The sequence below is a fragment of the Blastococcus sp. SYSU DS0973 genome (genome assembly GCF_054051055.1).
In genome coordinates, this window is record NZ_JBJHAN010000007.1 from 1 (window position 1) to 57,671 (window position 57,671).

The 57,671-nt window shown below is 73.9% G+C and carries 52 protein-coding genes; 42 read left to right on the top strand and 10 right to left on the bottom strand.

Annotation, left to right across the window (positions count from 1 at the left end):
* The first annotated feature begins 157 nt into the window (after positions 1–157).
* From ACI791_RS12705 to ACI791_RS12720, 4 genes are all read left to right on the top strand, one after another.
* Entirely contained in the window at positions 158–535 is a 378-nt protein-coding gene (locus tag ACI791_RS12705) for a cell division protein SepF (protein ID WP_456586364.1), read from the top strand.
* A gap of 49 nt (positions 536–584) precedes the next feature.
* Positions 585–872 carry a YggT family protein gene (locus ACI791_RS12710; protein WP_347060327.1) on the top strand — a complete coding sequence of 96 codons (288 nt, stop codon included), beginning with the start codon at positions 585–587 and terminating at the stop codon, positions 870–872.
* A 97-nt stretch (positions 873–969) separates the two neighbouring features.
* Positions 970–1,695 (top strand): DivIVA-like cell division protein Wag31, encoded by a 726-nt coding sequence (wag31, locus tag ACI791_RS12715; protein WP_456586365.1) that lies wholly within the window; start codon positions 970–972, stop codon positions 1,693–1,695.
* A gap of 163 nt (positions 1,696–1,858) precedes the next feature.
* Positions 1,859–2,494, top strand: a complete 636-nt coding sequence (locus ACI791_RS12720) for a hypothetical protein (protein WP_456586366.1) — start codon at positions 1,859–1,861, stop codon at positions 2,492–2,494.
* A 56-nt stretch (positions 2,495–2,550) separates the two neighbouring features.
* Here ACI791_RS12720 and ileS read toward each other — a convergent pair whose 3' ends face one another.
* The gene (gene ileS / locus ACI791_RS12725; protein WP_456586367.1) at positions 2,551–5,718 is read right to left on the bottom strand and encodes an isoleucine--tRNA ligase; all 3,168 of its coding nucleotides are present in this window, start codon (positions 5,716–5,718) and stop codon (positions 2,551–2,553) included.
* A 172-nt stretch (positions 5,719–5,890) separates the two neighbouring features.
* Here ileS and ACI791_RS12730 point away from each other — a divergent pair, with 172 nt between their 5' ends.
* The 16 genes from ACI791_RS12730 to ACI791_RS12805 all read left to right on the top strand — a co-directional run bounded on the left by ACI791_RS12730 (position 5,891) and on the right by ACI791_RS12805 (position 27,203).
* Positions 5,891–7,402, top strand: a complete 1,512-nt coding sequence (locus ACI791_RS12730; RefSeq protein WP_456586368.1) for a potassium/proton antiporter — start codon at positions 5,891–5,893, stop codon at positions 7,400–7,402.
* A gap of 75 nt (positions 7,403–7,477) precedes the next feature.
* Positions 7,478–8,806 carry a DUF4032 domain-containing protein gene (locus tag ACI791_RS12735; RefSeq protein WP_456586369.1) on the top strand — a complete coding sequence of 443 codons (1,329 nt, stop codon included), beginning with the start codon at positions 7,478–7,480 and terminating at the stop codon, positions 8,804–8,806.
* A 138-nt stretch (positions 8,807–8,944) separates the two neighbouring features.
* A complete protein-coding gene (locus ACI791_RS12740; RefSeq protein WP_456586370.1) occupies positions 8,945–10,246 on the top strand; it encodes an extracellular solute-binding protein in 1,302 nt (433 codons plus the stop codon).
* Positions 10,243–11,202 carry a carbohydrate ABC transporter permease gene (locus ACI791_RS12745; protein WP_456586371.1) on the top strand — a complete coding sequence of 320 codons (960 nt, stop codon included), beginning with the start codon at positions 10,243–10,245 and terminating at the stop codon, positions 11,200–11,202. Before ACI791_RS12740 ends, ACI791_RS12745 begins: the two co-directional genes overlap by 4 nt.
* A 3-nt stretch (positions 11,203–11,205) precedes the next feature.
* Positions 11,206–12,039 (top strand): carbohydrate ABC transporter permease, encoded by an 834-nt coding sequence (locus ACI791_RS12750; protein WP_456586372.1) that lies wholly within the window; start codon positions 11,206–11,208, stop codon positions 12,037–12,039.
* Positions 12,040–12,094: 55 nt separating this feature from the next.
* Positions 12,095–13,384, top strand: a complete 1,290-nt coding sequence (locus tag ACI791_RS12755; protein WP_456586373.1) for an ABC transporter ATP-binding protein — start codon at positions 12,095–12,097, stop codon at positions 13,382–13,384.
* Positions 13,385–13,560: 176 nt separating this feature from the next.
* Entirely contained in the window at positions 13,561–14,058 is a 498-nt protein-coding gene (lspA, locus tag ACI791_RS12760; RefSeq protein WP_456586556.1) for a signal peptidase II, read from the top strand.
* Between the two features lie 91 nt (positions 14,059–14,149).
* Positions 14,150–15,097, top strand: a complete 948-nt coding sequence (locus ACI791_RS12765) for an RluA family pseudouridine synthase (protein ID WP_456586374.1) — start codon at positions 14,150–14,152, stop codon at positions 15,095–15,097.
* 10 nt (positions 15,098–15,107) lie between these two features.
* Positions 15,108–15,926 carry a CPBP family intramembrane glutamic endopeptidase gene (locus tag ACI791_RS12770; RefSeq protein WP_456586375.1) on the top strand — a complete coding sequence of 273 codons (819 nt, stop codon included), beginning with the start codon at positions 15,108–15,110 and terminating at the stop codon, positions 15,924–15,926.
* A gap of 24 nt (positions 15,927–15,950) precedes the next feature.
* A complete protein-coding gene (locus tag ACI791_RS12775; protein WP_456586376.1) occupies positions 15,951–16,406 on the top strand; it encodes a GNAT family N-acetyltransferase in 456 nt (151 codons plus the stop codon).
* 199 nt (positions 16,407–16,605) lie between these two features.
* Complete coding sequence (gene dnaE, locus ACI791_RS12780) at positions 16,606–20,172, top strand: DNA polymerase III subunit alpha (protein WP_456586377.1); 3,567 nt, start codon at positions 16,606–16,608, stop codon at positions 20,170–20,172.
* 85 nt (positions 20,173–20,257) lie between these two features.
* Positions 20,258–20,938 (top strand): hypothetical protein, encoded by a 681-nt coding sequence (locus ACI791_RS12785; RefSeq protein WP_456586378.1) that lies wholly within the window; start codon positions 20,258–20,260, stop codon positions 20,936–20,938.
* A 168-nt stretch (positions 20,939–21,106) separates the two neighbouring features.
* Complete coding sequence (locus ACI791_RS12790) at positions 21,107–22,570, top strand: class I adenylate-forming enzyme family protein (RefSeq protein WP_456586379.1); 1,464 nt, start codon at positions 21,107–21,109, stop codon at positions 22,568–22,570.
* Positions 22,571–22,663: 93 nt separating this feature from the next.
* Positions 22,664–24,469 (top strand): DUF3556 domain-containing protein, encoded by a 1,806-nt coding sequence (locus ACI791_RS12795; RefSeq protein WP_347060342.1) that lies wholly within the window; start codon positions 22,664–22,666, stop codon positions 24,467–24,469.
* Positions 24,466–25,881: a phytoene desaturase family protein gene (locus ACI791_RS12800; protein WP_347060343.1), complete on the top strand. Its 1,416-nt coding sequence runs from the start codon at positions 24,466–24,468 to the stop codon at positions 25,879–25,881. The genes ACI791_RS12795 and ACI791_RS12800 overlap by 4 nt, the downstream gene beginning before the upstream one ends.
* Positions 25,878–27,203 carry a PucR family transcriptional regulator gene (locus tag ACI791_RS12805; RefSeq protein WP_456586380.1) on the top strand — a complete coding sequence of 442 codons (1,326 nt, stop codon included), beginning with the start codon at positions 25,878–25,880 and terminating at the stop codon, positions 27,201–27,203. The genes ACI791_RS12800 and ACI791_RS12805 overlap by 4 nt, the downstream gene beginning before the upstream one ends.
* A 13-nt stretch (positions 27,204–27,216) precedes the next feature.
* On the opposite strand, the gene ACI791_RS12810 is transcribed toward ACI791_RS12805, so the two are convergent.
* Positions 27,217–28,017, bottom strand: coding sequence for an LON peptidase substrate-binding domain-containing protein (locus ACI791_RS12810; RefSeq protein ID WP_347060345.1), 801 nt, complete (start codon positions 28,015–28,017; stop codon positions 27,217–27,219).
* A gap of 142 nt (positions 28,018–28,159) precedes the next feature.
* Here ACI791_RS12810 and hisD point away from each other — a divergent pair, with 142 nt between their 5' ends.
* The 5 genes from hisD to ACI791_RS12835 are packed head-to-tail and all read left to right on the top strand — an operon-like array spanning position 28,160 to position 31,579.
* The gene (hisD, locus tag ACI791_RS12815) at positions 28,160–29,476 is read left to right on the top strand and encodes a histidinol dehydrogenase (RefSeq protein ID WP_456586381.1); all 1,317 of its coding nucleotides are present in this window, start codon (positions 28,160–28,162) and stop codon (positions 29,474–29,476) included.
* Complete coding sequence (locus ACI791_RS12820; protein ID WP_456586382.1) at positions 29,476–30,588, top strand: histidinol-phosphate transaminase; 1,113 nt, start codon at positions 29,476–29,478, stop codon at positions 30,586–30,588. The genes hisD and ACI791_RS12820 overlap by 1 nt, the downstream gene beginning before the upstream one ends.
* A gap of 5 nt (positions 30,589–30,593) precedes the next feature.
* Positions 30,594–31,190: an imidazoleglycerol-phosphate dehydratase HisB gene (gene hisB / locus ACI791_RS12825; RefSeq protein ID WP_456586383.1), complete on the top strand. Its 597-nt coding sequence runs from the start codon at positions 30,594–30,596 to the stop codon at positions 31,188–31,190.
* A gap of 3 nt (positions 31,191–31,193) precedes the next feature.
* Positions 31,194–31,370 carry a hypothetical protein gene (locus ACI791_RS12830; protein WP_456586384.1) on the top strand — a complete coding sequence of 59 codons (177 nt, stop codon included), beginning with the start codon at positions 31,194–31,196 and terminating at the stop codon, positions 31,368–31,370.
* Complete coding sequence (locus ACI791_RS12835) at positions 31,367–31,579, top strand: hypothetical protein (protein WP_456586385.1); 213 nt, start codon at positions 31,367–31,369, stop codon at positions 31,577–31,579. Before ACI791_RS12830 ends, ACI791_RS12835 begins: the two co-directional genes overlap by 4 nt.
* Here ACI791_RS12835 and ACI791_RS12840 read toward each other — a convergent pair.
* Positions 31,565–32,794 (bottom strand): DUF222 domain-containing protein, encoded by a 1,230-nt coding sequence (locus tag ACI791_RS12840; protein WP_456586386.1) that lies wholly within the window; start codon positions 32,792–32,794, stop codon positions 31,565–31,567. The genes ACI791_RS12835 and ACI791_RS12840 overlap by 15 nt on opposite strands.
* A gap of 271 nt (positions 32,795–33,065) precedes the next feature.
* Here ACI791_RS12840 and hisH point away from each other — a divergent pair, with 271 nt between their 5' ends.
* Positions 33,066–33,704, top strand: coding sequence for an imidazole glycerol phosphate synthase subunit HisH (gene hisH, locus ACI791_RS12845; protein ID WP_456586387.1), 639 nt, complete (start codon positions 33,066–33,068; stop codon positions 33,702–33,704).
* A 9-nt stretch (positions 33,705–33,713) separates the two neighbouring features.
* On the opposite strand, the gene ACI791_RS12850 is transcribed toward hisH, so the two are convergent.
* Positions 33,714–34,478: an SDR family NAD(P)-dependent oxidoreductase gene (locus ACI791_RS12850; protein ID WP_456586388.1), complete on the bottom strand. Its 765-nt coding sequence runs from the start codon at positions 34,476–34,478 to the stop codon at positions 33,714–33,716.
* 123 nt (positions 34,479–34,601) lie between these two features.
* Between ACI791_RS12850 and ACI791_RS12855 the strand changes: the two genes are divergently transcribed.
* The 4 genes from ACI791_RS12855 (at position 34,602) to ACI791_RS12870 (ending at position 39,645) form a co-directional block, all read left to right on the top strand.
* A complete protein-coding gene (locus tag ACI791_RS12855) occupies positions 34,602–36,953 on the top strand; it encodes a M20/M25/M40 family metallo-hydrolase (protein WP_456586389.1) in 2,352 nt (783 codons plus the stop codon).
* 64 nt (positions 36,954–37,017) lie between these two features.
* Positions 37,018–37,353, top strand: a complete 336-nt coding sequence (locus ACI791_RS12860) for a hypothetical protein (RefSeq protein WP_456586390.1) — start codon at positions 37,018–37,020, stop codon at positions 37,351–37,353.
* Between the two features lie 31 nt (positions 37,354–37,384).
* Complete coding sequence (locus tag ACI791_RS12865) at positions 37,385–38,986, top strand: ATP-binding protein (RefSeq protein ID WP_456586391.1); 1,602 nt, start codon at positions 37,385–37,387, stop codon at positions 38,984–38,986.
* A complete protein-coding gene (locus tag ACI791_RS12870) occupies positions 38,983–39,645 on the top strand; it encodes a response regulator transcription factor (RefSeq protein WP_347060358.1) in 663 nt (220 codons plus the stop codon). Before ACI791_RS12865 ends, ACI791_RS12870 begins: the two co-directional genes overlap by 4 nt.
* A 109-nt stretch (positions 39,646–39,754) precedes the next feature.
* Here the strand turns inward: ACI791_RS12870 and ACI791_RS12875 are convergent, their stop codons facing one another.
* From ACI791_RS12875 to ACI791_RS12890, 4 genes are all read right to left on the bottom strand, one after another.
* Positions 39,755–40,102, bottom strand: coding sequence for a hypothetical protein (locus ACI791_RS12875; protein WP_456586392.1), 348 nt, complete (start codon positions 40,100–40,102; stop codon positions 39,755–39,757).
* A 111-nt stretch (positions 40,103–40,213) separates the two neighbouring features.
* Positions 40,214–41,437, bottom strand: coding sequence for a phosphotransferase (locus ACI791_RS12880; RefSeq protein WP_456586393.1), 1,224 nt, complete (start codon positions 41,435–41,437; stop codon positions 40,214–40,216).
* 73 nt (positions 41,438–41,510) lie between these two features.
* The gene (locus ACI791_RS12885) at positions 41,511–42,110 is read right to left on the bottom strand and encodes a nitroreductase family protein (RefSeq protein WP_456586394.1); all 600 of its coding nucleotides are present in this window, start codon (positions 42,108–42,110) and stop codon (positions 41,511–41,513) included.
* A gap of 33 nt (positions 42,111–42,143) precedes the next feature.
* Positions 42,144–42,692, bottom strand: coding sequence for a TIGR03086 family metal-binding protein (locus ACI791_RS12890; protein WP_456586395.1), 549 nt, complete (start codon positions 42,690–42,692; stop codon positions 42,144–42,146).
* Between the two features lie 38 nt (positions 42,693–42,730).
* Between ACI791_RS12890 and ACI791_RS12895 the strand changes: the two genes are divergently transcribed.
* Genes ACI791_RS12895 through hisF form a run of 4 tightly spaced genes read left to right on the top strand, consistent with a single transcriptional unit; the run spans position 42,731 to position 45,529 of the window.
* Positions 42,731–43,579: a helix-turn-helix domain-containing protein gene (locus ACI791_RS12895; RefSeq protein WP_456586396.1), complete on the top strand. Its 849-nt coding sequence runs from the start codon at positions 42,731–42,733 to the stop codon at positions 43,577–43,579.
* Positions 43,580–43,617: 38 nt separating this feature from the next.
* Positions 43,618–44,349 carry a bifunctional 1-(5-phosphoribosyl)-5-((5-phosphoribosylamino)methylideneamino)imidazole-4-carboxamide isomerase/phosphoribosylanthranilate isomerase PriA gene (priA, locus tag ACI791_RS12900; protein ID WP_456586397.1) on the top strand — a complete coding sequence of 244 codons (732 nt, stop codon included), beginning with the start codon at positions 43,618–43,620 and terminating at the stop codon, positions 44,347–44,349.
* Positions 44,346–44,738 (top strand): RidA family protein, encoded by a 393-nt coding sequence (locus ACI791_RS12905; protein WP_456586398.1) that lies wholly within the window; start codon positions 44,346–44,348, stop codon positions 44,736–44,738. Before priA ends, ACI791_RS12905 begins: the two co-directional genes overlap by 4 nt.
* Positions 44,735–45,529: an imidazole glycerol phosphate synthase subunit HisF gene (gene hisF, locus ACI791_RS12910; protein ID WP_456586399.1), complete on the top strand. Its 795-nt coding sequence runs from the start codon at positions 44,735–44,737 to the stop codon at positions 45,527–45,529. Before ACI791_RS12905 ends, hisF begins: the two co-directional genes overlap by 4 nt.
* On the opposite strand, the gene ACI791_RS12915 is transcribed toward hisF, so the two are convergent.
* A complete protein-coding gene (locus ACI791_RS12915; protein WP_456586400.1) occupies positions 45,526–46,356 on the bottom strand; it encodes a helix-turn-helix transcriptional regulator in 831 nt (276 codons plus the stop codon). The genes hisF and ACI791_RS12915 overlap by 4 nt on opposite strands.
* Before the next feature lie 77 nt (positions 46,357–46,433).
* Between ACI791_RS12915 and ilvD the strand changes: the two genes are divergently transcribed.
* Positions 46,434–48,293 (top strand): dihydroxy-acid dehydratase, encoded by a 1,860-nt coding sequence (gene ilvD / locus ACI791_RS12920; RefSeq protein ID WP_456586401.1) that lies wholly within the window; start codon positions 46,434–46,436, stop codon positions 48,291–48,293.
* On the opposite strand, the gene ACI791_RS12925 is transcribed toward ilvD, so the two are convergent.
* Entirely contained in the window at positions 48,290–48,901 is a 612-nt protein-coding gene (locus tag ACI791_RS12925) for a TIGR03085 family metal-binding protein (protein WP_456586402.1), read from the bottom strand. The two genes, ilvD and ACI791_RS12925, sit on opposite strands and share 4 nt — an antisense overlap.
* A gap of 120 nt (positions 48,902–49,021) precedes the next feature.
* Here ACI791_RS12925 and ACI791_RS12930 point away from each other — a divergent pair, with 120 nt between their 5' ends.
* From ACI791_RS12930 to ACI791_RS12960, 7 genes are all read left to right on the top strand, one after another.
* Complete coding sequence (locus ACI791_RS12930; protein ID WP_456586403.1) at positions 49,022–50,797, top strand: ABC transporter ATP-binding protein; 1,776 nt, start codon at positions 49,022–49,024, stop codon at positions 50,795–50,797.
* Positions 50,794–52,620 (top strand): ABC transporter ATP-binding protein, encoded by a 1,827-nt coding sequence (locus ACI791_RS12935; protein ID WP_456586404.1) that lies wholly within the window; start codon positions 50,794–50,796, stop codon positions 52,618–52,620. Before ACI791_RS12930 ends, ACI791_RS12935 begins: the two co-directional genes overlap by 4 nt.
* A 77-nt stretch (positions 52,621–52,697) precedes the next feature.
* Positions 52,698–54,368 (top strand): FAD-binding dehydrogenase, encoded by a 1,671-nt coding sequence (locus tag ACI791_RS12940; protein ID WP_456586405.1) that lies wholly within the window; start codon positions 52,698–52,700, stop codon positions 54,366–54,368.
* The gene (locus tag ACI791_RS12945) at positions 54,365–55,078 is read left to right on the top strand and encodes a hypothetical protein (protein ID WP_456586406.1); all 714 of its coding nucleotides are present in this window, start codon (positions 54,365–54,367) and stop codon (positions 55,076–55,078) included. The genes ACI791_RS12940 and ACI791_RS12945 overlap by 4 nt, the downstream gene beginning before the upstream one ends.
* Positions 55,079–55,103: 25 nt before the next feature.
* Positions 55,104–55,481 carry a phosphoribosyl-AMP cyclohydrolase gene (gene hisI, locus ACI791_RS12950; RefSeq protein WP_456586407.1) on the top strand — a complete coding sequence of 126 codons (378 nt, stop codon included), beginning with the start codon at positions 55,104–55,106 and terminating at the stop codon, positions 55,479–55,481.
* On the top strand, positions 55,478–57,013 hold the full coding sequence (locus ACI791_RS12955) for an anthranilate synthase component I (protein WP_456586408.1): 1,536 nt from the start codon (positions 55,478–55,480) through the stop codon (positions 57,011–57,013). The genes hisI and ACI791_RS12955 overlap by 4 nt, the downstream gene beginning before the upstream one ends.
* Positions 57,010–57,657 (top strand): Trp biosynthesis-associated membrane protein, encoded by a 648-nt coding sequence (locus ACI791_RS12960; protein ID WP_456586409.1) that lies wholly within the window; start codon positions 57,010–57,012, stop codon positions 57,655–57,657. Before ACI791_RS12955 ends, ACI791_RS12960 begins: the two co-directional genes overlap by 4 nt.
* The last annotated feature ends 14 nt before the right edge of the window (positions 57,658–57,671 follow it).

Below are 57,671 nucleotides of genomic sequence, written 5' to 3' on the forward strand. Positions count from 1 at the left end.
ACGCGCCCAGCGCCCGCCCGCGCGCCCCCCCCCGAGCGCCTGCGCCCGCCCCGCCCCCCCCGCCCCCCCCCCCCCCCCCCCCCCCCCCCCCCCCCCCCCCCCCCCCCCCCCCGCCGCCGGTTCCGGGCCCGGCCCGGTCGGTGCCCGGCTCGGCGGCATGAACAGCGGTCCCGTCGCCGCCGCGGGCCTCGCCGTCCGCGAGCCGGTGGTGGCCCCCGCTCCCGAGCCCGAGGCGGCACCTGCTCCCGTGTCCAAGACCTACCGGATCACCACGCTGCACCCGCGCACCTACAACGAGGCCCGCACCATCGGTGAGCGCTTCCGCGACGGCATGCCGGTCATCATGAACCTCACCGAGATGGACGACGCCGACGCGAAGCGACTCGTCGACTTCGCTGCGGGACTGAGCTTCGGGCTGCGCGGTAGTATCGAGCGCGTCACGGCGAAGGTGTTCCTGCTCAGCCCGCAGGACGTCGCCGTCACCCCTGAGGACAAGGCGAAGATCCGCGAGGGCGGGTTCTCCGACAAGTCCTGAGCGGCGAAGTGGAGTCGGCACCGGCGGGTGCCCTGAACGAGCGGGGCCCGTGTCTCTTATCTGGCAGATCCTCTCATCGGTGCTGCTCGTCTTCCTCGTCCTGCTCTTCGCGCGGTTCGTCGTCGACTGGGTGATGGTCCTGGCCCGCAGCTGGCGTCCCACCGGCCTGGTCGCGGCCGGCCTCGAGGTCGTCTACTCCACCACCGACCCGCCGCTGAAGGCGGTGCGCAAGGTCATCCCGCCCCTGAACCTGGGGTCGATCCGACTGGACCTCGGGTTTATGGTGCTGCTGATCGCCGTGGTGGTCCTCCGGAACGTCACGCTCGCACTCGCATGACCGCTGAATCCACCGGGATCGGAGCCGCGGGACGGCCGCGCTCCGGAGCCCGTCGCGCCACGCCCTGCTCCCGCCGTCCGACCTGAGGTGACCTGCGATGCCACTGACGCCTGCCGACGTGCACAACGTCGTCTTCAAGAAGCCGCCGATCGGCAAGCGGGGCTACGACGAGGACGAGGTCGACGCCTTCCTCGACGTCGTGGAGGCCGAGCTGGCCCGCTTGATCGAGGAGAACAACGAGCTGCGTTCCAGCGCGGGTCGCGCCGGTGCACGCGCCGAGGAGCGGCCCGAGCCGCCTGCGCCGGCCCCGGTCGCGGCGGCCCCGCCGCCGGTCCAGCAGCCCCGGGAGGACGACAGCGCGCGGGCCTCGCGGATGCTGGCCCTGGCCACCGAGACCGCTGACCGCTACGTCAACGAGGCCAAGACGCAGTCCGAGGAGATGCTCAGCGGCGCCAAGACCAACAGCGAGCGCATGATGAGCGAGGCGCGGGCCAAGAGCGAGCAGATGGTCACCGAGGCCAAGCACCGCGCGGACTCGATGATCGGCGACGCCCGCACCCGCGCCGAGACGTTGGAGCGGGACGCCCGCGCCAAGGCCGCCGCCCTCGACCAGGACGCCGAGCGGCGGCACGTCGAGGCCATGGGCAGCCTCGAGGAGAAGCGCAGCAGCCTGGAGCGCAAGATCGAGGAGCTGCGGACCTTCGAGCGCGAGTACCGTACCCGGCTGCGGTCCTACCTCGAGTCGCACCTGCGCGACCTGGACAGCCGCGGCTCGGCCGAGCCCGCGACAGCGGGCCGGCAGAACCAGCACGCCAGCGCCTGAGCGCTGTACCCCTCCCCGTGCCTGGGGGGAACGGCACGACGAGCAGGGCTCCCGGACTCCGGTCCGGGAGCCCTGCTGCTTTCTCCGGCTGCTCCCGGCCCTGAGCGAGGCCCGTGCCTGCCTGCGAGGTGTGGGTGGGGGAGGGTCCTTCTAGAGTCCAGGCGTGATCGTGACCGCCGGGCTGCTCGTGCTCCTGGGCTTCGGGCTCTTCGTGGGCGGGCTGCTGACCGGTGTCACCGCGCTGTACTGGAGTTGCGTGGCCGCCTGCGTCGTGGCTGCGGGGGTGCTGATCGCCGCCCGCCGGAAGATGGCGGCTCGATCGGCCTCCGCGACGACGCCCCCCGCGACCGCTCCGGCCGTCCCCCCGGCAGCGGCCGGGCCGGACCTGGCGACCGGCGCCACCGCCGCGCCGCCCACCGCCGAGCCCACCCCGGCGACTGTGCAGCAGACGTCTCCGGATACCGCGCCGGAGCCGGGAACCGCCCCCGTCGCCGGACCGGCTACCGGCGCGACCGCCGCCTCCGTGGCGGCCACGCAGGGCCCCGAGGCTCCGGTCGAGCTGCCCGATCCTCCCGTCGAGGAGGTCGAGGTGACCGACCTGCTGATCATCGTCGACCTCACCGACGAGGTGCTCGTCGTCGACGAGCACCCCCGGTACCACGTGCCCGGGTGCGTGCACCTCCAGGGGCACAGCCCCATCCCGCTGCCACTGGACGAGGCGCGCACCGACGGGTTCACCCCCTGCGGCGTGTGCCGGCCCGACCGGACCCTGGCGAAGCGGGCGCGCGCCCGCCGCTAGCAGGCTCGGTCCCGCTCCTCCCTTCCCGCCGGCGGCGAGCGGGAAGGGGGAGGTGCTCAGGCCTTGGCCACCCAGAACCGGGAGCCCTCGGGCCCCTCGACGCCCTCGCCCGAGCCCGCCGTGTCGGCGTGCACCGCGCTGGCCAGCACCTCGCCGGCCAGCTGCTCGGCGTGCTCGGTCAGGGCCTGCGCCATGGCGCCGTCGGCGGTCCACGACAGCTCGATCCGGTCGCTGACCTCCAGGCCGCTGGTCTTGCGCGCCTCCTGCACGAGCCGGACCACCTCGCGCACCAGGCCCGCGCGCTCCAGCTCGGGGGTGAGGGTGAGGTCCAGGGCCACGGTCAGGCCACCGGCGCTGGCCACGGTCCAGCCCTCGCGCGGGGTCTCGGTGACCACCAGGTCGCCGTCCTCGAGCGGCACGGGGGAGCCCTCGACGTCCACGCTCGCCGTGCCGGCACGGTAGGCCGCGACGAGAGCCGGCGCGTCGGCCGCGGCGACGGCCCTGGCCACCGCCTGCACCTGCTTGCCCAGGCGGCGGCCCACCGCGCGGAAGTCCACCTTCACGCTGACGTCGACCAGGTCGCCCCCCACGGCGGCCAGCTCCATGAGCTCGGCGACGTTGAGCTCGTCGGCGACCTCGGCGACCAGGTCGCGGGGCAGGGCCGACCAGCCGGGCGCGGCGACGACCGCGCGGGCCAGCGGCTGCCGGGTGCGCATCTTGGCCGAGGTCCGGGCCGAGCGGCCCAGCTCGACCAGGCGGCGCACCAGCGCCATCTGCTCGACCAGGGTGTCGTCGAGCGCGGTCTCGTCCACCGGGGGCCAGGAAGCGAGGTGCACGCTGTCCACCGGCGCCTGGCCCCCCGCCCCGGCCAGGCCCGGCACCACGGCGCGCGACCACACCTCGTCGGTCACGAAGGGCGTGAACGGCGCCATGAGCCGGGTCAGCCCGTCGAGGACCTCGTGCAAGGTGCCCAGCGCCGAGGGGTCGCCGTCCCAGAAGCGGCGCCGGGACCGGCGTACGTACCAGTTGGAGAGGTCGTCGACGAACTGGGCCAGGAGCCGGCCGGCGCCCTGGGTGTCGAAGTCCTCCAGCGCCGCGGTGACGTCGCGGGTCACGGCGGCGAGCTCGGCGAGCGCCCAGCGGTCCAGCAGCGGGCGCTCGGCGTGTGGGGGCGCCGGGCTCGCGACCGGGTCCCAGCCGTTGGTCTCGGCGTACAGGGTGAAGAAGCTGGCGGTGTTCCAGTAGGTGAGCAGCACCTTCCGGACGACCTCGGACAGCGTCTCGTGCCCGACCCGCCGGGCCGACCACGGCGAGCCCCCGGCGAGCATGAACCAGCGGACGGCGTCGGCGCCGTGCCGGTCCATGAGCGGGATGGGCTCCAGGATGTTGCCCAGGTGCTTGCTCATCTTCCGGCCGTCCTCGGCCAGGATGTGGCCCAGGCAGAGCACGTTCTCGTAGGAGCTCTTCTCGAACACCAGGGTGCCGACGGCCATCAGCGTGTAGAACCAGCCGCGGGTCTGGTCGATCGCCTCGCAGATGAACTGCGCCGGGTAGGCCGCCTGGAACTGCTCGGAGTTGCGGTGCGGCGCGCCCCACTGCGCGAACGGCATCGAGCCGGAGTCGTACCAGGCGTCGATGACCTGCCGGACGCGCCGGTAGGTGCCCTCCTCGCCGGGCAGCGTGAAGGTGACGTCGTCGATGAACGGCCGGTGCGGGTCCAGGTCGGAGAGGTCGCGGCCGGTCAGCTCCGACAGCTCGGCCAGCGAGCCGACGGCCACCATCCGGCTCGGATCGGCGTCGTTGCGCCAGATCGGCAGCGGCGTGCCCCAGTAGCGGTCGCGGGAGAGCGCCCAGTCGACGTTGTTGTTCAGCCAGTCGCCGTACCGGCCGGTCTTGATGCTCTCCGGGTACCAGTTGGTCTTCTCGTTCTCCGCGAGGAGCTGGTCCTTGATCTGGCTGGTGCGGATGTACCAGGACGGCTGCGCGTAGTACATCAGCGGCGTGTGGCAGCGCCAGCAGTGCGGATAGCTGTGCTCGTACCGGACCTCGCGGAACAGCACGCCGCGGTTCTCCAGGTCCTCGACCAGCTGGGGGTCGGCGGCCTTGAAGAAGTGCCCGCCCACCAGCGGGACCTCGGGCAGGAAGTGCCCGGTCGGGTCGATGGGGTTGACCACGGGCAGCCCGTAGCCGCGGCAGACCGCGAGGTCGTCGGCGCCGAAGGCGGGGGACTGGTGGACCAGGCCGGTCCCGTCGTCGGTGGTGACGTACTCGGCGAGGACGACGAAGTGGGCGTCCTCACCGGCCGGGAAGTCGACCAGGTCGAACGGCCGCCGGTAGTGGGTGCGCTCCCAGTCGCGGCCGGGAGCGCGGCCGAGCACCTCGGCGTCCTCCCCGAGGACGGCGGCCAGCAGCGGTTCCGCCACCACGACCGGGACGTCGTCGGACCCGGCCGCCCGGGCGACGACGTAGGGAACGTCGGGGTGCACGGCGACGGCGGTGTTGCTGGGCAGCGTCCACGGCGTCGTCGTCCAGACCAGCAGGTCGGCCTTGCCGGCCCACTCGCCGTCGGTGATCGGCAGCCGCACGTACACCGACGGGTCGGTGATCGTCTCGTACCCCTGGGCGACCTCGTGGTCGGACAGCCCGGTGCCGCAGCGCGGGCAGTAGGGCGCCACCCGGTGGTCCTCGACCAGCAGCCCCTTCTCGAAGACCTGCTTCAGCGACCACCAGACGCTCTCGATGTAGGCCGGGTCCATCGTCCAGTAGGCGGTGGACATGTCGACCCAGTAGCCCATCCGGTGGGTCAGCTCGGTGAACGCGTCGACGTGGCGCTCCACCGACGCCCGGCAGCGGGCGTTGAACTCGGCGATGCCGAACCGCTCGATGTCCGGCTTGCCGGCGAAGCCGAGCTCCTGCTCGACGGCGATCTCCACCGGCAGGCCGTGGCAGTCCCACCCGGCCCGGCGGGGCACGGAGAAGCCCTGCATCGTCTTGAACCGGGGGAAGACGTCCTTGAAGGCCCGCGCCTCGATGTGGTGGGTGCCCGGCCGGCCGTTGGCCGTGGGCGGGCCCTCGTAGAAGGTCCACTGCGGGCGGCCGGCCGACTCCTGCAGCGATCGGTCGAAGACCTTGTCGGACTCCCACCGGTCCAGGACCCGGTGCTCCAGGGCGGGCAGGTCGACCTGCGGGGGCAGCGCGGCGAAGGGGCCGTGGGGAGCACTCACGCAGCCATTCTCCCCGACCCGGCAAGCACACCTCCGGTGGGGAACCCGACGCCTCCGGCGGTGCACCGTCAACGGTTCGCCGTGCGTCCGGACGTGCGCGACCGGTCGGTCCCGGTCGGCCCGGCGGGCGGGCCGACCGCGTACGGGAGACTGGCGCCATGGCGGGCCCGCGGTGAACACGACGGTCACCGTGGCGCTCGCCGTCGGCGCCGCCGTCGTCCTCCTGGCGGCGGTCGCGCTCCGGCTGGCCGACCGGCTGGGCCTGCCCAGCCTGCTGCTCTACCTGGCGATCGGGGTGGTCCTCGGCGAGAGCGGGCTCGGCGTCGAGTTCGAGGACTACTCGCTCACCCAGACCCTCGGCGTGGCCGCCCTCCTGGTCATCCTGGCCGAGGGCGGCCTCACCACCCGCTGGGCCGACGTCCGGCGGGCGCTGGGGCCGGGCCTGACGCTGGCGACGGTCGGCGTGGTGGTGAGCATCGGGGTGACCGCCGCCGTCACCGTGGGGCTGCTGGGCTGGTCGTGGGAGTTCGCGCTGCTCCTGGCCGCCGTCATCAGCTCCACCGACGCCGCGGCCGTGTTCGCGACCCTCCGCCGGCTCCCGCTGCCGCGCCGGCTGGCCGCGTCGCTGGAGACCGAGAGCGGGCTGAACGACGCCCCGGTGATCCTGCTGGTGGTCGTGCTGTCCGACGTGCTCACCGACGGCGTGACCGGCCCCTGGTGGATCGTGCCGGTCGAGGTGGCCGCCCAGCTGGTCGGTGGCGCGGCGTTCGGCCTCGCTGTCGGGTTCGGCGGCGCGGAGCTGCTGCGCCGGGTGGCCCTCCCGCTGTCCGGCTTCTACCCGCTGGCCACCCTGGCGCTGTGCGTGCTCGCCTTCGCGGGCGCCTCGCTGGCGCACACCTCCGGCTTCGTCGCCGTCTACCTGAGCGGGCTGGTGCTGGGCAACGCCGCGCTGCCGCACCGGGCGGCGAGCATCGGCTTCGCCGAGGGGATGGCCTCGCTGGCGCAGATCGGGCTGTTCGTCATGCTCGGATTGCTGGTCTCGCCGTCCCGGCTGCCCGAGGCGCTCGGGCCGGCGCTGGTCGTCGGCGTCGTCCTGCTGCTGCTGGCCCGGCCGCTGTCGGTCGCGGCGAGCCTGGTCTGGTTCCGCTTCCCGCTGCGGCAGCAGGCCTTCATCTCCTGGGCTGGGCTCCGCGGCGCCGTGCCGATCGTCGTCGCCACCTTTCCGCTCACCGCGCAGGTCCCGAGCGCCACCCGGGTCTTCGACACGGTCTTCGTGCTGGTCGTCGTCTTCACCCTGCTGCAGGGCTGGTCCCTGCCCTGGGTGGCCCGGCGCCTGGGCATCGCCGGCCCGGTGGCACCCCGGGAGATCCAGGTGGAGGCCGCGCCGCTGGAGGAGCTGGACGCCGAGCTGATGCAGATGACCGTGCCCGAGGGGTCCCGGCTGCACGGCGTGTACCTGCCGGAGCTGCGGCTGCCCGAGGACGCCGCAGTCGTGCTCATCGTCCGCGCGGGCCGGGCGTTCGTGCCCGACGAGACGACGCGGCTGATGCGCGGGGACCAGGCCCTGCTGGTCTCGGCGCGCCGATCGCGGCCGGAGGCGGAGCGCCGGCTCCGGGCGGTCAGCCGCGCCGGCCGGCTGGCCTCCTGGCGGGGCGAGTCCGGCCGCCCCGACGAGACCGACTGACGGAGGGCGCCGCACCCCCGGTCATGGCATCGTGGGCGCCGGTGGCCGCCGTCGTCCACCGGTTCGGAGCGCCCCATGCGGTTCCTCTTCCGGCCACCCGCCGCCGAGGCGACGGGGCTGCTCAGCCTGCCCTGGGACCAGCCGCTCGAGCAGTGGGACGACGAGCTGCTCCTGGACGTGGCCCAGCGCGGCATCTCCCGGCACGTCGTCCGGTTCGTCGCCGCCGGCGGCCAGGTCTTCGCCCTCAAGGAGATCTCCGAGCGGCTGGCCCGGCACGAGTACGCGCTGCTGGCCCAGTTCGAGGCTGAGGGGCTCCCGGCGGTCTCGGTGCTCGGCATCTGCGTGGACCGCCCGCACGACCAGCAGGCCATCCTGGTCACCCGCTACCTCGAGTACTCCATGTCCTACCGCTGGCTGTTCTCCCGGCCCCAGGGTGGACACTCGGCCGACCAACTGCTCGACACGATGGTGGTGCTGCTGGTCCGGCTGCACCTCGCCGGCGTGTTCTGGGGCGACTGCTCGCTGTCCAACACGCTCTTCCGGCTCGATGCCGGGACCTTCTCGGCCTACCTGGTCGACGCCGAGACCGTCGACCGGCACGAGCGGCTCTCCCCGGGGCAGCGCGCGTACGACGTCGACCTCGCCCGCGAGCGGGTGGGCGCCGAGCTGCTGGACCTCCGCTTCGGCGGACTCCTCCCCGAGGGCATCGACCCGATCGAGGTGGCCGAGGGGCTGCCCCGGCGCTACGAGACGCTGTGGGAGGAGGTCACCCGGGAGGAGGTCTTCCGCACCGACGAGCAGCGCTACCGGGTGGCCGAGCGGCTCCGGCGGCTCAACGACCTGGGCTTCGACGTCGGCGAGGTCGAGCTGGTGACCACCGAGGAGGGCACCCGGCTGCGCGTGGAGACCCGCGTGGCCGAGCCCGGGCACAACCGGCGTGAGCTCTTCCGGCTGACCGGCCTCGAGGTGCAGGAGCGCCAGGCGCAGCGCCTGCTCAACGACGTGCGCGCGTTCCGCGCCTACCTGGAGCAGAAGTCGGGGCAGCCGGTCTCCGAGACGATCGCCGGGCACCGCTGGCTGGCCGAGGTGTACCAGCCCGTCGTCGACGCGATCCCGCGCCACCTCGCCGGCCGGCTGGCGCCGGCGGAGGTGTTCCACGAGGTGCTCGAGCACCGGTGGTTCCTGTCCGAGCGCGCCGGTCGCGACGTCGGGACGACCGAGGCGGCGCGGTCCTACCTCGAGACCGTGCTACCGCAGACGCCGCCCGAGGTGACCACTCCGTCGGTGATCGCCGGGCAGCGGCCCGACGTCCGGGCCGGCATCCGTCCCGGCAAGGCGCCGGCCCCGGACCCGGGAGCGTCTCGGTCCGGGCGCGATCAAGGGTCCGACGTCGGTTCGAATTGACACCTTTGGTGACCTGCACCACGCTCCGAAGATCACGGTGACCCACCGTCGCCGTCGCGCCAACGGAGGCGATGCACAGTGCCCTACGCGGCTGCCGAGACCAGGCCCCAGAGGCGGGCGACCACGAACGGACCGGCCGTGCGGAGGGGGCCCGGTAGATCCGCGGCCGCGGCCGCGGCCCTGCTGGTCAGCGCCGGCACGCTGGCGGCGTGCGGGGGCGGGGGAGGGAGCGCCTCGACCCTCACCTGGTACATCAACCCCGACGCCGGAGGGCAGGCCGAGATCGCCGCCCGGTGCACGGAGGAGGCCGGCGGCCGGTACACGATCGAGACGGCCCTGCTGCCCCGCGACGCGGCGTCCCAGCGCGAACAGCTCATCCGGCGCCTGGCGGCCAACGACGACTCGATCGACCTGATGAGCCTGGACCCGCCGTTCATCCCGGAGTTCGCGCAGGCGGGCTTCCTGGCCCCGGTCCCCGACGACGTCGCCGAGCGGGTGACCGAGGACGTCGTCGAGAGCGCCGTCGAGGGCTCCACCTGGAACGGCGAGCTGGTCGCGGTGCCGTTCTGGGCGAACACCCAGGTGCTCTGGTACCGGAAGTCGGTGGCCGAGGCGGCCGGGCTGGACATGTCCCAGCCGGTGACCTGGGAGGAGATCGTCCAGGCAGCCGAGGAGACCGGCACGCTCGTCGGAGCCCAGGGCGCTCGCGCCGAGTCGCTCACCGTCTGGTTCAACGCCCTCATCGAGAGCGCCGGCGGATCGATCATCACCGAGGCCTCGCCCGAGGACCCCGCGCAGATCGAGCTCGGGCTCACCTCCGAGGCGGGTCGGCAGGCCGCCGAGGTGATGAAGATGGTGGCCGAGTCCGAGGCGGCGGGGCCGGCGTTCTCCACCTCGAACGAGGACTCCTCGGCCACCGGCCTGGAGAGCGAGAACGGCGGGTTCAACGTGAACTACCCGTTCGTCTACCCCCGCGCGCTGGGGGCGGTCGAGGCCGGGACCATGGACGCCTCCGTGCCGGAGGACTACGCCGCGGCGATCTACCCCCGGGTGAACCCGGACGACCCGGCCGCGCCGCCCTACGGCGGCATCAATCTCGGGGTCGGGGCCTTCAGCGAGAGCCCCGAGCTGGCCTACGAGGCCGCCGAGTGCATCGTCTCGGACGAGAACCAGGCGTACTACTTCGTGACCAACGGCAACCCGGCGTCGGCCACCTCGGTGTACGACGACCCGGAGGTGCTCGAGGCGTTCCCGATGGCACCGGTCATCCGGGAGTCCCTGGAGCTGGCCGCCCCCCGGCCGCAGACGCCTTACTACAACGAGATCTCGGTCGGCATCCAGCGCAGCTACCACCCGCCGTCGGGCATCGACCCCGGGCAGACCGGCGAGAACGCCACCGAGCTCATCAAGGCGGTTCTGGCGAAGGAGGACCTGCTGTGAGCACCACGACGCTACCGCCGACCAAGAAGGACGAACCGGTCTCGGCGCCCGAGCGGGGGATCAGCGACCGGGCGCGCAGCGAGCGGAAGCTCGGCTGGTTGCTGGCCGGCCCGGCGTTCGCGGTGATGCTCCTGGTCACCGCCTACCCGATCCTGCAGGCCACCTACGAGTCGCTGTTCGACTACCGGCTCACCGATCCGGGGAACCGCTCGTTCACCGGGCTGACCAACTACTGGGTGATCCTCACCGACTCGTTGTGGTGGCAGTCGATCGGTGTGACGGCGTTCATCACGGTGGTCACCGTCGCGGTGGAGCTGGTGCTCGGCTTCGCCCTCGCGCTGGTGATGGTCAAGGCGCTCCGGGCGCTCCGCCCGGTGCTGCGGGCGGCGATCCTCATTCCGTACGCGGTCATCACCGTCGTGTCGGCGTTCGCCTGGCAGTTCGCCTTCGACATCAACTCCGGGTTCGTGAACTCGTGGTTCACCTGGCTGCCCGGGGTGTCGGAGAACACCGACTGGTTCGGCGACCGGTGGACGGCCCTGCTGGTCATCTGCCTGGCCGAGATCTGGAAGACCACGCCGTTCATCTCGCTGCTTCTGCTGGCGGGCCTCGCCCAGGTGCCCGAGGTGCTGCAGGAGGCGGCCAAGGTCGACGGCGCCACCCGCTGGCAGCGCATGCGGAAGGTGACGATCCCGAACATGAAGGCGGCCATCATGGTCGCCCTGCTGTTCCGCACCCTCGACGCGTTCCGGGTGTTCGACACGATCTTCATCATGACCAACGGCGCCAACGGCACCGAGTCGGTGTCGTTCCTGGCCTACCGGCAGACCATCGCGCGGCTGGAGATCGGGCTCGGCTCGGCGGTCTCGGTGCTGCTGTTCCTGTGCGTGGTCGCGATCGCCTTCTCCTTCATCAAGCTCTTCAAGGTCGACCTGTCCCAGGCCCGGGGGGAGTAGCCCATGTCCACGCGGAAGAAGGTCCTGTGGGGCGTCGGCGGCGCGCTCATCGTCGTCTACTGCCTGTTCCCGATCGCCTGGATCGTCTCGGTCTCGCTCAAGGCGCCCAGCGACCTGACCAACGAGAGCTTCCTGCCCACCGAGGTCACCTGGCAGAACTACGAGCTGATCCTCACCGGCGGCGCCAGCGACCTGTTCCTTCCGGCGCTGCGCAACTCCTTCGGCATCTGCCTGATCGCCACGGCGATCTCCTGCCTGCTGGCGATGTTCGCCGCCTACGCGATCGCCCGGCTGGACTTCCCGGGCAAGAAGTTGATCCTGTCCACGGCGCTGGCGGTGGCGATCTTCCCGGTCATCTCGATCGTCACGCCGCTGTTCAACCTCTGGCGCAACATCGGCCTGTACGACACCTGGCCGGGGCTGATCATCCCGTACCTGTCGCTGACGCTGCCGATCTCCATCTGGACCATGTCGGCGTTCTTCCGGGAGATCCCCTGGGAGATGGAGCAGGCCGCCCAGGTCGACGGCGCGACCACCTGGCAGGCGTTCCGCAAGGTGATCGTCCCGCTCGCCGCACCCGGCGTGTTCACCACGGCGATCATCGCCTTCTTCATCGCCTGGAACGACTTCATCTACGGCATCTCGCTGACCTCGACCGAGGCTGCCCGCCCGGTGCCCGCGGCGCTCGGCCTGTTCACCGGCGCCTCGCAGTTCGAGGAGCCGACGGGCGCCATCTCGGCGGCCGCGGTCATCGTGACCATCCCCGTCGTCGTCCTCGTCCTGCTCTTCCAGCGGCGCATCGTCGCCGGCCTCACCAACGGCGCGGTCAAGGGCTGACCGCCATGACCCCGACCTGCCTCACCTCATCGACCTCCCGAGGGGACGAACACTGATGGCCTCCATCGAGATGAAGAACATCGTCAAGAAGTACGGCGACGGGTTCCCGGCGGTCAACGACGTCAGCCTGGACATCGCCGACGGGGAGTTCATGATCCTCGTCGGGCCCTCCGGTTGCGGGAAGTCGACCCTGCTGCGGATGATCGTCGGGCTCGAGGACATCACCAGCGGTGACATGGTGATCGGGGGCAAGCGGGTCAACGACCTGGCCCCCCGCGACCGGAACCTGTCGATGGTCTTCCAGAACTACGCGCTCTACCCGCACATGACGGTGTACGAGAACATCGCCTTCCCGCTGCGGCTGTCCAAGACCCCCGACGACGAGGTGCGCCGGCGGGTGCAGGAGGCCGCCGATGTCCTGGAGCTCAAGGAGCACCTGGATCGCAAGCCGGCCAACCTCTCCGGTGGCCAGCGCCAGCGGGTCGCCATGGGGCGGGCCATCGTCCGGCAGGCCGAGGCGTTCCTCTTCGACGAGCCGCTGTCCAACCTCGACGCCAAGCTCCGCGGCCAGATGCGCACCGAGATCTCCCGCCTGCAGCGCCGGCTGGGCATCACCACCGTCTACGTCACCCACGACCAGACCGAGGCCATGACCCTCGGCGACCGGGTCTGCGTCCTGCGGAAGGGAAAGATCCAGCAGGTCGCCTCGCCGCGCGAGCTCTACGAGCAGCCGGTCAACCTCTTCGTGGCCGGGTTCATCGGATCCCCGCCGATGAACTTCCTGCCGGCGACGCCGGAGGGCGATCGCCTGAGGACGCCGTTCGGCGAGATCCAGCTGGACGAGAAGCGGGCGGCCCAGGTCGCCGGGCACGACCTGCTGCTGGTCGGCATCCGCCCGGAGTACTTCGAGGACGCCTCGCTCGTCGACGAGGCCAAGCGGCCGGTCGGCTCTACCTTCCGGGCGCGCGTCGACGTCACCGAGTGGCTGGGGGACTCCCAGTACGCCTACATCCCCTACGAGGCTCCCGACTCGATCAAGAACCAGCTGCGCGACCTGTCCAAGGAGCTGGACTCCGAGGAGCTGCGCACCCAGGCGATCGTGTCGATCGACGCGACCAGCCGGATCCGCGAGGGACGCGAGGCCGAGTTCTGGCTGGACAGCCGCAAGGTGCACGTGTTCGACCCGGAGTCGGGGGAGAACCTGACCCGTGACGCCGAGGCCGGAGCCGAGCTGACCCGGCTGGCCACCCAGGACCGGATGGAGCAGGTGGAGGAGTCGCAGTCCCGCTCGCTCTCCGACGACGGGCACGCGCGGGTGGGCGGGGCCACGGCCGTCGGCTCGTAGGAGCAGCGGGGCGGCGGAGGCCGCGCGGCTATCGTCTTCGGCGATGGCCGCGCGGCCACGTCGCGATCCCGCCGAGCCGAGGAGCCCCCCTGTCCGAGCACGTCGACCCGGCGGACGACGCGCCCCGGGGCTCCTCCGCCGTCGCGCCCACCGGCCGCACGCGCACCCGGCTCCTGCTGGGCCTCGCCGCCGTCGTCCTGGTGCTCGACCTGGCCACCAAGCTGGTCGTGGTGGCGACCATCGAGCCGGGCGAGGACATCCGCATCCTCGGCGGGGCGCTGTACCTGACCCAGCTGCGCAACACCGGGGCGGCGTTCTCCTTCGCCGAGGGCTTCACCGTGCTGTTCACCCTGGTGGCCGTGGCGGTGGCCGTGGTCATCGTGCGCACCGCCCGCCGGCTGCGGTCGACCGGCTGGGCGGTGGCCCTGGGCCTGGTGCTCGGCGGGGCGCTGGGCAACCTGGTCGACCGGATCTTCCGCGACCCGGGCTTCCTACGCGGCGGCGTCGTCGACTTCCTCTCGGTGTTCGGGCCCGACGGCAGCGTGTGGCCGGTGTTCAACGTCGCCGACTCGGCCATCGTCTGCGGCGGCATCCTCGGGGTGCTGCTGGCGCTGCGGGGCATCGAGTTCGACGGCACCCGCACCGGCGCGGACGACCAGGCCGACACGGCCTGACCGAGGATCCCAGCCCACGCCCCGCTCCCAGGCTCACGGCGGGGTCCTGCCGGAGGGCCGTTCCAGTGCTGCACCGAGGCCGGCAGTCACAATGGAGCCCGTGACCAGCGCTCCCGGCCTCCATCGGGCCCTCCCGGTGCCCGACGGGCTGGAGGGCCAGCGGGTCGACCAGGCCCTGTCCCGGCTCTTCGGCCTGTCCCGCACCGCCGCGGCCGAGGTGGCCGACGCCGGCCACGTCGTCGTTGACGGCCGCGTCCGGGGCAAGGGCGACCGGCTCAGCGGCGGCAGCTGGCTGGAGGTGGAGCTGCCGCCCCCGCCGGGGGAGCCGGCGCCGCCCCGGCCGGTCGAGGGCATGACGATCCTGTTCGACGACGACGACCTGGTCGTGGTCGACAAGCCGGTCGGCGTCGCGGCGCACCCCAGCCCCGGCTGGGACGGACCCACGGTCATCGGCGGTCTCGCGGCGGCCGGCTACCGGATCTCGACGTCGGGGGCGGCCGAACGACAGGGCGTGGTGCACCGCCTGGACGCCGCCACCACCGGGATCATGGTCGTCGCCAAGAGCGAGCGGGCCTACAGCGCGCTGAAGGCCGCCTTCAAGGAGCGAACGGTCGAGAAGGGCTACCACGCCCTCGTGCAGGGCCACCCCGATCCGTCCCGCGGCACGATCGACGCACCGATCGACCGGCACCCGCGGTTCGACTGGAGGTTCGCCGTCGTCAGCGGCGGACGCCCCTCGGTGACGCACTACGAGGTCACGGAGGCCTTCGCCGCCGCCAGCCTCGTCGACATCCGGCTGGAGACCGGCCGCACGCACCAGATCCGCGTGCACTTCTCCGCGCTGCGCCACCCCTGCGTCGGTGACACGACCTACGGCGCCGACCCGACGCTCGCGGCCCGGCTCGGGGTCTCCCGCCAGTGGCTGCACGCGGTGCGGCTGGGCTTCCCCCACCCGGCCGACGGGCGGTGGGTCGAGTTCACCAGCGAGTACCCGTCCGACCTCGCCGGCGCGCTGGCCGTCCTGCGCGCCGAGGCCTGACGCTCCTCCGGTGACGGCCCTGCCGGACTCCCTCGCCGAATTCGGCCCGGCGGCGCTCGCTGCGGTCGTGGTGGCCGCCTACCTGGTGGCGGGGGAGCCGGTGGTCGGGCACGTGCTGCACCGGCGCTTCGAGGGCCGGCTGCGCACCGACGCCGGAGCCCGCCGCTCGTTCTACCGGCGGCTGCTGGTGCTCGAGTGGGGGTTGTCGGTCGTCGCGCTGGTCGTCTGGCTGGCGACGCCGGGGGTCGACGCCGCGGCCGTGGGGCTGGCCTGGCCGCGCGCGTGGCCCGGGCCGCTGACCGCGGTCGTCGTCGTCGTGGTGCTGCTGCTCGTCGTCGCCTCGACCCGCCAGCTGCGCGCCGGGGCCCTGCTGGAGACGACCCGACCGGCGCGCCGGTCGGGCCACTCCCCGCCCGCCCATGGCCGGCACGCCGAGCCACCGGGGCAGTCGACGCTGGCCCTGCTCCCGCGCACGGCCGACGAGCGGCGGCTGTTCACCGTCGTCGGGGTCACCGCCGGCGTCTGCGAGGAGTGGCTCTACCGCGGATTCTTCCTCGCGGTGGTGGCGGCCGTGACCAGCGGGGCGCCGGAGGTCGTCCTGGTGGTCGTCGCCGCCGTCGCCTTCGGGCTGGCGCACGCCTACCAGGGCCGCGCGGGCATCCTCCTCACCGGCGTCCTGGGCGGAGTGATGGCGGTGCTCTACCTGGACACCGGCTCGCTGCTGCTGCCCGTGCTGCTGCACGCGCTGATCGACCTGCGCTTCCTGCTCGTGCCGGCCAGCGCGCTGCCCGCCCCGGGCGCCGGCCCGCAGGGCGATGCGGCCGGCTGAGCACACGGTCACCAGAATGGGGCCGTGCCGAGCCCCACCGCGCAGGTCGCCACTCCCGCCGACTGGCCGGAGGTCGCGGACCTGCGCACCCGCGTGTTCGTCGTCGAGCAGGGCGTTCCGCCGGAGATCGAGCGGGACGACGCCGACGCCACGGCGGTGCACGTGCTCAGCCGCGACGACGCCGGGCGGGTGGTGGCGACCGGGCGGCTGGTGGTCGACGGCGGGACGGCCCGGATCGGCCGGATGGCCGCCGCAGCCGAGGCGCGGGGGAGGGGCCACGGAGCCGCGGTGCTCGCCGAGCTGCACCGCCAGGCGGCCGGGTGCGGCGCCACCGAGGTCGAGCTGCACGCCCAGCTGCCGGCCCGGCGGTTCTACGAGCGGGCCGGGTACACCGCCGTGGGCGAGATCTACGAGGAGGCCGGGATCGCCCACGTCACCATGCGCCGGCGGCTCGGGAGAGGACCGGCGGGGAGCGTGTGACGGAGTGGTCCGGATCGCCGGGACACGAACTGTCGGTGGTCGCCGGTAGACCTGTCCAGGTGCGAGGATCGACAGGTACCGGTCCCCGCCCGAGCGTCACCGCCGAACGGCCTTCCCCGCCGGTCATGAGAACCACCCCGTCGACCCGGCACGCCCCGCGCGGCCGGGCCGTCGAGACCCGTGAGGAGCACCCAGCACCGTGAGCAGCCCGTCCCGTGACGAGAACTTCGTGCACCTGCACGTGCACACCGAGTACTCGATGCTGGACGGGGCGGCGAAGCTGCCGGAGGTGACCGCGGCCGCCGCCGCCCAGGGCATGCCGGCGCTGGCGATGACCGACCACGGCAACGTCTTCGGCGCCTACGACTTCTACAAGCAGGCCAAGGGCGCCGGCGTGAAGCCGATCATCGGCATGGAGGGCTACTACACGCCCGGCTCCCGGTTCGACCGCGCCCCGTTCGACTTCGGCGACAAGCTGATCGACGAGGAGGGTGACGGCGGGTCCAACCGCGGCAAGGCCGCGTACACCCACATGACGCTGCTCGCCCGCACCACCGAAGGCATGCACAACCTCTTCCGCATCTCCTCGCTGGCCAGCCTGGAGGGGCAGTACCGCAAGCCCCGGTTCGACCGCGACCTGCTGGAGCGCTACGGCAAGGGCCTGATCGCCACCACCGGGTGCCCCTCGGGCGAGGTGAACATGTGGCTGCGCGCCGGCAAGGAGGACAAGGCGCGCCAGGCGGCCGCGGACTTCCAGGACATCTTCGGGCGGGAGAACTTCTACGCCGAGCTGATGGACCACGGGCTGTCCATCGAGAAGAAGACGCGCCCCGCGCTGCTGGCCATCGCCGAGGACCTGGGCATCCCGCTGCTGGCCACCAACGACCTGCACTACACGCACAAGGAGGACGCCGACGCCCACGACGCCCTGCTGTGCATCCAGACCGGCTCCCGGCTCAACGAGGCCAACCGCTTCAAGTTCAACGGCGACGGCTACTACCTGAAGTCCGCGGCCGAGATGCGCGAGCTGTTCCCCGGTGACCTGCGCGAGGCCTGCGACAACACGCTCCTCGTCGCCGAGCAGTGCGAGGTGTCCTTCACCGAGGGCGCCGACCTGATGCCGCGCTTTCCGCTGCCGCCGGGGGAGGACGAGACCTCCTGGTTCGTCAAGGAGGTCGAGCGCGGCCTGCACAAGCGCTGGCCGAACGGCATCCCCGACCACGTGCGGAAGCAGGCCGACTACGAGGTCGGGATCATCACGCAGATGGGCTTCCCGGGGTACTTCCTCGTGGTCGCCGACTTCATCAACTGGGCCAAGGACAACGGCATCCGCGTGGGCCCGGGCCGTGGCTCGGCGGCGGGCTCGCTGGCCGCGTACGCCATGGGCATCACCGACCTCGACCCGCTGGCCCACGGCCTGATCTTCGAGCGGTTCCTCAACCCCGAGCGCGTCTCGATGCCCGACGTCGACATCGACTTCGACGACCGCCGCCGCGGTGAGGTCATCCAGTACGTCTCGCAGAAGTACGGCGAGGAGCGGGTCAGCCAGATCGTCACCTACGGCACCATCAAGGCCAAGGCCGCGATCAAGGACGCCGCCCGGGTGCTCGACCGGCCCTACTCGGTGGGCGACGAGCTGACCAAGCTGATGCCCCCGGACGTGATGGGCAAGGGCATCCCGCTGTCGGGGGTCTTCGACCCGGCGCACCCGCGCTACAAGGAGGCCGCGGAGTTCCGCGCCCGCTACGAGTCCGACCCCGGGGCGGCCGAGGTCGTCGACCAGGCCCGCAAGCTCGAGGGCCTGAAACGGCAGTGGGGCGTGCACGCCGCCGGCGTCATCATCGGCCGGTTCCCGCTGATCGACTCGATCCCCATCATGCGGCGCGAGGCCGACGGCGCGGTCATCACGCAGTTCGACTACCCGACCTGCGAGACGCTCGGCCTGCTCAAGATGGACTTCCTCGGGTTGCGCAACCTCACGGTGATCGACGACGCGCTTCGCAACATCGTGTCCAACGGCAAGGAGCCGGTCGACCTCGACGAGATCAGCAAGGACCTCACGGACCCGGCCACCTACGCCCTGCTCTCCCGCGGCGACACCCTCGGCGTCTTCCAGTTCGACGGCGGCCCGATGCGCTCGCTGCTGCGGCTCATGCGGCCGGACAACTTCGAGGACATCTCCGCGGTCGGCGCGCTCTACCGGCCCGGGCCGATGGGCGCGAACTCGCACACCAACTACGCGTTGCGCAAGAACGGCCAGCAGGAGATCACGCCGATCCACCCCGAACTGGCCGAGCCGCTCGAGGAGATCCTCGGCGGCACCTACGGCCTGATCGTGTACCAGGAGCAGGTCATGGCGATCGCGCAGAAGGTCGCCGGGTACACCCTCGGCAAGGCCGACCTGCTGCGCCGCGCAATGGGCAAGAAGAAGAAGTCGGTCCTGGACGCCGAGTTCGTCGGCTTCGAGGCCGGGATGAAGGCCAACGGGTTCTCCGGCGCCGCGATCAAGACGCTCTGGGACATCCTCGTCCCGTTCGCCGACTACGCGTTCAACAAGGCCCACTCCGCCGCCTACGGGCTGGTCTCGTACTGGACGGCCTACCTCAAGGCCAACTACCCGGCCGAGTACATGGCCGGGCTGCTCACCAGCGTCCAGGACGACAAGGACCGCCGGCCGATCTACCTGGCCGAGTGCCGCCGCATGGGCATCAAGGTGCTGCCGCCCGACGTGAACGAGTCCTCGTGGGACTTCACCGCCGTCGGCACCGACATCCGCTTCGGCCTCGCCTCGGTGCGCAACGTGGGGCACAACGTCGTCGAGTCGATCGTGCGGGCGCGGGAGGAGAAGGGCGCGTTCAAGGACTTCGCCGACTTCATGCGCAAGATCGACACGGTGGCCTGCAACAAGAAGGTCATCGAGTCCCTGGCCAAGGCGGGGGCCTTCGACTCCCTCGGCCACTCCCGGCAGGGCATCGCCGCGGTCCACGCGCAGGCCGTGGACTCCGCGATGAGCCTCAAGCGCAAGGAGGCCGAGGGCCAGTTCGACCTCTTCGGCAGCTTCGGCGACGAGGGCGGGGAGGACGACCCGTTCGGCGGCGCGCTCGACATCACCGTCCCCACCGCCGACTGGTCGAAGAGCGAGCGGCTGATGTTCGAGCGAGACATGCTCGGCCTCTACGTCTCCGACCACCCGCTGCACGGGGTCGAGCACGTGCTCACCTCGCACGCCGACACCCCGATCGCCGAGATCAACGCCGGAGGGATCGAGGACGGCGCGAACGTCACGATCGCCGGGATCCTCACCGCGGTCTCGCCGCGCACCAACAAGCAGGGCGCCCCGTGGGCGATCGCCACGCTCGAGGACCTCGAGTCGGGCATCGAGGTGCTCTTCTTCCCCAAGACCTGGGCCGAGGTCTCCGAGAAGGTCGTCCGCGACCAGATCGTCGTCGTCAAGGGCCGGATCAGCCGGCGCGACGACCAGCCGTCCCTGTTCGGCTCCGAGGTGACGGTCCCCGAGCTCACCGAGGGTCCGCGCGGCCCGGTGCTGGTCTCGATGGCCGCGGCCCGCTGCACCCCGCCGGTGGTGGAGCGGCTCCGCGAGGTGCTGGGCAGCCACCCCGGCACCACCGAGGTCCAGCTCAAGCTGGTCAACGGCAGCCGGGAGACCGTGCTGCGGCTGGACCAGGGGCTGCGGGTGCGGCCCAGCACGGCGCTGATGGGCGACATCAAGGCGCTGCTGGGGCCCACCAGCGTGGCGATCCTCTGACGAGAAACCCCGTCCTCCCCACCCTTCGCAGGCTCGGGACGGGGCCCGGGACGGCGCCGAGGGCGGTCCGTTGTTCACTGGACCGGTGAGCGCCCCACCGCCGTCCTTCCGACCGGTTCCCGGGGTGCCGCCCCATGCCTACTGGCGCGGGTGGCCGGAGGTCCAGCAGGACCTGCGCGCGGGGAGGCCGCTGCTGCTCGGCCTCCTGCTGGCGGGCGTCCCGGCCGGGCTCCTCTGGTGGGCCCTGGCCCCGCGCGCCGAGTTCCGCGTGACCGAGACCGGTCCGGTTGCCGTCGGCACGCCGTCGGGTGAGCTGCGGATCGGCGGCGACGCCGTGCTGGTGCTCGTGCTGGCCGGCCTCGGGCTGCTCGCCGGGGCGGTCGCCTGGCGGCTCCGGCGCGGCCGGGGCGTCGGGATGCTGGTGGTCCTCGCCGTGGGGACCTCGCTGGCGGCGCTCGTCGCCTGGCAGACCGGCGAACTGCTGCGGCCGGCGCCCAGCGAGGCCCAACTCGCCGAGGTCGGTGCCCGGGTGACCACGGGGCTGGTGCTGGGCTCGTTGCCCGGGCTGGCCGCCGCGCCGTTCGCCGCGCTGCTGGTCTACCTGGGCTGCGCGCTGGTGGCCGCCGACGACGGCCTCGGGCGGCACGGCCGCGACGACGCCGTCGCACCCCCGCCTCCTCCTCCTCCTCCTCCTCCCGGCACGGGTCCCACCGGCGACCCGCGGTCGCTCGGCCAGGTTCCCCCGCACCCGGGTCCCGCTCGCTGACTTCCCGGGCCGGGTGGCGGACCCGCCTGTGCACGCTGCACAACGAGGTCGGCGAAGTTCGTGCCCGGAGGCCGTGGGCCGGGCCCTCCGGCATCCCTAGTGTCCTGGGTCACAGGGCGCCGCCAGTGATGGGCGCCACATGATCCACCGAGCTAGGGGGCGCACGTCGTGTTGGGTCATCTGCCCTGGTACGCGGCCCAGACCGACCTCGCCCGGCCGTGCGTGCGGGACGACCGGGTCGAGCTGAGCTACGCCCAGTTCGACGTCCGCATCGCAGCCTTCGCCGAGCAGCTCGCCGAGACGGGTTTCGGCCGCGGGGACGTCCTGGCGGTCATGCTGCCCAATCGCGTCGAGCTGCTCGTCGCGCTGTACGCGGCCTGGCGGCTCGGCGGCGTCGCCACTCCCGTCAACCCGGTCTTCACGTCCACCGAGGCCGGGCACCAGATCGAGGACTCCGGTGCTGCGGTGGTGGTGAACAGCGGCCCCGAGGCGCCCACTGCGGGGCGCCCGGCGATCCACGTGCAGGACATGCGCGCCGTTCCGACCGGTGCGCCGGTGCCGCCGGCCGAGCTGCTGCCCGACGACCTCGCGCTGCTGATCTACACGAGCGGGTCGACCGGCCGCCCCAAGGGCGTGATGCTCGACCACGCCAACGTCGACGCGATGTCGGCGACCATGGCTGAGCACTTCGTGCTGGACGAGCGGGACCACTGCCTCCTGGTCCTGCCGCTGTTCCACGCCAACGCGATCATGGTGAGCGCGCTGGCGATCTTCCGGTCGGGCGGGCAGCTCAGCATCGTCGGCAGCTTCTCCGCGAGCCGGTTCTTCGACCAGGTGGAGCGGCTGCGGCCGACCTACTTCTCGGCGGTCCCGACCATCTACGCGCTGCTCGCCTCCCTCCCCGAGGACGTCCAGCCGGACACGAGCTCCCTGCGCTTCGTCGTCTGCGGCGCCGCCCCGGTCTCCGCCGAGCTCCTCCACCGCAGCGAGCAGCGGTTCGGCTTCACGATGGTGGAGGGCTACGGGCTGACGGAGGGGACCTGCGCCTCGGCCTGCAACCCGGTCGAGGGCGTGCGCAAGCTGGGCACGGTCGGACCGGCCCTGCCCGGCCAGCGCATCGAGATCCGCGGCGAGGGCGGAGCGGCCCTGCCCGCCGGCGAGGTGGGCGAGGTGGTCATCACCGGTCCCACGGTCATGCGCGGCTACCTCGGCCAGCCCGAGGCCACCGCGGAGACCCTGGTCGACGGGTGGCTGCGCACCGGCGACGTCGGCCGCCTCGACCAGGACGGCTACCTGACGATCGTCGACCGCGTGAAGGACATGATCATCCGGGGTGGGGAGAACATCTACCCCAAGGAGATCGAGGCGGCCCTCACCGCCGTCCCCGGAGTTCTCGAGGCCGCCGTCGTCGGGCGACCGGACGCCGTCCTCGGGGAGTCGCCCGTGGCCTACGTCAGCCTCTACCCCGACGCCCGGGTCGGCGAGCAGGACCTCCTCGAGCACTGCCGCCACCACCTCACCCGGGTGAAAGTCCCCGAGCGCATCGAGATCGTGGACGCCCTGCCCAAGAACCCGGTCGGCAAGACGGACAAACCCGCCCTCCGCCGGTCGCTGCAACCGCAGCCGGCCTGAGCCCACCGCACGCAACCGCACCCACCACATCGCAGTTCGCACCGCACGAGCGCCTCTCGTGCTGATCACCCCTGCCCGGACAAGGAGCACTTCGTGGGATTCAAGACAGCAGACATGCCGCCGGTGGACCCGGCCCAGTTCGAGTCGATGCCGTTCATGGAACGGATGCGCATGCTCGCCACCCACTGGTGCGAGTACGGCTTCGGCGGCCCGAAGACCAACCACATGCTCTACGTCTACAAGCTCGCCTTCTACGTGATCGGCGGGTTCGCGGTCGTCGGACTGACGACGCCGGGCCTGGGCTTCGCAGACCTCGGGGCGTGGTGGGGCGAGCCGATCGTCTACCAGAAGCTGATCGTGTGGACGGTCCTGTTCGAGATCACTGGCTGGGCGTCGTCCTCCGGCCCGCTGGCGTTCAAGTTCAAGCCGTTCATCGGCGGCTTCCTCTACTGGTCGAAGCGGGGCACCCTCCGGCTCCCACCGTGGCCCGGCAAGGTCCCGGGCACCGCGGGTGACCAGCGGACGGCCTTCGACGTGGGCCTGTACTTCCTCATCCTGGCCACGCTGGTGTTCCTGCTGATCGGCCCCGGGGTGCGCACCGACGCCCTGCCCGGCAGCGAGGCCGGCCTGCTGCCGCAGTGGGGGCTGCTGACCTTCGTGGGCCTGATCATCCTGATGGGCCTGCGCGACCGGGTCGTCTTCCTGGCGGCCCGTTCCGAACAGTACGTCGCGGTGCTGTTCTTCTTCGGCGTCCTCGGCAGCCACGTCGACATGATCATCGCGGCCAAGATCGCCATGGTCACCATCTGGTTGGGGGCCGGTGTCTCCAAGTTCGGCCACCACTTCACCAACGTCGTTCCGCCGATGGTGAGCAACACCCCGTGGATCACCTCGCTGCCCTTCAAGCGGGCGCTGTACCGCGACTTCCCGAACGACCTGCGGCCGTCGAAGGTGTCCTGGTCGTTCGCGCACATCGGCGGCACCGTGGTCGAGCTGGTCCTGCCGCTGGTGCTGCTGTTCTCGCCCAACCCGACCATCACCTGGCTGGCCATCGCCGGCATGATCGTCTTCCACATCTTCATCACCTCGACCTTCCCCCTGGCGGTGCCGCTGGAGTGGAACGTCTTCTTCATGTTCGCCACCGCGTGGCTGTTCGGCGGCTTCCCGGCCTGGGACGGCTACGCGGTCACCGACATCAGCTCGCCGTGGCTGCTCCTCCCGATCCTGGCGGCGTTCGTCACCTTCCCGATCCTGGGCAACCTGCGGCCGGACCTGGTGTCGTTCCTGCCGTCCATGCGGCAGTACGCCGGCAACTGGGCCTCGGCGACGTGGGCCTTCCGGGGCGACGAGGCCGAGGACAAGCTGAACAAGCACCTGGTCAAGTTCAACCCCAACCAGGTCGACCAGCTCTCCGGCGCGTTCGGCAAGGAGATCGCGGAGATCTTCATGCAGAAGGCGGTGGCCTGGCGGACGATGCACAGCCAGGGTCGGGGCCTGCTGTCGCTGATGATGCGGCACCTCGACCGGCTGGAGAACTACCGCATCCGCGAGGGGGAGTTCGTCTGCACCACGCTGGTCGGCTGGCAGTTCGGCGACGCCCACCTGCACAACGAGCAGACCATCACGGCCGTGCAGAAGCGCTGCGCCTTCGAGCCGGGGGAGTGCATCGTCGTCTGGGTCGAGTCGCAGCCGATCCACCGCTCGACCCAGCAGTACAAGGTCATCGACGCGGCGCTGGGCGTGGTGGAGCGGGGCTACTGGAAGGTGAGCGACGCGGTGAACGAGCAGCCCTGGCTGCCCAACGGGCCCATCCCGCACACCGTCACGTGGCGCAGCCCCGGCTACACGCCGGCCGGGGAGCACCCCCATCCGGCAGTCCGTGCCAGTGTGAGTGCATGACGGACGCAGTCGTGGTCGGCAGCGGGCCCAACGGGCTCGCTGCCGCCCTCACGCTGGCGGCCTCCGGCGTGCAGGTCACGGTGCTGGAAGCCGCCGACGCAGTCGGCGGCGGCGCCCGGAGCGGGGCGTTCACCCTGCCCGGGCTCACCCACGACGGGTGCTCGGGGTTCCACCCCTTGGCCGTCGACACCCCGTTATCCCGGGAGTTCGACCTCTCGGCGCACGGGCTGACCTGGCGATGGGCCGAGATCGAGTACGCCCATCCGCTGGACGGCGGCCGGGGAGCGGCGGCGTGGCGCTCCGTCGAGCGCACCGCCGAGGGTCTGGGCGCCGACGGCCGCAGCTGGCGTCGTCTCTTCGGGCCGCTCACCGAGGACTTCGGCGACATCGCCGAGGACTTCCTGCGCCCGATGCTGCACGTGCCGCGGCACCCGGTGAAGCTGGGCCGCTTCGGGGCCTACTCGATGCTCCCGGCGGCGGCCCTGGCGCGCCGGTGGTCGACCCCGGAGGCCCGGGCCCTGTTCGGCGGCGTCGCGACGCACGCCTTCCGGCCGCTGAGCTCGCCGGCGTCGTCGGCGATCGGTGTCGCCCTCGGGACCGCGGCCCACCGGTACGGCTGGCCGGTCGCCGAGCGCGGGTCGCAGTCGATCACCGACGCGGTCATGGCCCGCCTGACCGAGCACGGCGTCACGGTTCGGACGGGCGTCACCGTCGGATCGCTGGACGAGCTCGGCTCGCCGGACATCGTGATGCTGGACGTGGCGCCGGGGGCAGCCGTCCGCATCGTGGGCGATCGGATGCCCCGGCGGATCGCCCGCGCGCTGACGCGGTACCGCCACGGACCGGGATCGTTCAAGGTCGAGTTCGCCGTGCAGGGCGGGGTCCCCTGGGTGCACGAGGAGTCCAGGCGGGCCGGCACCGTCCACGTCGGCGGCACGTTCGAGGAGATCGCCGCCGCCGAGAAGGAGATCCAGCGGGGCCGCATGCCCGAGCGGCCGTTCGTGCTCGTGGGGCAGCAGTTCCTGGCCGACCCGACCAGGTCCTCCGGCGACGTGCACCCCCTCTACACCTACGCGCACGTGCCGGCGGGCTGGACCGGGGATGCGACCACCGCCATCGAGTCGCAGATCGAGCGGTTCGCGCCGGGCTTCCGTGACCGGATCCTCGCCCGGCACGTGTGGTCGACGACCGCCATGGAGGAGCACAACGCCAACTACGTGGGCGGGGACGTCGTCACCGGCGCCAACGACCCGCTGCAGCTGGTCTTCCGGCCCCGCATCGCCCTGGACCCCTACCGGCTGGGCGTCGACGGGGTCTACCTGTGCTCGGCGGCGACCCCGCCCGGTGCCGGCGCGCACGGGATGTGCGGCTACAACGCCGCACGTTCGGCGCTGGCAGGACTGGCCCGGTGACCGCCGTGCAGACGGAGCGGTGGGGCGCGGCGGGCACCGGCGGAAACGCTGAACGCCCGGCGCCGCCCCGGCTGAAGGAGCTCGTGGCGCAGGCCGCGATGCGGCTGGACCGCCGGCAGCCGAAGATCGCGCACGACATGAGCGATCTGATCGCCCGCGAGATCAGGTCGCTCGACGTCGATCAGGCCTTCCTGGACCTGCTCCGCGCGAGCGTCGACGCCAATACCAAGACGATCACGCACATCCTGATCAACGACATCCCGATCGAGCGGCTGCAGCCCACCACGGCGGCGGTCGAGTACGCGCTGCGGCTGGCGCAGCGGGACATCCCGGCCAACTCGCTCGTCCGCGCCTACAACGTCGGCAAGGACGACTTCATCGAGCAGATCTTCCCGGACGTGCAGGCCCTCGAGTGCTCGGCCGAGGAGAAGTTCGCCGTCCTGCAGCACATGTCGTCGGTGGTCGGGCGCTACATCGACTGGATCTCGCAGTACGTCTTCGAGGTGTACGAGGAGGAGCGCAACCGCTGGGTCGGCACGCAGGGCAACGTCCGGGCGACGCTGGTCCACGACGTGCTCAGCAGGCGCAACGTGCCCGTCCGGGAGTTCGAGCAGGAGACCGGGTACCGGCTCGACGGCCACCACATCGGCCTGATCATCTGGTCGGTCGACCCGGCTCCGGCCCCGGACGAGCTGCGCATGCTCACCCAGGTCGTGTGGAAGGTGGCCGCCGTCGCCGGCTGCACCGCTTCTCCGTTGATCACGGCGGTGGACCGGATGACCGCGTGGGCCTGGCTCCCGTTCGCGGCGAAGCCGCCGCCGGTCGACATGGAGCAGATCCGGCACGTGGTCGGCCAGGCGAGGACCTCGCGGCTGTGCCTCGGACTCGCCGACGCGGGGGTGCCGGGGTTCCGTCGGACGCACGAGCAGGCCCGGGCGGCTCGCCGGGTGGCGATCTCCCCGGCCGATGGCACGGCGGCCATCAGCTTCGGGGACGAGGGGGTGGCGATCGCCTCCCTGCTCGCCAACGACCTGGAGTCCACCAGCGCGTGGGTCGTCGAGGTTCTCGGAGGGCTGGCGGTCGACGCCGAGAACATGGACGTGCTGCGCGAGACGCTCCGCGTCTTCCTCTCGACCGGCGAGAGCTACACCGACACCGCCGCACTGATGAACCTGCACCGGAACACGGTCCGCTATCGCGTCTCGAAGGCGCTCGAGCAGGTGAGCACCGCGATCCGCACCAACCGTGTCGACCTCGCCGTGGCGCTCAACGTCTGCCGCTTCCTCGGTGCGAACGTGCTCACCCCGGCGGGCCGGAAGTGAGGACGGGGACCGGTCAGTTCACCGTCATCGGGGTGGCGAACTGCTGCAGCGGCGCCGGCACCGCGCCAAGGGTCTGCAGCAGCGTCAGCTCCCGCCGCAGCAGCCGGGACTCCGCGGCCAGCCGCCGGCGGGTGGCGGACTCCGCCAGGAGCGCCTGGCGGTCCTCCGTGGTCAGCAGCGCCGACGAGGCGACCAGCCAGGACAGGGCCGCCGGGTCGTCGGCCGCGGCGGCGAGCCGTACCGCCGCCTCGGCGCCGTCGCCGTGGGTACCGGCCCCGAGCGCCGACACCTCGGAGACGTAGCGGGTGAACAGGTCGCCCACCGCGTGGGCCAGCAGGTCCAGCGAGCCGCGGGCGACCGAGGTGGCGACCTCGTCGGCGGGCGGGACGAGCAGCCCGGGACCGTCGGTCGCCGCTTCGGCGTCGCCGGCGGCCTCCTCGGCGGCCTCCTCCTCGGCGAGCCACTCCACCTCGGCCCGGAGGTAGGGCGGGTCGTCGCCGACGACGACGTCGAGCAACCGGAACCGCTCGCCGCCCACCGTCAGGATGCGGAAACCGCCGTCGGCCTGGGGCTGGACCCGCTGCAGCCGGGCGGTGCAGCCGATGTCGTAGAGCGCCGCGGCCGGCGCCACGTGCTCGACCTCCCAGCCCTGCCGGATCGCCACGACCCCGAAGAACCGCCGGTCCCCGTGCTCGGGCAGGTCCATCAGGTCGCGCATCAGGCGGCGGTACCGGGGCTCGAAGATCTGCAGGGGCAGCACGACACCGGGGAACAGTGGCCGTCCCAGCGGGAACAGCGGGATCAGCTCACCCATCCGGGCAAGCGTACGGCCCCCCGGCCCCCGGGCCGTCCGGGCGCCCCGGAGGTGGCGGGGGGCGCTGGCTACGCTGGAGGCCCCTGTCGCCACGCCTCGGCCGCTCCGGCGACCCGTCCGCGCCCACCATCCGGAGGCACCCGTGCTCGCCCGCATCGACCTGCGCGGATCCGCGCTGCCCGGCGTCCGCGAGCTCGCCGGCCTCCTCCCTCGGGCCGCCACCGACATCGACTCGGTGACGGCCACCGTCCGGCCGCTGTGCGAGGACGTGCGCATCCGCGGCGCCCAGGCGGTGCGGGAGATCACCGCCCGGCTCGACGGCGTGGACGCCGAGGACTTCGCCGTTCCGCAGGAGGCGCTGGACCGGGCACTGGCCGAGTGCGACCCGACGCTTCGGGAGGCCCTCGAGGAGGCGATCTCAAGGGTCCGGAAGGTGCACGCCGACCAGCGCCGCACCGACGTCACGACGCAGGTGGTGGGCGGCGGCAGCGTCACCGAGCGCTGGCTGCCGGTCCGCCGGGTGGGGCTGTACGTGCCGGGCGGGCTGGCGCCGCTGCTGTCCAGCGTGGTGATGAACGTGGTGCCGGCGCAGATCGCCGGTGTCGAGTCGATCGCCGTCGCCTCCCCACCCCAGCGGGACAACGGCGGCCTGCCCGACCCGGGCGTGCTCGCCGCTTGCGCCCTGCTGGGGGTGACCGAGGTCTACGCCGTCGGCGGCGCGCAGGCCATCGCCGTCTTCGGGTACGGCGCGGGCACCTGCGAGCCGGTGGACATGGTCACCGGCCCCGGGAACGTCTACGTGACCGCGGCGAAGCGGTTGCTGCGCGGGCTGATCGGCATCGACTCCGAGGCGGGCCCCACCGAGGTGGCGATCCTCGCCGACGACACCGCCGACCCGGCGCACGTCGCGGCCGACCTGATCAGCCAGGCCGAGCACGACCCCCTCGCCGGCGCGGTGCTCGTCACGTCGAGCGAGGAGCTGGCCGACGCCGTCCTGGCGCTGGTGCCGGCGCAGGTCGAGGTGACCAAGCACTCCGACCGGATCCGCACCGCGCTCGACGGCAGCCAGTCCGGCGTCGTGCTGGTCGACGACCTCGACGCCGGCCTGCGGGTGGTCGACGCGTACGCCGCCGAGCACCTGGAGATCCAGACGCAGCACGCCCGAGAGGTGGCGTTGCGGGTGCGCAACGCCGGCGCGATCTTCGTCGGCGCCTGGTCGCCGGTCTCGCTGGGTGACTACATCGCCGGCTCCAACCACGTGCTGCCCACCGGCGGCTGCGCCCGGCACTCCAGCGGGCTGTCCGTGCAGTCGTTCCTGCGCGGCATCCACCTGGTCGAGTACGACGAGCAGGCACTGGCCGACGTCGCCGGGCACGTCGACGCCCTGGCCGGCGCCGAGGACCTCCCCGCGCACGCCGCCGCCGTCCGCATCCGGCAGACCGCGCGGTCGAGCGGCTGATGGCCGGCCTCGACGAGCTCCCGCTGCGGCCGGAGCTGCGCGGTCGCACCCCCTACGGCGCTCCGCAGCTGCCCGCCACGCATCGGCTCAACACCAACGAGAACCCGCACCCGCTGCCCGCCGAGCTGCTCGCCGACCTCGGGGCGGCGCTCGGCTCCGCGGCACTGGAGCTCAACCGCTACCCCGACCGTGACGCCGTCGCGCTGCGGACCGATCTCGCCGCCTACCTGACACGCACCGGGGGACAGGCCGTGGCGCCGGCGCAGGTCTGGGCGGCCAACGGCTCCAACGAGGTGCTGCAGCAGATCCTGCAGGCCTTCGGGGGAGCGGGACGCACGGCGCTGGGCTTCACCCCGTCCTACTCGATGCACCCGATCATCGCGGCGGGCACTGGAACGGCCTGGGTCGACGGGCACCGGGCGGCCGACTTCACCATCGACACCGGCGCCGCCGTGGGGCAGGTGGGGGAGGTCCGGCCCGACGTCACCTTCGTCACCAGCCCGAACAACCCGACGGGCACCGCCGTCGCCCTCGACACGGTCGCCGCGCTGTACGAGGCGACCGAAGGGGTGGTCGTCGTCGACGAGGCGTACGCGGAGTTCGCCCGCACCGGCACGCCCTCGGCGCTCACCCTGCTGCCCGGCCGGCCGCGGCTGATCGTGAGCCGGACGATGAGCAAGGCCTTCGGCATGGCCGGGCTGCGGCTGGGCTACCTGGCCGCCGACGCCGCCGTCGTCGACGCCCTGCAGCTGGTGCGGCTGCCGTACCACCTGAGCTCGCTCACCCAGGCCGCCGCGCGGGCCGCGCTGGCGCACACCGACGCGCTGCTGGCGACCGTCGACGCGGTGAAGGCGCAGCGCGACCGGATCGTCGACGCGCTGCCCGGGCTCGGGCTGACCTGCGTGCCCAGCGACGCCAACTTCGTCCTGTTCGGGCACTTCGCCGACGCGCCCGCCGCGTGGCAGGCGCTGCTCGACCGGGGGGTGCTCGTGCGCGACGTCGGCCTGCCCGGCTGGCTGCGCGTCACCGCCGGTACCGCCGAGGAGACCGACGCCTTCCTCGCCGCGCTGGGTGAGGTCGCGCCGTCCCACCGCACGACTCTGGGAGACTGACGCCCATGACCCGCACCGCACGTGTCGAGCGACAGACCAACGAGACCAAGCTCGTGGTCGAGCTCGACCTCGACGGCACCGGCACCAGCTCCATCAGCACCGGCGTGGGCTTCTACGACCACATGCTGACGGCGCTGTCCAGGCACAGCGGCATCGACCTGACCGTCCGCGCCGACGGTGACCTGCACATCGACGCCCACCACACGGTGGAGGACGTCGCCATTGCCCTGGGCCAGGCGTTCGCCGAGGCGCTGGGCGACAAGAAGGGCATCACCCGCTACGGCGACGCGACCATCCCCATGGACGAGGTACTGGTGCAGGCCGCGGTCGACCTGTCGGGCCGGCCGTACTTCGTGCACGCCGAGCCCGAGAACATGACCCCGATGATCGGGCCGGACTACCCGACCAGCCTGACCAAGCACGTCCTGGAGTCCTTCGCGTTCAACGCCCGGATCAGCCTGCACGTCCGGGTGCTCTACGCCGGCCGGGATGCCCACCACATCGTCGAGGGGCAGTTCAAGGCCCTGGCGCGAGCGCTGCGGACCGCGGTGGCGCTGGACCCGCGGGTCACCGACGTGCCCTCCACGAAGGGCGCCCTGTAGCCGGTGGACTTCGGCCTGGTCCTCGTCGTGCTCGGTGGGTTTCTGCTGGGCGGCGCCTGGAGCATCTGGCGGGCCGACTCGGAGACCGCCGGGCGCACCGGGCCGCAGGTCGTCTTCGCCGTCATCCTGCTGCTGGCCGCGCTGCTGGCGACCGCGTCGGGCATCCTCCGGCTGGTGTGAGCGGCGGGGACGAGGAGCGCTTCCTCGAGCTGGTCATCGTCGACCCCACGCTGCGGGCGGTGCTCGATCGCGTGCTCGCCCTGGGCATGGCCGACCGGTGGCTGGAGAAGGCCCCCGCCCCCACCGGTCGCAAGCTCCCGGCGGGCCGGGCCCCGCGCAGGTCCCCGCGCGGGGTCGTCGTTCGTGTCGGTGCCTCAGCCGGTGCGTGAGCGTGCGGGTTCTCCGGTGAGGGGGAAGACGAGGATCTCGGTGCCGTCGGGCCGGTAGGTGTGCCATCGGCCCCGCGCATCTCGAACGACGGCGAACCCGTGGTGCACTTTCGTGTGGTGCCGTTCGCACAGCAACGCTGCGTTCTCCAGCGAGGTGGGGCCGTCGTCGATCCAGTGGATCAGGTGGTGGACGTCGCACCAGGAGGCCGGGGCGTCACAGCCGGTGAACACGCATCCGCGGTCGCGGTACTCCACGGCCCGGCGCAGCGCCGGCGGGGCGACCCGCTTCCCCCTGCCGTAGTCGAGGATCTCCCCGTCCGGGCCGATGACGATCCGGGAGACGTTGCCGTCGCAGGCCAGCCAGCGGGCCCGGGCGGCGGAGATCATCGCCCCGAACCCGGTCTGCGCCGCACCCGGGCCGGTGGTGGGGTCGACGAGGTCGGCGAGGTCGACTCGGACGACGACGTGCGGCTTCACCGTGCGCAGGGTCGGCAGGGACCCGGAGGCGAGGGCGTTGTCGGCGAGCTGGACCAGGGCGTCGGCGGACTGCTGGGCGCGGGTGCGGGTGTCCCCGGCCGGGCGGGACGCCTGCATGATGGATTCGACCGCGGTGAGCACCTTCTCCCCGCCCACGGCGTCCAGGTCGAACCGGCCGGTGACGCTGCCGTCGGCGTGCCGGACCACCACCAGCGACCGGTCTTCGGTCGGATCGGGCTCCGGGCCGTCGGGATCGAGCCGGGCCAGGTAGTGCTCCACCACCTGGCGCAGCTGCACGAAAGCGGAGCCGGCGGCGACCTCGGCCAGCGCCGCATCCACCCCGGCCAGTTCGACCTGCTGGGCGTCGGCGGCCGCCACGTTCCCGGGGTCGACGACGGGAGTGATGACCGCAACCTGCTCGGCGGTCACCTCGCCCCGGCGGAAGGCCTCCGTGACCGCCGGCAGCTCGGCCAGCGCCCGGCCGCTGCGCACCACCTTCGACGCCGCCGCCGGGGACAGCTTGGCGTGCCCGCGCAGCCAGGACGTCATCGTCTTCAATCCGTCCCGCTCCGGGGCCTGGGAGACCTCGCACTCCCGCACCGTGCGGGCGACCTGCGCCGCGAGCCGGTTCTGCGCGGTCAGCAGACCGGTGAGCCGGTCCAACAGCTGCGGGCCGAACCAGCCGGAGAGGTCCTCGGCCGCCAGGTCGTCCAGCGCAGCCTCGAGGCGACTACGCACATCGGACCCACCTGTCGAACGCATGTACGGATGATATCGCCGGCCAGTGACCGACGCAGGGCGAACCCGCAGGTCACAAGCTCGTCCACAGACCGCCGGACGTCCTTGACGGGACCCGCTTCCGGTGTCCGGCGGCCCTCGGGGCGGCCGGCTCCGGGCCTCGGTCGGCCGGAGTGACGGCCGGCGCCGAGAGCCTGCCGTGAACGGGCCCCGCAGGCGGTCGACGGGAACACTTCCGGCCGCTCCTGTGCTGGTCGGTAGCGTGGCAGGCGTGAAGAAGGTGGCGGTCCTCGACTACGGCTCGGGCAACCTGCGGTCGGCCGAGCGCGCGCTCCAACGGGTCGGGGCCGACGTGACGGTGACCGCCGACCTCCGGACCGCGCTGGACGCCGACGGGCTCGTCGTTCCCGGCGTGGGTGCGTTCGCCGCGTGCATGACCGGGCTGGACGCCGTCCAGGGCCGCCGGATCATCGGCCGCCGCCTGGCCGGGAGCCGCCCGGTGCTCGGCATCTGCGTGGGCATGCAGATCCTCTTCGAGCGCGGCGTCGAGCACGGCGTGGACGCCGAGGGCTGCGGCGAGTGGCCGGGGGTCGTCGAGCCGCTGGAGGCGCCCGTGCTCCCGCACATGGGCTGGAACACCGTGCAGGCGCCCCGGGAGAGCGTCCTGTTCGACGGCCTCGAGGACGAGCGCTTCTACTTCGTGCATTCCTACGGGGTCCGGAACTTCCCGCTCGGCCAGGACGGCGGGCCCTCGCGGCTCACGCCCCCGAAGGTCACCTGGGCCGAGCACGGCGACCGGTTCGTCGCCGGTGTGGAGAACGGCCCGCTGTCGGCGACGCAGTTCCACCCGGAGAAGAGCGGCGATGCCGGGGCACAGCTGTTGACCAACTGGCTCGGCACGCTCGACTGAGCGGCCCGCTCAGCTGCGCAGGTAGCTGGCCCCGTTGACGTCGATGATCGTGCCGGTCGAGAAGCGCGCGTCCGGCGACGCCAGCCACAGCACCGCCGAGGCCACTTCCTCGGGGCGGGCGACCCGGCCGTAGGGCGACTGCGCCCGGACGGCATCCCCGCTCGGGCCGTCGAGGATCTCCCGCGCCATCTCCGTCTGCACGAAGCCCGGTGCGACGCTGCCCACCGTGATCCCGTGCGGCGCCAGCGCCTGGGCCATCGACTGCCCGAAGGCGTTGAGCCCGGCTTTCGCGGCGCCGTAGGCGGGGGTGTTCGGCTCGCCGCGGAAGGCGCCGCGGCTGGTCACGTTGACCACCGCGCCGCCGCCGGCCGCGACCAGGTGCGGCACGGCCCGGAAGGTGGCGTGCATGGCGCCGACCAGGTTCACCTGCAGGGTGCGCGACACGACCGCCTGCCAGTCGGCCCAGGACGTCTCCAGCGGCGGGTGCGCCGTGTAGACCCCGGCGTTGTTCACCAGCACCTGCAGCCCACCGAGTGCGGCCGCTGCCTCGTCGACCACCGCCCCGACGGCCTCGGCGTCGGCGACGTCGGCCCGCACCACCACGTGGCCTTGACCGGGCAGCTCCGCGGCAACCCGCTCGGCCGCCTCCCGGGAGCTGCCGTAGTGCACCGCCACCCGGTCGCCGCGCTCGGCGAAGGCGTGGGCGATCGCCCGTCCGATGCCCCGCGAGGCACCGGTGACGAGAACGGCGCGGGAGTCGCTGGAGTCGGCCACGCGGGCAGTCAACCAGCCGGTGTGCACCGGCGCCCGCCGCTCCCGGGTCGCGCCTGCCTGACCGGGCCGCACGAGCCGCCTAGGGTTCCGGCGTCCCGTCCCGGTGCTGCTCAGGAGGCCGGCGTGCCCGCGAGACCGACGTCCCGCCCCGCCCGGCGACCCGGCCGGCTCGCCGGCCTCGCCGTCCTCGCGCTGCTGCTGGCCCTCGCCGCCTGGTCGGTCACCGGGCTGCGGCCGCCGGAGCCGCAGCCGGCCGACGCTCCCGCGACGGAGTTCAGCGCCGCCCGCGCCTTCGCCCACGTGGCGGAGATCGCCGCCGGCGTCCACGTCGCCGGCAGCGCGGAGAACGACCGGGTCGTCGACCGCCTGGTGACCACGTTGACCGGGCTCGGCCTCGACACCCGGGTGCAGAACGCCGTCGGGGCGCGCAGCGGCGGTGTGGGCGAGGCACGCATGGCCCGCGTGCGCAACGTCGTCGCGGTACTGCCCGGCACCGATTCCACCGGCCGGCTCCACCTGGTGGCCCACCACGACTCGGTGGCGGCCGGTCCCGGTGCCGCGGACGACGCGGCCGGGGTCGCGGCGGTGCTGGAGTCGGTGCGGGCGCTCACGGAGGGGCCGGCGCTGCGGAACGACGTCGTCGTCGTGCTCACCGACGCCGAGGAGGCCTGCCTGTGCGGCGCCGAGGCGTTCACCGCCTCCCACCCGCTGGCCGGCGGGGGAGTGGTGCTCAACCTCGAGGCCCGCGGAACGACCGGACCGCCGATCATGTTCGAGACGTCGCCGGGCAACGCGGGGCTGGCCGAGGTCTTCGCCGACGCCGCGGTGCACCCGGTGGCCAGCAGCTTCGCCGTGGAGGTCTACCGCGCGCTGCCCAACGACACCGACTTCAGCGTGCTGCTCGAGGACGGCGACTTCACCGGCATGAACACTGCGTTCGTCGACGGCGCCGCGGCCTACCACTCCCCGCAGGACACCCCGGAGCGGCTCGACCGCGGCAGCCTGCAGGCCCTCGGTGACAACGCGCTGGCGCTGACCCGGGAGCTGGGGAACCGTGATCTGGGTGCCCTGGCCCGGCCGGCCGACGACGACGCGACGCACTTCCCGCTGCCGGGCCTGCTCGTGCGGTACCCCGGCCGGCTGGTGTGGCCGCTGGCCGGCGCGGCGCTGGTCGCCGCCGCGGGGTTCGTGTGGGCGCTGCAACGGCGCGGCGGAACCCCGCTGCGGCGGACGGCGGCGGCGACAGGCCTCCCCCTGCTGCCCCTCGTGCTCGCGCCGCTGGCGGCCCAGGGCCTCTGGCGGGCGCTGGTCGCGGTGCGGCCGGAGTACGCCTCGATGCTGGACCCCTGGCGGCCGGGCTGGTTCCGGCTGGCCGCCGTCGCCGTCGTGCTGGCCGTCGTGCTGCTCTGGCACGCGCTGCTGCGCCGCCGGGTGGGCCCGGCGGCGCTGGCCGCCGGGGCGCTGGTCTGGGTCGCCGTCCTGGCGGCGGTGCTCGCCGCGGCCGCGCCCGGCGGGTCGTACCTGGCGGCGTGGCCGGCGCTGGCCGGTGGGCTCGCCGGCACGGTCGCCGTCCTGGCGCCCGGCCGGGTGGTGGGCGTCGGCGCCGCGCTCGTTCCCGGTGCGGTCGCGGTGCTCGTGCTGGTGCCCACCGCCGCGCTGTTCCTCCCCGCGCTGGGCATGTCAGCGGCGGCCGCGCCGTCGCTGGTGGTGGCGCTGGCCGCCGTCGTCCTGCTCCCGGCCTGGGAACTGCTGTTCCCCGATCCCGGTCAGGAGTGGCGCCCGATCGCGTCGGCGGCGGTGCCGGTCACCGCGCTGGTGGCGGCCGGGGCGTGCGTGGCTACCGGGCTCGCCGTCGACCGGTTCGACGCCGACCACCCGGTGCCGACCCGGCTGGCCTACGTGCTGGACACCGATGCCGGCCGGGCCCGCTGGGTGAGCACCGAGACGTCGCCGGCGGAGTACACCGACCGCTTCGTGGACGGACCCGGTGACCTGGGTGCCGACCTCCCCTACCTCGCCGGGCGGCCGGTGCTCACCGGGGCGGCCGAGCCCGCCGACCTACCGGCGCCCGAGGTCGCCGTCGTCTCCGACGAGGTGCGCGGCGAGCGGCGGGAACTCACGGTGCGGGTGACGCCGCGGCGCGGCTCCGTCCGGTTGGTGGACCTCGACCTGACCGTCGACGACGGCCTGGTGACCCGTGCCCGGATCTCCGGCCGGGCGGTTCCCGACGCGGCGCTGGGGAGCGACCGCCTGCGGGTCACCTTCCACGCGCCCCCGGCCGACGGGCTGCTGGTGAGCGTCACCGTGACCGGCGACGGCCCGGTGCGGTTGCGTGCCACCGACGGCAGCGACGGGCTCACCGGGCTGCCGGGGTTCGAGCCCCGACCCGAGGGGGTGGACGTCGCCGGCGCGCACGGCTCGGACCTGGTGCTGGTCACCGCCGTGTCCGACCTGGGCCGCGCGCGCCGCCCGTGACGCATGAGAGACCTCTCATCGGGCTCTCACCACCTCGTCACCGCCAGGAGGAAGGCTCACCCCCGTGCCGCGCCGCTCCCTCCCCGTCGTCCTCGCCGGTGTCCTGGCCGTCCTGGTGGCGGCCGGGGCGGCGTGGGCGGTGCTCGATGCCACCGGCGGCGGCGGCGCCCGGCCGGTGCCGTCGCCGATCGACGTGCCCGCGCCCGTGGTGCCGGGCGATCCGGGCGCGTCCCCCTCGGTCGGACCCGATCCCGCGCCGGACGGACCGCCGCCCGCCGCGCCCGCGCCCGCACCCCCGCCCGCTCAGCCGCGCCCGGACGTCGTGCCGCCGCCCCCGATCTCCGACGACGATGATGACGACGGGGACGACGACGGCCCGGACGACGACGGCGACGACTGAACGGTGACGACCCGACCGTGACCACCCGACCGTGACGACCGAGGAACCGACCTCGCCCGGGTGGCGGCAGGACGCCCGGCGTCGGCTGGCGCCCCGGGCCGCCCGGACCCGGATCATCGGCTGGGTCCTGCTGCTGGTCCTGCTCGCCCTCGCCCTGGTCACGCTGGTGACCTGGCGGCTGCTGGTCCGTGCCACCGACCAGCGGATGGACGTGGCGCTGGAGGCAGAGGTCACGGAGTTCTCCCAGATCGTGGCGTCCGGCATCGACCCGGAGACCGGTGCGCCGTTCGCCTCGGTGGCCGACGTCCTGCAGACCGCGATCACCTACAACCTCGCCCGGCCCAACGAGAAGTTCCTCGGCTACGTCGACGGCGAGTACCGCTTCCAGAGCCGCATCGAGGCCCCGGTCCTGCTCAGCGAGGACGCGGCCTTCACCGAGCTCGTCGGATCGGTGACCGAGACCACGGCGGGGCGGTACGACAGCGGCGCCGGTGAGGTGCGCTACCTCGCCGTCCCGGTGGCGCTGGAGGGCGATCCGGCGCACGGGGTAGCGGTCGTCGCCTACTTCGCCGACCAGGAACGCCAGGCCGCCGACGACACCGCCCAGCTCATGCTCGGCGTCGGCGCGGTCACGGTGCTCCTGGCCGCCGCGGGCGCGTGGGTCGTGGCCGGCCGCGTGCTCGCGCCGGTGCGGGCGGTCGCCGCCACCGCTCAGGGCATCACCGAGACCGACCTCTCCGGTCGGATCCCCGTCGAGGACCGCCCCGCGGACGAGCTCGGAGACCTCGCCGTGGCCGTCAACGCGATGCTCGACCGGGTGGAGACAGGCGTGGCCGCCCAGCGCCGGTTCCTCGACGACGCCGGTCACGAGCTGCGGACGCCGATCACGATCGTGCGGGGGCACCTCGACGTCCTCGATCCGTCCGACCCCGGCGACGTCCGGCAGACCGTGGCCCTCGTGGACGACGAGCTGGAGCGGATGAACCGCATGGTCTCCGAGCTGCTCCTGCTGGCCCGTGCCGAGCAGTCGCAGTTCGTGCGCGCGCAGGCGGTCGACGTCGCCGAGCTCACCGCGGAGGTGTTCGGGAAGGTCCGGCAGCTGGGGGACCGCGACTGGCAGCTGGGCGCCGTCGCCCGTGCCGACCTGCTGCTGGACCCCCAGCGGCTGACGCAGGCGGTCGTCGCGCTGGCCGACAACGCCGTCCAGCACACCGCGGTCGGGGACCGGATCGTGCTGGGCAGCCGGCTCAGCGGGGACGAGCTCCTGGTGTGGGTCGACGACACCGGCCCGGGTGTACCGCCGGAGGACCAGGCGCGGATCTTCGACCGGTTCGCCCGCGGCAGCTCCGGTGCCCGGCGCAGCGACGGGGCGGGTCTGGGGCTGTCGATCGTGCGGGCCATCGCGGCCGGTCACGGTGGCCGCGTCGAGCTGCACAGCCGCCCGGGGGAGGGCGCGACCTTCACCCTGGTCCTGCCCGCCCGGCCGGCGCCGCCGCGCGGACCGCACCCGGCCGACGCCCACCCCGGGGACCTGCGGGCCGCCACCACCAGCACCGTCGACGACGCGCTCGCCACCCCGCCGATGGGCACCACGCCCGCGGCGGCCGCACCCACCGAGGGAGGACCGCGGTGAGCCGAGTCCTGATCGCCGAGGACGAGCCGCGGATCGCCGCGTTCGTCGAGAAGGGCCTCCGGGCCAACGGCTTCGTCACCGCCGTGGTCGGCGACGGGCTGTCCGCGCTCGACCGCGCCCGCAGCGGCGACTTCGACCTGGTGGTGCTGGACATCGGGCTGCCCGTTCTCGACGGGTTCGCAGTGCTGCGGGCGCTGCGGGCCGAGCGCTGCGCCGTGCCGGTGATCGTGCTGACGGCGCGGGACAGCGTCCAGGACACCGTCGCCGGGCTGGAGGGCGGGGCCGACGACTACATGCCCAAGCCCTTCCGCTTCGAGGAGCTCCTCGCCCGGGTGCGGCTGCGGCTGGCCGGCGCCCGCGAGACCGAGGTGACCGTGCTGACCGTCGGGGAGCTCTCGCTCGACCTGCGGACCCGCCGGGCCGACGTCGCCGGGCGCACCGTCGACCTGTCCGCCCGGGAGTTCGCCCTGGCCGAGACCTTCCTGCGCCACCCGGGTCAGGTCCTGGCCCGCGAGCAGCTGCTCAGCCACGTGTGGGGCTACGACTTCGACCCGGGGTCCAACGTCGTCGACGTGTACGTGCGCTACCTCCGCAAGAAGCTCGGGGCCGACCGCATCGAGACGGTGCGCGGCATGGGGTACCGCCTGACGTCGGCCTGACCGGCCATCCCGCCCGCCGGCTGCCCGTCCGGCCGGGACGCAGTCGGAGGTGGACGGCCGACGGCCCGGGTCTCCGGGAGGGGGACCCGGGCCGTCGGGCGCCGGTGGATCAGTCGACGCTGTCGGCGCTGGGGGTGTCCGGGCTGTCGACGTCGGGGCTCTGGATGTCCGGGCTGTCGATGTCGGCGCTGTCCGCAGCGGGTGCCGCGCCGGCCGGGACGACGTCGGGGCTGTCGGTGGCGCTGCCGGCCGAGCTGTCCGCGGTGTCCGCGGAGGCGTCGACGGCGGTGTCGGGCGAGGCGTCGGGGCTGTTGTCGGCGGCGACGGAGATGGCCGCCGGCGGCTGCGGAGCCGGGCCGCCGTCGGCGGCGGTGGCCACACCGATCCCGGCGGCGCCGAGTCCGGTGAGCGCGGTGCCGAAGGTGATGACCTTCCAGGTGGCGGGCGTGCGGGTCATGGCGATTCCTCCAAGAAGTGTGTGGTGCGCTGTCGAGTTCCACGCTGCCCGGCCCCGGTGAGACCTCCGGGAGACCGCGATGAGCGCCCTCTCATGCCGGTGAGCGCCTTCTCACCTGAGCCCGGCCCACTCCTCCGCCAGCGACACCCGCGCCTCGGTCGCGGCACCCCAGTCCGGCTGCTGCACGCGGAACGGCCCGGTCGCCAGGCCCACGAGGACCCCGGCCACCCGGGCCCGCAGCTCGCCGTCGGGCCAGCGCGCGCCGAGGAACGCGAGCACCCGTTTTCGGTAGGCCGCGACCGGCGCGGGGTCGGGCAGCAGCCCCTCCAGCAGGGCCAGGTGGGCGACGAGCGTCGCCCAGTCGTCGATCCGAGCCCCAGGCCCGGCGGTGTCCACGTCGAGCAGCCCCACCACCTGGCCCCCCTCGACGAGCAGCTGGGACTCGTAGAAGTCGCCGTGCACCGGGACGACGGGGTGGTCGCCGGCGCCCGCTGCCACCGCTGCCGTGAGCCGCTCCAGGCGCGGGACCAGGACCGGGCACACCGTGCCCACCACGGTGGCGTGCGACCGCACCCGCGCCGACGAGTCGGGAGCCCGCCGCCGGCCCGAGCCGTCCACCGCGGGGAGCCGGTCCAGCAGGGCGTCGAGGGCCGGCGGGTCGGGCAGCTGGTCCGGGTCCCCGGTCAGGGCCGTCCGCATCGGCGTGCCGGGCAGACCGGGCAGCACGACGACGCCGTCGCCGGTGCTCGCCAGCACGCGCGGCACCGGGACCGCCGCCCCGAGGGCGGCGTGCCGGGCCACGAGGTCCGCGACCGCCGTCGGGCGCACGACCTTCAGGAACCAGCGGCCGTGGGGGGAGCTCACCTCCACCACCGCGCGCCGGCCCGGCCGGTACGCGCGCAACCGCAGCTGAGGTGCGCCGACGTCGATGCCGAGCGAGCCCAGCCGCTCCGCGACGCCGGCCGCGGAGGTGGCCCAGCCCAGCCCGGGCAGTGCGGGGTCCAGCGGCCACCGCCAGAGCCCCACGGTGACCGGCGTGCCCTCGACCTCGCCCTCGACGACGGCGGCCCCCGGCGGGATCGCGGCCCCGGTGGTCGCCGCGAGGTGTTCGCGGGTGGCCCGCCCGTCGGCCCAGTCGACGACGGCGGTGTGGCGGACGGTCGCCGTGCCGTCCGGGCGCAGCGTCGCCGTGGTCGGCGTGAGGCTGCGCAGCCGGCCGGAGAGCGGGCCGAGCACCGCGGACCAGAGCTCCGCGGCCGGCTCGCCGAGGAGGAGCTGCAGGGAGGGCGGCCACGACGGCGGCACCCGGGCCGGGCCGAGGGGGGCGGTGTCCACCTCGCCAGCCTGGGGGGCGGGGGTGAACGAGGCATGAGAGCCGGATGAGGGCGCGCTCACCGGACGTCCGGGCTCACCAGCGGCCGCGGTGCACCACCTCGTCGACGCCGCGCCGTCCCCGCCGCAGCGACGGCGACCGGCGGTCGTCGGCACCCGGGTAGCCGACCGACACGCAGCCGACCGGGCGGTACTCCCCGGGCACCCCGAAGGCCGCGCGGAAGTCCTCCAACCGCTCGGCCGGGACGCCGAAGAAGCAGGCGCCCAGACCCTCGTCGACCGCGGTGAGCAGCATGAGCAGGCTCGCCATGCCGGCGTCGACGTCCCAGTACGGCACCGGCCACCGAACCTCGTCGCGGTCGGTCCAGCCCTTGTCCGGCTCGGCGTAGCGGTCGAGGTAGGCGCTCTTGTTGGCCAGCGGCACGATGAGCAGCGGCGCCCGGCGCATGCGGGTGAGCCACCGGTCGGGCGCACCGTCCCCGGTCGTGGCCGACCAGAAGCGGTCGCGCTCCTCGACCGTCTCCAGCACCAGGAACGCCCAGCCCTGGCTGAAACCGGCGGACGGCGCCCGGATGGCGTGCTCGAGCAACCTGTCGCGCACCTCGGGCGGCACCGGCCGGTCGGGGTCGTAGTCGCGCACCATGCGGCGGCGGCGGACGACGTCGGCGAACTCCACGCCTTCAGCTTGCCGCAGGGCCGCCGCGGGCGGTCAGGCCCGCCGGCCGAGCCGGGCCAGGATCCGCCTCGTCCGGTCGGCGTCCTCGGGCACGTCCAGGGCGGGGCGGCAGATCCCGTCCATGTGCAGCGCCGGACCGAAGACGTCCGCGCCGGCCTCGATCCGGTCCAGCTCCTCGTCGGTGAGGCCTGCGTCGGCGCCGACGGCGCGGGCGACGTCCCAGCGGTGCACGACCATGTCCCAGACGTAGAACTGCTCGAAGGCCGCGCCGACCGTGGTGGGGCCGAAGAAGCCGTCGAACGCGCGGGCGGCCACGGCCTCGTCGGACACCGCCTCGGCCACCCGCGTCGCGTGCTCCCGCCAGGCGGCGGCCGGATCGGCGGCGACGTCGGGTGCCTCGCCCAGGTCGACGCCGTGCGTGGTGAGGAAGTCCCGCTGCGTCCCGATCATGTGCTCGACGACGTCGGCGGCGGTCCAGCCCTCGCACGGGGAGGGGCGGGTCCAGCCGGCCGGGGGCACGGCGTCGAGCAGCGCGGAGAGGGGGCGGTCGGCGGCCTCGTGGCTCCTGGCGGGAGAAGTCATGCCCTGGAACGTAGGAGCGTGCGGCAGGCTCGGTCTTGATGAAACCCGACAGCCCCGGGGCGCCGGCCGCGATGGACCACGTCGAGCGCGCGCACCTCAAGGACCCCGGAGACGCCTCGCACGTCATCCACCGGTATGCCGCCGAGCCGGAGTTCGACGGGCTGCTGCAGCGGTTCTGGATCCCGGTGTGGTCGGTGCCCTCGAGCCGGGAGGCACCGCAGCGGGTCCTGCAGTACCCGGTGGCGCTGGTGGTGGTCGCCTCCGGCTACGCCCGGTTCTACGGCGTGGTCTCCGGGCTGTCCACGACGATGCTGAGCGGCACCGGGTGGGCCGTCGGGGTCATGTGCGCGCCGGCGGCGGGCGCGCTGGTCGCCGGCGGGCCGATGAGCGACTTCACCGACCGGCACGTGGACGTCGCCGACGTCCTGGGTGCCGCCGGCGAGGAGCTGACCGCACGGGTCCGCGCCGCGATGGCGCGGGATCCGAACTCCCCGGACGCGCACGCCGCGGCGATGGCCGCGTTCGGCGACGCGCTGCGGCCGTTCCTGCCGGTCGACGACGAGGGCCTCCTCGTCAACGAGGTGGTCGCCTTCGTGGAGGGCGACCGGGAGGTCGTCCGCGTCGCGCAGGTGTGCGAGCGCTTCGGGCTGTCGGAGCGGGCGCTGCAGCGGCTCGTGCACCGCCGCCTGGGGCTGACCCCGAAGTGGCTCATCCAGCGCCGCCGGCTGCAGGAGGCGGCCGAGCGGCTGCGCGGGAACCCGGCGAGCATCGGCCAGGTGGCGGCCGTGCTCGGCTACGCCGACCAGTCTCACTTCACCCGTGACTTCGCCCGCGTGACCGCGATGACCCCCGGCCGGTTCGCCGCCCGGCACGCGACCGGGAGCTGACGCCGGGTCCCGGATCGCCGGTCCCTAGGCTGCACCCCGTGCCGAAGCTGCAGCTGCTCCCCGCCGTCGACGTCGCCGACGGCCAGGCCGTCCGTCTCGTGCAGGGGGAGGCCGGGAGCGAGACCTCCTACGGCGACCCCCTCGAGGCCGCGATGCAGTGGCAGCGCGACGGCGCCGAGTGGGTGCACCTCGTCGATCTCGACGCCGCCTTCGGCCGCGGCAGCAACCGGGAGCTGCTCGCCCGCGTCGTCGGCGAGCTCGACGTCGACGTCGAGCTGTCCGGCGGCATCCGGGACGACGAGTCGCTGGCCGCCGCCCTGGCCACCGGCTGCCGCCGGGTGAACCTCGGCACCGCCGCGCTCGAATCGCCGGAGTGGTGTGCCCGGGCCATCGCCGAGCACGGCGACCGGATCGCCGTCGGCCTCGACGTCCGCGGCACCCGGCTGGCCGCCCGCGGCTGGACCAAGGAGGGCGGTGAGCTCTACGAGACCCTCGCCCGCCTCGACGCGGAGGGCTGCGCCCGCTACGTGGTCACCGACATCACCAAGGACGGCACGCTCAAGGGCCCGAACCTGGACCTGCTGCGCGAGGTCTGCGCCGCCACCCCGCGCCCGGTCGTCGCCTCGGGCGGCGTGAGCTCCCTCGACGACATCCGCGCGCTCGCGGGCCTCGCCGCGATCGGGGTGGAGGGCGCCATCGTCGGCAAGGCGCTCTACGCCGGTCAGTTCACCCTGCCGGAGGCGCTGCGGCTCACCGAGGACCTGGCATGACGGTGCTCAACCTGGGCTCGGCCAACCCCTGGGAGCCGGTGATCGGCTACAGCCGGATCGTCGTCCGCGGCGACACGGCCTGGGTCAGCGGCACCACGGCCACCGTCGACGGTTCCGTCGTGCACCCCGGCGACGCCGCCGCGCAGACCCGCCAGATCCTCACCACCATCGGGACGTCGCTGCAGCGGGCCGGGTTCAGCCTCGCCGACGTCGTCCGGACCCGGGTGTACGTCACCGACATCGGCCGCTGGGAGGAGGTCGGCCGGGCCCACGGCGAGGTCTTCGGCGACATCCGGCCGGCGGCGACGATGGTCGAGGTGTCGGCGCTGATCGACCCGGCGCTGCTGGTGGAGATCGAGGCGGACGCCGTGCGCGGGGTGCCGGCGTGAGCCTCGCGGTCCGCGTCATCCCGTGCCTGGACGTCGACGCCGGCCGGGTGGTGAAGGGCGTCAACTTCGTCGACCTCCGCGACGCCGGCGACCCGGTGGAGATGGCCCGGGTCTACGACGCCGAGGGGGCCGACGAGCTCACCTTCCTCGACATCACCGCCAGCTCCGGCGACCGCGCGACCACCTACGACGTGGTGAGCCGGACGGCGGAGAGCGTCTTCATCCCCCTGACCGTCGGCGGCGGCGTGCGCAGCCCCGACGACGTCGACCGGCTGCTGCGCGCGGGCGCGGACAAGGTCGCCGTCAACACCGCCGCGGTGGCCCGGCCGGAGCTGATCGCCGAGATCGCCGACCGGTTCGGCAACCAGGTGCTGGTGCTCTCCCTCGACGCCCGCCGCTGCCGGGACGGCGCGCAGACCGAGTCCGGCTTCGAGATCACCACGCACGGCGGGCGCCGCGGCACCGGCCAGGACGCCGTCGAGTGGTGCATCCGGGCTGCGCAGCTGGGGGCGGGGGAGATCCTGCTCAACTCCATGGACGCCGACGGCACCCGGGCGGGGTTCGACACCGACCTGATCTCCCAGGTGCGCCGCGAGGTCTCCGTGCCGCTGATCGCCAGCGGGGGAGCGGGCGCCTCCGAGCACTTCCCGCCCGCCGTCGAGGCCGGTGCCGACGCGGTGCTGGCCGCCAGCGTCTTCCACTTCGGCGTGCTGCGGATCGGCGACGTGAAGGGCGCGCTGGCCGCCGCCGGGCTACCGGTGCGCGCCGAGGCCGACCACCCGCTCGGCTAGGTCGCGAGGCCCGCGACCCAGGCCGCGGTTCCGCTGCCGCGCTCGGGGACGTAGGCGACGATGTGCAGGTCCGGGTGGTCCGAGGGCACCAGCCGGTGGTGCTCGAAGTCCAGCACGCCGGCCGTCGGGTGCACGAACCTGCGGCGGCGCGAGGTGAAGCCCTCGACGGTCAGGTCGGCCCACTGCTCGCGGAACTCCGCGCTGGCCTCGGCCAGGCGGGCGATCAGCGCCGAGTGGGCGCTCGACCCCAGCCGGGCGCCGGACTCGGCGCGGAACTCGGCCACGAAGTGCCGGTTGGCGTGCGCCCAGTCGGGCAGCATGTCGCGCAGGTGGGGATCGGTGAAGACCACCCACAGCAGGTTCCGGTCGGCCGGGTCCAGGGTGGTGATCCGCGAGTAGAGGGCGGCGTACGGGGCGTTCCAGCCGACGATGGTCCAGTCCGCGGCCACCGCGAAGGCGGGGAAGGCCAGGCTGTCGAGCAGCCGCTGGATGTGCGGCGGGGCGACGTCGTGAACGCGCGCGTCCTCGTCCGGCGGCCGGGATGCGTAGCCGCCGAGAGAAAGCAGGTAGGCCGTCTCCGACGCCGTCAGGCGCAGCACCCGGCCGAGCGCCTCGAGGACCTGCCGGGACGGGTTGATGTCCCGCCCCTGCTCCAGCCACGTGTACCAGGTGACGCTCACCCCGGCGAAGGCCGAGACCTCCTCCCGGCGCAAGCCCGTGCCCCGCGCCCGCGCCGGGCTCGGCAGCCCGAAGTCCTGCCGTGACAGGGCGAGCCGCCGGTTGCGCAGGAAGGTGCCGAGCTCCTTGCGCCGGGCCTCCCTCGTCATGCCCCGAACCTAGTAGTGGCACTACTGGTAGTGGCAGCGTCTACCGTCCCGGCGTCGGGACGTGGCCTCCTGGTCCCATGCCCCCGCTGCGCTCCCGGACGGTCACCTCCGGCAGGAACATGGCCGGTGCGCGCGCTCTGCTGCGCGCCGCGGGCGTCGACGGCGCCGACCTGGGCAAGCCGATCGTCGCCGTCGCCAACAGCTTCGCCGAGTTCGTCCCCGGCCACACCCACCTGCAACCGGTCGGCCGGATCGTGTCCGAGGCCGTCGCCGCGGCCGGCGGCGTGCCGCGGGAGTTCAACACCATCGCCGTCGACGACGGCATCGCGATGGGGCACGGCGGGATGCTCTACTCGCTGCCCTCCCGCGATCTGATCGCCGACTCGGTCGAGTACATGGTCCAGGCGCACTGCGCCGACGCGCTGGTCTGCATCTCCAACTGCGACAAGATCACGCCCGGCATGCTCATGGCCGCGCTGCGGCTGGACGTCCCCACCGTCTTCGTCTCCGGCGGTCCGATGGAAGGCGGGACGGCGACGCTGGTCGACGGCACCGTGCGCACCGGCCTGAACCTCGTCACGGCCATCGCCGACTCCGCCAGCGCGGCGGTCTCCGACGAGGACCTCGGCCGCATCGAGGAGGCCGCCTGCCCCACCTGCGGATCCTGCTCGGGCATGTTCACCGCCAACTCGATGAACTGCCTCACCGAAGCGCTCGGCCTCGCCCTCCCCGGCAACGGGACCACGCTGGCCACGCACACCGCCCGCCGGGAGCTGTACGAGGCCGCGGGCACCACGGTCATGGAGCTGGTCCGTGCCCACTACGAGCGGGACGACGCCGCGGTGCTCCCGCGCGCGATCGCCGGCGCCGCCGCCTTCGAGAACGCCATGGCCATGGACATCGCCATGGGCGGCTCCTCCAACACGATCCTGCACCTGCTCGCCGCCGCCTCCGAGGCGGAGCTGGACTTCACGCTCGACGACGTCGACCGGATCTCCCGCAGCACCCCGTGCCTGGCCAAGGTCGCGCCCAACGGCCCCCACCTGGTCGAGGACGTGCACCGCGCCGGCGGTGTCCCCGCGATCCTCGGTGAGCTCGACCGGGCCGGGCTGCTCCGCCGCGACGTCCGGACGGTGCACTCCCCGGACCTGCGCAGCTGGCTGGACGACTGGGACGTCCGCGGTGGGCGGGCGACCCGTGAGGCCGTCGAGCTGTTCCACGCCGCACCCGGCTGCCGGCGCTCCGCGACGGCGTTCTCCCAGTCGGAGCGCTGGGAGAGCCTCGACCTCGACGCGGAGCGTGGCTGCATCCGCTCGGCCGCCGCGGCCTACAGCACCGACGGCGGCCTGGCGGTCCTGCGCGGGAACCTCTCCGTCGACGGGTGCGTGGTGAAGACCGCCGGAGTGGACGAGTCGATCCTCCGGTTCAGCGGCCCGGCGGTGGTCGTCGAGTCGCAGGAGGAGGCCGTCGACGCCATCCTCACCGGCCGGGTGCGGGCCGGTGACGTCGTGGTCGTCCGCTACGAGGGCCCCCGCGGCGGCCCGGGGATGCAGGAGATGCTCTACCCGACCTCGTTCCTCAAGGGCCGGGGCCTGGGGGCGGCCTGCGCGCTGGTGACCGACGGGCGCTTCTCCGGCGGCACCTCGGGCCTGTCGATCGGACACGTCTCGCCCGAGGCGGCGGCCGGCGGCGTTCTCGCCCTGGTCGAGGACGGTGATCCCGTGACGATCGACATCCCGGGTCGCGGCATCACCCTCGAGGTGGGCGAGGCCGAGCTGGCCGCCCGTCGGGCCGCGCTGGAGGCTGGGCAGGGCTACCGGCCGCGCGACCGGGAGCGACCGGTCTCCACGGCGCTGCGTGCCTACGCCGCCTTCGCGCAGTCCGCGGACCGGGGCGCGGTCCGCTCCGTCCCGCTGGACGCGGCCCCCAGCCGCTAGGAGATCTCCGCCCGGGCGACGTCCCGGCGGCCAGAGGCCCACAGCATGAGCTCCAGCGGCTCCCCGGTGACCGTGCGCCCGCCGCCGCCGAGGCGCTTCTCCTCGCCGGGGACGTCGGCGCGGCGCAGCACCAGGCCGCGGCGCCCGGCGGCGTGCCGGGCGTAGAGACGCAGCCCGCCCCACAGCTGGTCCTGGTCCTCGCGGGGCAGCACCCGTGGCTCCCAGCCGGGCTGGGCCCGGCGGACGTCCTCGTGGTGGATCGCGAACTCCGAGACGTTGAACGCCTCCGCGGCGGCCGGCAGGGCCATCGGCGACCACGGCGGCGGCCCGCTGCGCACCCGGTCGACCACCTCGCCGTAGGGCGTGGAGTCGCGCAGCCGGTCCTCGAGCCGGTGCGACCACCAGGCCAGGCGCTGCCCGCCGGGCAGCATCTCCAGGCCGTAGCCCGGGAGGGCGTCGGGGCGCCGGTCGCGGACGGCCAGGTGCGCGGCGAGGTGGGCGGTGGTCCACCCCTCGCAGCAGGTCGGCGCGTCGGGACCGAGCTCGTCCAGCAGGTCGGCGAGCGCCGCGCGCTCGCGGTCCGGAAGGGGGAGGGAAGAGGCGCTCACCTCGCGTAGTTACCGAGGGAGCCCGGATGGCGAAACCCGGCCGGGCGGACCAGCGGCATCGCTTAGCCCGCCTAACGACTGCGTGGCATGCTGGTCGCAGCCACGACCCCGAGGAGCCCCGTGTCCCGCCGCCGAGACGCCGTCGTGCGCCGCGGGCTCCGCCACATCGGCCGGGCCGTCCGCGAGCAGCCGGGCATGTTCACCCTCGCGCTGCTCGCCAGCAGCCTCTACGGCGCCATGACGGTGGCCGGCGCGTACGTGATCGGCGAGATCACCGACCGGGTGCTGCTGCCCTCCTTCGACGAGGGCGCCACCACCGCGACCGCGCTCACCCTGGCCGCCGTCGCCATCGTCGGGGTCGCGCTGCTGAAGATCCTCGGCATCCTCGGCCGCCGGCTGTTCGCCGGCGTCATGAGCTACCGGCTGCAGGCGGAGTACCGCCGCCGCGTCACCGGGCAGTACCTGCGCCTCCCGCTCTCCTGGCACCAGCGCCACCCCACCGGGCAGTTGCTCTCCAACGCCAACTCCGACGTCGAGTCGGCCTGGTTCTTCGTCGCGCCGCTGCCCTTCGCCTGCGGAGCGCTGGTGATGATCGCGATCACCAGCGTCGCGCTCGTGCTCACCGACCCGCTGCTCGCCCTCGTCGGTCTGGTCGTCTTCCCGCTGGTCTTCGCCGCCAACGTCGTCTACTCGCAGGTGATGAGCCCGCGGATGCAGCGCGCGCAGCAGCTGCGGGCCGAGGTCAGCGAGATCGCGCACGAGAGCTTCGACGCCGCGCTCGTGGTGAAGACGCTCGGCCGGGAGGACACCGAGACCGAGCGCTTCACCGCCCGGGCCGAGGAACTGCGCGACGGGCTGATCGCCGTGGGCCGGGTGCGCGGGCTGTTCGACCCGCTGATGGAGGCCCTGCCGAACCTCGGCACGCTCGCCGTCCTGCTCATCGGGGCCGGCCGGGTCGCCGACGGCGCCACCGACGCCGGCGAGCTGGTCTCCATCGCCTACCTGTTCACCTCGCTGGCGCTGCCGATCCGTGCCATCGGCTGGGTGCTGGCCGATCTGCCCCGGGCCCTGGCCGGCTTCGACCGGGTCACCCCCGTGCTCGAGGCGACGGGGGAGACGCCCTACGGGCCGGACACCGCCGCCGCGGCGGCCGGCGGGGCCGGCGTCGGCGTGCGCGACGTCGGCTTCACCTTCGACGGGGTGTCCCGCCCGACCCTCCACGCGGTCACCTTCGACGTGCCGGCCGGGCGCACGGTTGCCGTGGTCGGGCCCACCGGATCGGGCAAGTCCACCCTGGCCGGCCTGCTCGTGCGTCTGGTCGACCCCGCCGACGGCGGCGTGCTGCTCGACGGGGTCGACCTGCGCCGGCTGCGCGAGGGCGAGGTGAGCGCCCAGGCGGCGTTCGTCGCCCAGAGCGCCTTCCTCTTCGACGACACCGTCCGCGGCAACGTCACCCTCGGCGCCCCCTTCTCCGACGACGAGGTGTGGACGGCGTTGCGCGTGGCCGCGGCCGACGAGTTCGTCGCATCGCTGCCCGAGGGCCTGGACACCCGGGTGGGGGAGCGCGGTGCCTCGCTGTCCGGCGGTCAGCGGCAGCGGCTGGCGCTGGCCCGCGCCGTGGTCCGCCGTCCCCGGCTGCTCGTGCTGGACGACGCCACGAGCGCCGTCGACCCCGCCGTCGAGGCCCGCATCCTCGACGCCCTGCGGGGCAGCGAGACCCCGACCACGGTCGTGGTCGTGGCCTACCGGCAGGCGACCATCGCGCTCGCCGACGAGGTGGTGTGGCTCGCCGACGGGCGCGCCGTCGCCCGGGGCACCCACGAGGAGCTGCTCGCCGCGGTGCCTGGCTACGCGGCGCTGGTGCGCGCCTACTCCCAGGCCGAGGTGGCGGCGTGAGCGAGCCCGTGCAGCGCACCGAGGGCGCGCTGGCGACCCTCCGGCGCGGGCTGCGGATGATGCCCGAGTTCCGGCGCGGGCTCCCGGTGACCTTCGCCCTGGCCCTGGTCGCCACCGCCGGCCGGGTGGTCGTGCCCATCGCCGTCCAGCAGGTCATCGACCGCGGGCTGGCGGCCCCCGGCGGCGCCCACCTGGAGAGGGTCACCTGGCTGATCGCCGGCTGCGCGCTGGTCGTGCTGGTCACCGCCGTCGCGGTCTACCGGATGAACGTCCGGCTGTTCCGGACGACGGAGACCGCGCTGGCCAACCTGCGCGCCCGCGCCTTCCGGCACGTGCACGACCTCTCGGTGCTGCACCAGCAGGGCGAGCGACGCGGCTCCCTGGTCTCCCGGGTGACCAGCGACGTCGACCAGCTGTCGGTGTTCATGCAGTGGGGCGGGGTGCTGGGCCTGGTGAGCATCGGGCAGCTCCTCGTCGCGACCGTGGTCATGGCCGTCTACTCCTGGCAGCTGACCGTGCTGGTGCTGGTCTGCTTCGTGCCGCTGGCGTTCGCCGTCCGCTGGTTCGCCCAGCGGCTGGTGCGGGTCTACGGCGTGGTCCGGCAGCGGGTCGGCGACGTGCTCGCCGCGGTCGCCGAGTCGGTGGTCGGCGCCCCCACGGTGCGCGCCTACGGGGTGCGTGCCCGCACCGCCGCCCGGCTCGACGCCGCCATCGACCGGCACTACCGCGCCCAGGTGGACGCGCAGAAGGTCACCGCCGCCGTCTTCGTCAGCGGCGAGTTCGTGGCCGCGCTGGCCAACGCCGCCGTGGTGGTCGTGGGGGTGCTGCTCGGCCTGGCCGGTGACATCACCGCCGGCACGCTCGTCGCGTTCCTCTTCCTCGTCACCCTGTTCGTCGCCCCGGTGCAGACCGCCAGCGAGGTGCTCAACGAGGCGCAGAACGCCGTCGCCGGCTTCCGCCGGGTCCTCGACGTGGTCGACACCGAGCCCGACGTCCGCGACCCCGCCGTCGCCGCCCCCGACCGGGTGCGCGCCCTTCCGGAGGGGCCGCTCGGCGTCCGCTTCGACTCCGTCACCTTCCGCTACGCGCCGGGTGCCCGCCCGGCGCTGGACGACGTCGACCTCACCATCGCCCCGCGCACGCGGGTGGCGATCGTGGGCGAGACGGGTTCGGGGAAGACGACGTTCGCCAAGCTGGTCACCCGGCTCATGGACCCGGTCGCCGGCCGGGTGCTGCTCGGCTCCGACACGGGCGGATGGGTGCCGCTGGCCGACGTGGCGTTCGCGTCGCTGCGCGCCCGGGTGGTGATGGTGCCGCAGGACGGGTTCCTCTTCGACGCGACCGTCGCCGAGAACGTCCGCTACGGCCGCCCCGGCATGACCGACGCCGACGCCGTCGCCGCCTTCGGCGACCTGGGGCTGGGCACCTGGCTCGCCGGGCTGCCCGACGGCGTCTCGACGGCGGTGGGCCAGCGCGGTGAGTCCCTGTCGGCCGGCGAGCGGCAGCTGGTCGCCGTCGCCCGGGCCTACGTCGCCGACCCCGACCTCCTGGTGCTCGACGAGGCGACCAGCGCCGTCGACCCCGCCACCGAGCAGCGGCTGACCCGGGCGCTGGACGCCCTGACCGCCGGCCGCACCACCCTCACCATCGCGCACCGGCTCTCGACGGCCGAGCGGTCCGACGAGGTGCTGGTCGTCGACGCCGGGCGCGTCGTCCAGCGCGGCACGCACGCGGAGCTGGTGGACGCCGAGGGTCCCTACGCCCGGCTGCACGCCTCGTGGCGGCGGTCGTCGGCCGGCGAGCCCGAGCCGGCGATCGGCTGACCGGCGGGTGCCGCGCCCGGGCAACTCGCCCGGCAGGGGGGCGCGCGACGCCCTCGCTCCCCGCTAGCGTCCCCGGTGTGAGCGCGCGCACCGACAGCTTCGAGGCCGACGTCGTCGTGGTGGGGGCGGGGCTGGCCGGCCTGGTCGCCACCGCTGAACTGGCCGACGCCGGCAAGCGGGTGATCCTGGTCGACCAGGAGCCCGAGGCGTCCCTGGGCGGGCAGGCGTGGTGGTCCTTCGGTGGGCTGTTCCTGGTCGACTCGCCGGAGCAGCGGCGGCTGCGCGTGCACGACTCGCTGGAGCTCGCCCGGCAGGACTGGTTCGGCACCGCCGGCTTCGACCGGGACACCGACCACTGGCCGCGGCAGTGGGCCGAGGCCTACCTGCAGTTCGCCGCCGGCGAGAAGCGTGCCTGGCTCAAGGAGCAGGGTGTCGGGTTCTTCCCGGTCGTCGGCTGGGCCGAGCGCGGCGGCTACACCGCCACCGGCCCCGGCAACTCGGTGCCGCGCTTCCACATCGTGTGGGGCACCGGGCCGGGGATCGTCGCGCCGTTCGAGCGCCGGGTGCGGGCCGCGGCCGAGGCGGGCCTGGTGCAGCTGCGGTTCCGGCACCGGGTGTCGGAGCTGGTGGTCCGCGGCGGGGCCGTGACCGGCGTGCGCGGCGCCGTCCTCGAGCCGAGCGCCGTCGCCCGCGGTGAGGCGAGCTCCCGCACGGAGGTCGGGGAGTTCGAGTTCCTCGCGCAGGCCGTCGTCGTCACCTCCGGGGGGATCGGTGGCAACCACGACCTGGTCCGGGAGAACTGGCCGGCCCGGCTGGGTCCCGCACCGCAGCGGCTGCTCTCCGGCGTTCCCGCGCACGTCGACGGGCGCATGCAGCAGGCCACCGTGGCCGCCGGCGCGAGCATGGTCAACGGCGACCGGATGTGGCACTACACCGAGGGCATCGCCAACCACTCGCCGGTCTGGGCGCGGCACGGCGTCCGGATCCTCCCCGGCCCGTCGTCGCTGTGGCTCGACGCCACCGGGCAGCGGCTGCCCGTTCCGCTCTTCCCCGGGTTCGACACCCTCGGCACCCTCGCCCACGTCGGGCAGACCGGGTACGAGCACACCTGGTTCGTCGCCACGCACAGGATCGTGGAGAAGGAGTTCGCGCTGTCGGGCTCCGAGCAGAACCCCGACCTCACCGGCAAGGACGTCAAGCTGCTGCTCGACCGGGTCAAGGCCGGTGTCTCCGGTCCGGTGCAGGCGTTCCTGGACAAGGGGGAGGACTTCGTCGTCGCCCGGACCCTGCCCGAGCTCGTCGCCGGCATGAACCGCGTCACCGGCGGGACGCCCGAACTCGACCTCGCCCAGGTGGAGCGGGAGGTCGTGGCCCGCGACCGGGAGATCGCCCACCCCTTCACCAAGGACCTGCAGGTCGCCGCCATCCGGGGTGCCCGCACCTACCTCGGGGACAAGCTCATCCGCGTGGCCCCGCCGCACCGGCTGCTCGACCCGGAGGCCGGCCCGCTGATCGCCGTCCGGCTCAACCTCATCACCCGCAAGAGCCTCGGCGGTCTGGAGACCGACCTGTCCGGCCGCGTGCTGCGGCCCGGCGGCGAGGTGTTCCCCGGGCTCCACGCGGCCGGCGAGGTCGCCGGTTTCGGCGGTGGCGGCGTGCACGGCTACCGCTCGCTCGAGGGCACCTTCCTCGGCGGCTGCCTCTTCTCCGGCCGGGTCGTGGGCCGGGCGCTCGCGGCCGCGCTGTGAGCGCGCCGCGCGATCCCTGGTCGGACCCGGCGACGCCGACCGAGCCGGGGCCCGCCTACACCGGGCCGCCGCCCACCACGTCGCCGTACGCCTACGGGACGCCGGCGCCGTACGGCGCGCCCCCGCCGTGGGGTTACGGGCCGCCGCCGCCCTACGGCTACCCGGGGCCCTACCCGGGCGCGCCGTACCCGGGTGCGCCCTACCCGGGTGCGGCCTATCCCGGTGCGTCGCGGCCCGGCCGCCGGCCCGGCCAGGTGATCGGGGCGGCGGTGCTCACCTTCGTCCAGGCGCTGCTGGTGCTGATCGCCTCGCTGTACGTGTGGTTCTTCGCCTCGCTCGCGGAGCTCGCGATCGAGGAGAGCCCGACCGCAGCCCCTGCCCAGGCCTACGAGTTCGCCCGCGAGGGCGACGTGCTCTCGATCGTCCAGCTCGCATCGGTGGCGCTGCTCGTGGTCGCCGGCATCCTGGCGCTGGTCCGGCGCACCCGCGTCGCCTGGCTGGTGCTGCTCACGGCGCACGGCGTGCAGCTCCTGCTCACCGTGTACTGGTGGGCACAGCTGAGCGACCTGCTGGGCCCGGCGGCGGCAGGCCAGGACCTCGGCGGCGTGGTGGTCGCGCTCAGCCTCTTCTTCGCGGCCGCCCCGCTGGTCGCCCTCGGTCTGGTCCTCTTCGGCGGCGGACGGCACTGGTTCACCGCCCCGCAGCCCTGACCTGCCCGCACGGCACACTTGAGGCATGTCCGCGAGCGTGCCCACCGAACGAGCGCTGGCCCCCGAGGTCGCCGCGCTGCTGCGCCGCGACCCCGCCGGGCTGGTCGCCGCAGTCGTCCAGCAGCACGACACCCGCGAGGTGCTCATGCTCGCCTGGATGGACGACGAGGCGCTCCGGCGCACCTTGACCTCCGGCCGGGCCACGTACTGGTCGCGCAGCCGGGAGGAGTACTGGGTGAAGGGCGAGACCTCGGGCCACCGCCAGTGGGTCCGCGACGTCCGCGTCGACTGCGACGGCGACGCGCTGCTCGTGCTGGTCGACCAGGAGGGCGCCGCCTGCCACACCGGTGAGCGCAGCTGCTTCCACCGGCCGCTGACCGTGGTGCAGGGGGTCGCCACGTGAGGTTCGGCGTCACCTCCCCGTCGCGCGAGGAGTTCGCGGCGCTGGGCCGGGTCGGTGGGCGGGGCATGGTGCCGGTCACCCGCCGGCTGCTGGCCGACGGCGAGACCGCCGTCGGGGTCTACCGGAAGCTGGCCGGCAACCGTTCCGGGACGCTCCTGCTGGAGTCGGCCGAGCAGGGCAAGCGGTGGGCGCGGTACAGCTTCGTGGGCGTGCGCGCCGCCGGCGTCCTGACCGAGCGCGACGGCCGCACCCAGTGGCTGGGCGAGGAGGTCCCCGGGCTCACCGACGAACTCCCCGCCGATCCGCTGGAGGCCGTCCGCGTGCTCGCGCGCCGGCTGCGGTCGCCCCGCGCCCCGGAGCTGCCGCCGCTGACCGGTGGCCTGGTGGGCTACCTCGGCTACGACGTCGTCCGTCGCCTCGAGCGGCTGCCGCAGACCAGCGACGACGACCTGGGCATGCCCGAGCTCGCGCTGATGCTGGTCACCGACCTGGCCGTGCTCGACCACACCGACGGGTCGGTGCTGCTCATCGCCAACGCCCTCGGGAGCGCGGGGACCGCGGCGGGCGGCTATGACGACGCCGTCGCCCGTCTGGACGCCATGGCCGGAGCGCTGGTCGCCCCGGCCGCCCCGGCGGTCGCCGTGTTCGAGCCCGTGGACGTCCCGCCGGCCGTGCGCAGCAACCTGGCGCCCGGCGTCTTCCAGGACGGCGTGGAGCGGGTGCGCGAGCACATCCGGGCCGGCGACGCCTTCCAGGTGGTGCTGGCCCAGCGGTTCGAGCTGGAGACCGACGTCGACGCGCTCGACCTCTACCGGGTGCTGCGGGCGACCAACCCGTCGCCGTACATGTACCTGCTGCGCTTCGCCGGCCGGAAGACCGCGTTCGAGGTCGTCGGCTCGTCGCCCGAGGCGCTGGTGACGGTGACCGGGTCCTCGGCGGTCGTGCACCCGCCGGCCGGCACCCGGCCGCGCGGCGCGACCCCGGAGGAGGACGCACGCCTGGCCGAGGGGCTGCTCGCCGACCCCAAGGAGCGGGCCGAGCACGTCATGCTCGTCGACCTCGCACGCAACGACCTGGGGCGGGTCTGCGTCCCCGGCAGCGTGGAGGTGCCGGACTTCATGCGCGTGGAGCACTACAGCCACGTCATGCACCTGGTGTCCACCGTCACCGGCGAGGTCAGCCCCGGCCGCGACGCCCTGGACGTCTTCGACGCCACGTTCCCCGCCGGCACGGTCTCCGGCGCCCCCAAGCCGAGCGCGATGACGATCATCGAGAGCCTTGAGCCGACCCGGCGGGCGCTGTACGCGGGCACCGTCGGCTACGTCGACGCCAGCGGCGACATGGACATGGCGATCGCCATCCGCACCGCCGTCCTCCACCAGGGGCGGGCCTACGTCCAGGCCGGCGCGGGCATCATCGCCGACAGCGACCCGGCGGCCGAGGAGGCCGAGACCCGGCACAAGGCCCGTGCGGTGCTGTCGGCCATCGCGACGGCGGAGGGGCTGCGGGAGCTGTCCGCGGGGGCGGGGTGACGGCGCCCGAGGGCGTACGGGACCCGACCGGCGGCACCCGGCGGGAGCTCGCGAGCGTCGTCGTGGGCGCGGTCCTGGCCGGTGCGCTCGCGCTGTCGGCGGCCGGCCAGCGCTGGGCCGACGTGACCGCGGAGCGCCGCGCGCCCCTGCCGCCGGTGTCCGGAACGCTGTCCGGGGGCGACGCAGCGCCGCTGGTGACCGCCGCCGGCCTGGTCCTGCTGGCCGCGGCGGTGGCCCTGCTGGCGGTGCGCGGCAGCGGCCGGGTGGTGGTCGGCCTGCTGATGGCGGCCGCAGGTGGTGCCCTGCTGTGGTCGGGCGTCCGGGTGCTCACCGGAGGAGTGGCCGACGCCGCGGCGGACCTGCCCGGCGTGGGCGGCACCAGCGTGACCGGCACGACCGTGGACGTCGCGGTGGGCTGGCCGGTGCTGGCCGGGGTCGCCGGTGTCCTGGCCGTCGCCGTCGGACTGCTGGCCGCGCTGCGCGGGGGCACCTGGCCGGCGATGGGCCGGCGCTACGAGCGCACCGCCGGGGCGGCGACGGCGCGGTCGACCGAGGAGCGCGCCGACGACGTCTGGAAGGCGCTCGACCGCGGCGAGGACCCGACCGAGCCACCGCCGGCACCCCGGACCGGGCCCGGCGTATAGCGGAACCGGCCGGA

Bases quoted from the DNA above. Each gene is read 5' to 3' on its own strand.
- ACI791_RS12705 (WP_456586364.1), top strand. From the start codon at position 158: ATGAACAGCGGTCCCGTCGCCGCCGCGGGCCTCGCCGTCCGCGAGCCG.
- wag31 (WP_456586365.1), top strand. From the start codon at position 970: ATGCCACTGACGCCTGCCGACGTGCACAACGTCGTCTTCAAGAAGCCG.
- ACI791_RS12735 (WP_456586369.1), top strand. From the start codon at position 7,478: ATGCGGTTCCTCTTCCGGCCACCCGCCGCCGAGGCGACGGGGCTGCTC.
- ACI791_RS12750 (WP_456586372.1), top strand. From the start codon at position 11,206: ATGTCCACGCGGAAGAAGGTCCTGTGGGGCGTCGGCGGCGCGCTCATC.
- ACI791_RS12755 (WP_456586373.1), top strand. From the start codon at position 12,095: ATGGCCTCCATCGAGATGAAGAACATCGTCAAGAAGTACGGCGACGGG.
- ACI791_RS12765 (WP_456586374.1), top strand. From the start codon at position 14,150: ATGGAGCCCGTGACCAGCGCTCCCGGCCTCCATCGGGCCCTCCCGGTG.
- ACI791_RS12800 (WP_347060343.1), top strand. From the start codon at position 24,466: ATGACGGACGCAGTCGTGGTCGGCAGCGGGCCCAACGGGCTCGCTGCC.
- ACI791_RS12810 (WP_347060345.1), bottom strand. From the start codon at position 28,017: ATGGGTGAGCTGATCCCGCTGTTCCCGCTGGGACGGCCACTGTTCCCC.
- ACI791_RS12820 (WP_456586382.1), top strand. From the start codon at position 29,476: ATGGCCGGCCTCGACGAGCTCCCGCTGCGGCCGGAGCTGCGCGGTCGC.
- hisB (WP_456586383.1), top strand. From the start codon at position 30,594: ATGACCCGCACCGCACGTGTCGAGCGACAGACCAACGAGACCAAGCTC.
- ACI791_RS12875 (WP_456586392.1), bottom strand. From the start codon at position 40,102: ATGACCCGCACGCCCGCCACCTGGAAGGTCATCACCTTCGGCACCGCG.
- ACI791_RS12890 (WP_456586395.1), bottom strand. From the start codon at position 42,692: ATGACTTCTCCCGCCAGGAGCCACGAGGCCGCCGACCGCCCCCTCTCC.
- ACI791_RS12895 (WP_456586396.1), top strand. From the start codon at position 42,731: ATGAAACCCGACAGCCCCGGGGCGCCGGCCGCGATGGACCACGTCGAG.
- ACI791_RS12905 (WP_456586398.1), top strand. From the start codon at position 44,346: ATGACGGTGCTCAACCTGGGCTCGGCCAACCCCTGGGAGCCGGTGATC.
- ACI791_RS12915 (WP_456586400.1), bottom strand. From the start codon at position 46,356: ATGACGAGGGAGGCCCGGCGCAAGGAGCTCGGCACCTTCCTGCGCAAC.
- ilvD (WP_456586401.1), top strand. From the start codon at position 46,434: ATGCCCCCGCTGCGCTCCCGGACGGTCACCTCCGGCAGGAACATGGCC.
- hisI (WP_456586407.1), top strand. From the start codon at position 55,104: ATGTCCGCGAGCGTGCCCACCGAACGAGCGCTGGCCCCCGAGGTCGCC.